53 protein-coding genes (2 of these 53 running past the window's edge) are annotated in these 57,671 nt (G+C 58.7%); 28 read left to right on the top strand and 25 right to left on the bottom strand.

Features of this window, described 5'->3' with window-relative positions:
• Positions 1-148 carry the 3' portion of an HTH-type transcriptional activator RhaS gene (gene rhaS / locus AQ981_RS04530; protein ID WP_058910763.1) on the top strand. The gene continues 689 nt to the left of window position 1, outside the view, so 148 of the gene's 837 nt are visible here — the last part of the coding sequence; its start codon lies beyond the left edge, outside the window; the stop codon is at positions 146-148.
• Positions 149-217: 69 nt separating this feature from the next.
• Positions 218-1,105: an HTH-type transcriptional activator RhaR gene (rhaR, locus tag AQ981_RS04525; RefSeq protein ID WP_058910572.1), complete on the top strand. Its 888-nt coding sequence runs from the start codon at positions 218-220 to the stop codon at positions 1,103-1,105.
• A 10-nt stretch (positions 1,106-1,115) separates the two neighbouring features.
• Here rhaR and rhaT read toward each other — a convergent pair whose 3' ends face one another.
• Positions 1,116-2,150, bottom strand: a complete 1,035-nt coding sequence (gene rhaT / locus AQ981_RS04520) for an L-rhamnose/proton symporter RhaT (RefSeq protein ID WP_058910571.1) — start codon at positions 2,148-2,150, stop codon at positions 1,116-1,118.
• A gap of 445 nt (positions 2,151-2,595) precedes the next feature.
• Between rhaT and sodA the strand changes: the two genes are divergently transcribed.
• Both sodA and yiiM read left to right on the top strand, forming a co-directional pair.
• A complete protein-coding gene (gene sodA, locus AQ981_RS04515) occupies positions 2,596-3,216 on the top strand; it encodes a superoxide dismutase [Mn] (RefSeq protein WP_058910570.1) in 621 nt (206 codons plus the stop codon).
• A gap of 193 nt (positions 3,217-3,409) precedes the next feature.
• Positions 3,410-4,087, top strand: coding sequence for a 6-hydroxyaminopurine reductase (gene yiiM, locus AQ981_RS04510; RefSeq protein ID WP_058910569.1), 678 nt, complete (start codon positions 3,410-3,412; stop codon positions 4,085-4,087).
• Positions 4,088-4,170: 83 nt separating this feature from the next.
• Here yiiM and AQ981_RS04505 read toward each other — a convergent pair whose 3' ends face one another.
• Positions 4,171-4,926, bottom strand: coding sequence for a DeoR/GlpR family DNA-binding transcription regulator (locus AQ981_RS04505; protein WP_058910568.1), 756 nt, complete (start codon positions 4,924-4,926; stop codon positions 4,171-4,173).
• A gap of 187 nt (positions 4,927-5,113) precedes the next feature.
• Here AQ981_RS04505 and AQ981_RS04500 point away from each other — a divergent pair, with 187 nt between their 5' ends.
• Positions 5,114-5,476, top strand: coding sequence for a TIR domain-containing protein (locus AQ981_RS04500; protein ID WP_058910567.1), 363 nt, complete (start codon positions 5,114-5,116; stop codon positions 5,474-5,476).
• Positions 5,477-5,555: 79 nt separating this feature from the next.
• Here AQ981_RS04500 and AQ981_RS04495 read toward each other — a convergent pair whose 3' ends face one another.
• The 7 genes from AQ981_RS04495 to AQ981_RS04465 all read right to left on the bottom strand — a co-directional run bounded on the left by AQ981_RS04495 (position 5,556) and on the right by AQ981_RS04465 (position 15,116).
• A complete protein-coding gene (locus tag AQ981_RS04495) occupies positions 5,556-5,918 on the bottom strand; it encodes a YibL family ribosome-associated protein (RefSeq protein ID WP_058910566.1) in 363 nt (120 codons plus the stop codon).
• Between the two features lie 69 nt (positions 5,919-5,987).
• Positions 5,988-6,527, bottom strand: coding sequence for a mannitol operon repressor MtlR (gene mtlR / locus AQ981_RS04490; protein ID WP_058910565.1), 540 nt, complete (start codon positions 6,525-6,527; stop codon positions 5,988-5,990).
• A 45-nt stretch (positions 6,528-6,572) separates the two neighbouring features.
• Positions 6,573-7,721: a mannitol-1-phosphate 5-dehydrogenase gene (gene mtlD, locus AQ981_RS04485; protein WP_058910564.1), complete on the bottom strand. Its 1,149-nt coding sequence runs from the start codon at positions 7,719-7,721 to the stop codon at positions 6,573-6,575.
• Between the two features lie 125 nt (positions 7,722-7,846).
• Positions 7,847-9,763, bottom strand: coding sequence for a PTS mannitol transporter subunit IICBA (locus AQ981_RS04480; protein WP_058910563.1), 1,917 nt, complete (start codon positions 9,761-9,763; stop codon positions 7,847-7,849).
• Between the two features lie 407 nt (positions 9,764-10,170).
• Positions 10,171-11,295, bottom strand: a complete 1,125-nt coding sequence (locus AQ981_RS04475; RefSeq protein ID WP_058910562.1) for an ABC transporter permease — start codon at positions 11,293-11,295, stop codon at positions 10,171-10,173.
• Entirely contained in the window at positions 11,296-14,052 is a 2,757-nt protein-coding gene (gene rbbA, locus AQ981_RS04470; protein WP_058910561.1) for a ribosome-associated ATPase/putative transporter RbbA, read from the bottom strand.
• A complete protein-coding gene (locus AQ981_RS04465) occupies positions 14,049-15,116 on the bottom strand; it encodes an HlyD family secretion protein (protein WP_058910560.1) in 1,068 nt (355 codons plus the stop codon). The genes rbbA and AQ981_RS04465 overlap by 4 nt, the downstream gene beginning before the upstream one ends.
• Positions 15,117-15,476: 360 nt before the next feature.
• Between AQ981_RS04465 and AQ981_RS04460 the strand changes: the two genes are divergently transcribed.
• From AQ981_RS04460 to exaC, 4 genes are all read left to right on the top strand, one after another.
• Positions 15,477-16,085, top strand: coding sequence for a glutathione S-transferase (locus tag AQ981_RS04460; protein ID WP_058910559.1), 609 nt, complete (start codon positions 15,477-15,479; stop codon positions 16,083-16,085).
• A gap of 71 nt (positions 16,086-16,156) precedes the next feature.
• Positions 16,157-17,548, top strand: a complete 1,392-nt coding sequence (gene selA / locus AQ981_RS04455; protein WP_058910558.1) for an L-seryl-tRNA(Sec) selenium transferase — start codon at positions 16,157-16,159, stop codon at positions 17,546-17,548.
• On the top strand, positions 17,545-19,398 hold the full coding sequence (gene selB, locus AQ981_RS04450) for a selenocysteine-specific translation elongation factor (RefSeq protein WP_058910557.1): 1,854 nt from the start codon (positions 17,545-17,547) through the stop codon (positions 19,396-19,398). The genes selA and selB overlap by 4 nt, the downstream gene beginning before the upstream one ends.
• A 157-nt stretch (positions 19,399-19,555) precedes the next feature.
• A complete protein-coding gene (gene exaC, locus AQ981_RS04445) occupies positions 19,556-21,094 on the top strand; it encodes an acetaldehyde dehydrogenase ExaC (RefSeq protein ID WP_058910556.1) in 1,539 nt (512 codons plus the stop codon).
• A 78-nt stretch (positions 21,095-21,172) separates the two neighbouring features.
• Here the strand turns inward: exaC and AQ981_RS04440 are convergent, their stop codons facing one another.
• Entirely contained in the window at positions 21,173-21,358 is a 186-nt protein-coding gene (locus tag AQ981_RS04440) for a hypothetical protein (RefSeq protein WP_058910555.1), read from the bottom strand.
• Positions 21,359-21,735: 377 nt separating this feature from the next.
• Entirely contained in the window at positions 21,736-22,506 is a 771-nt protein-coding gene (locus tag AQ981_RS04435) for an IclR family transcriptional regulator (protein ID WP_058910554.1), read from the bottom strand.
• 145 nt (positions 22,507-22,651) lie between these two features.
• Here AQ981_RS04435 and AQ981_RS04430 point away from each other — a divergent pair, with 145 nt between their 5' ends.
• The 9 genes from AQ981_RS04430 (at position 22,652) to AQ981_RS04390 (ending at position 30,536) form a co-directional block, all read left to right on the top strand.
• Positions 22,652-23,152: a cupin domain-containing protein gene (locus AQ981_RS04430; RefSeq protein ID WP_058910553.1), complete on the top strand. Its 501-nt coding sequence runs from the start codon at positions 22,652-22,654 to the stop codon at positions 23,150-23,152.
• Between the two features lie 40 nt (positions 23,153-23,192).
• Positions 23,193-24,170, top strand: coding sequence for a hypothetical protein (locus AQ981_RS04425; protein ID WP_058910552.1), 978 nt, complete (start codon positions 23,193-23,195; stop codon positions 24,168-24,170).
• Between the two features lie 16 nt (positions 24,171-24,186).
• Positions 24,187-25,656 carry an aldehyde dehydrogenase family protein gene (locus AQ981_RS04420; protein ID WP_249226263.1) on the top strand — a complete coding sequence of 490 codons (1,470 nt, stop codon included), beginning with the start codon at positions 24,187-24,189 and terminating at the stop codon, positions 25,654-25,656.
• Between the two features lie 20 nt (positions 25,657-25,676).
• Complete coding sequence (locus AQ981_RS04415) at positions 25,677-26,540, top strand: CoA transferase subunit A (RefSeq protein WP_058910551.1); 864 nt, start codon at positions 25,677-25,679, stop codon at positions 26,538-26,540.
• Positions 26,537-27,316 (top strand): CoA-transferase subunit beta, encoded by a 780-nt coding sequence (locus AQ981_RS04410; protein ID WP_058910550.1) that lies wholly within the window; start codon positions 26,537-26,539, stop codon positions 27,314-27,316. Before AQ981_RS04415 ends, AQ981_RS04410 begins: the two co-directional genes overlap by 4 nt.
• Positions 27,313-28,380 carry a maleylacetate reductase gene (locus tag AQ981_RS04405; RefSeq protein ID WP_058910549.1) on the top strand — a complete coding sequence of 356 codons (1,068 nt, stop codon included), beginning with the start codon at positions 27,313-27,315 and terminating at the stop codon, positions 28,378-28,380. The genes AQ981_RS04410 and AQ981_RS04405 overlap by 4 nt, the downstream gene beginning before the upstream one ends.
• Positions 28,381-28,601: 221 nt before the next feature.
• Positions 28,602-29,810 carry a 3-oxoadipyl-CoA thiolase gene (gene pcaF, locus AQ981_RS04400; protein ID WP_058910761.1) on the top strand — a complete coding sequence of 403 codons (1,209 nt, stop codon included), beginning with the start codon at positions 28,602-28,604 and terminating at the stop codon, positions 29,808-29,810.
• Positions 29,811-29,824: 14 nt separating this feature from the next.
• Entirely contained in the window at positions 29,825-30,124 is a 300-nt protein-coding gene (locus AQ981_RS04395) for a YciI family protein (RefSeq protein WP_058910548.1), read from the top strand.
• A gap of 1 nt (position 30,125) precedes the next feature.
• Positions 30,126-30,536: a Rieske (2Fe-2S) protein gene (locus AQ981_RS04390; protein WP_058910547.1), complete on the top strand. Its 411-nt coding sequence runs from the start codon at positions 30,126-30,128 to the stop codon at positions 30,534-30,536.
• A 61-nt stretch (positions 30,537-30,597) separates the two neighbouring features.
• Here the strand turns inward: AQ981_RS04390 and hypE are convergent, their stop codons facing one another.
• The 3 genes from hypE to hypB form a co-directional block, all read right to left on the bottom strand.
• Positions 30,598-31,608, bottom strand: coding sequence for a hydrogenase expression/formation protein HypE (gene hypE / locus AQ981_RS04385; RefSeq protein WP_058910546.1), 1,011 nt, complete (start codon positions 31,606-31,608; stop codon positions 30,598-30,600).
• Positions 31,605-32,726, bottom strand: a complete 1,122-nt coding sequence (hypD, locus tag AQ981_RS04380) for a hydrogenase formation protein HypD (protein WP_058910545.1) — start codon at positions 32,724-32,726, stop codon at positions 31,605-31,607. The genes hypE and hypD overlap by 4 nt, the downstream gene beginning before the upstream one ends.
• Positions 32,727-32,792: 66 nt before the next feature.
• Entirely contained in the window at positions 32,793-33,689 is an 897-nt protein-coding gene (hypB, locus tag AQ981_RS04375; RefSeq protein WP_058910544.1) for a hydrogenase nickel incorporation protein HypB, read from the bottom strand.
• 454 nt (positions 33,690-34,143) lie between these two features.
• Here hypB and hydN point away from each other — a divergent pair, with 454 nt between their 5' ends.
• Complete coding sequence (gene hydN, locus AQ981_RS04370; protein WP_058910543.1) at positions 34,144-34,686, top strand: electron transport protein HydN; 543 nt, start codon at positions 34,144-34,146, stop codon at positions 34,684-34,686.
• Between the two features lie 38 nt (positions 34,687-34,724).
• Positions 34,725-37,001, top strand: coding sequence for a carbamoyltransferase HypF (gene hypF / locus AQ981_RS04365; RefSeq protein ID WP_058910542.1), 2,277 nt, complete (start codon positions 34,725-34,727; stop codon positions 36,999-37,001).
• 25 nt (positions 37,002-37,026) lie between these two features.
• On the opposite strand, the gene avtA is transcribed toward hypF, so the two are convergent.
• Together avtA and AQ981_RS04355 are read right to left on the bottom strand one after the other, a co-directional pair.
• The gene (gene avtA, locus AQ981_RS04360; RefSeq protein ID WP_058910541.1) at positions 37,027-38,280 is read right to left on the bottom strand and encodes a valine--pyruvate transaminase; all 1,254 of its coding nucleotides are present in this window, start codon (positions 38,278-38,280) and stop codon (positions 37,027-37,029) included.
• A gap of 272 nt (positions 38,281-38,552) precedes the next feature.
• Complete coding sequence (locus tag AQ981_RS04355) at positions 38,553-40,595, bottom strand: alpha-amylase (protein ID WP_058910540.1); 2,043 nt, start codon at positions 40,593-40,595, stop codon at positions 38,553-38,555.
• 300 nt (positions 40,596-40,895) lie between these two features.
• Here AQ981_RS04355 and AQ981_RS04345 point away from each other — a divergent pair, with 300 nt between their 5' ends.
• On the top strand, positions 40,896-41,795 hold the full coding sequence (locus AQ981_RS04345) for a protein bax (protein ID WP_058910538.1): 900 nt from the start codon (positions 40,896-40,898) through the stop codon (positions 41,793-41,795).
• Between the two features lie 250 nt (positions 41,796-42,045).
• On the opposite strand, the gene AQ981_RS04340 is transcribed toward AQ981_RS04345, so the two are convergent.
• Positions 42,046-42,330, bottom strand: coding sequence for a helix-turn-helix domain-containing protein (locus tag AQ981_RS04340; protein ID WP_058910537.1), 285 nt, complete (start codon positions 42,328-42,330; stop codon positions 42,046-42,048).
• Positions 42,331-42,707: 377 nt separating this feature from the next.
• Between AQ981_RS04340 and AQ981_RS04335 the strand changes: the two genes are divergently transcribed.
• The 6 genes from AQ981_RS04335 (at position 42,708) to AQ981_RS04310 (ending at position 49,150) form a co-directional block, all read left to right on the top strand.
• On the top strand, positions 42,708-43,418 hold the full coding sequence (locus AQ981_RS04335) for a DUF3053 domain-containing protein (protein WP_058910536.1): 711 nt from the start codon (positions 42,708-42,710) through the stop codon (positions 43,416-43,418).
• 178 nt (positions 43,419-43,596) lie between these two features.
• Positions 43,597-45,348 (top strand): alkaline phosphatase, encoded by a 1,752-nt coding sequence (locus AQ981_RS04330; protein ID WP_058910535.1) that lies wholly within the window; start codon positions 43,597-43,599, stop codon positions 45,346-45,348.
• 6 nt (positions 45,349-45,354) lie between these two features.
• Entirely contained in the window at positions 45,355-45,861 is a 507-nt protein-coding gene (locus tag AQ981_RS04325; protein ID WP_249226262.1) for a hypothetical protein, read from the top strand.
• Positions 45,862-45,863: 2 nt separating this feature from the next.
• Entirely contained in the window at positions 45,864-46,556 is a 693-nt protein-coding gene (locus tag AQ981_RS04320; protein WP_058910534.1) for an ABC transporter ATP-binding protein, read from the top strand.
• Positions 46,553-47,827, top strand: a complete 1,275-nt coding sequence (locus tag AQ981_RS04315; RefSeq protein WP_058910533.1) for an FtsX-like permease family protein — start codon at positions 46,553-46,555, stop codon at positions 47,825-47,827. The genes AQ981_RS04320 and AQ981_RS04315 overlap by 4 nt, the downstream gene beginning before the upstream one ends.
• 438 nt (positions 47,828-48,265) lie before the next feature.
• Entirely contained in the window at positions 48,266-49,150 is an 885-nt protein-coding gene (locus tag AQ981_RS04310; protein WP_058910532.1) for an SDR family oxidoreductase, read from the top strand.
• A 55-nt stretch (positions 49,151-49,205) separates the two neighbouring features.
• On the opposite strand, the gene ghrB is transcribed toward AQ981_RS04310, so the two are convergent.
• The 7 genes from ghrB to tag form a co-directional block, all read right to left on the bottom strand.
• A complete protein-coding gene (gene ghrB, locus AQ981_RS04305) occupies positions 49,206-50,180 on the bottom strand; it encodes a glyoxylate/hydroxypyruvate reductase GhrB (protein ID WP_058910531.1) in 975 nt (324 codons plus the stop codon).
• A gap of 71 nt (positions 50,181-50,251) precedes the next feature.
• A complete protein-coding gene (locus AQ981_RS04300; protein WP_058910530.1) occupies positions 50,252-51,535 on the bottom strand; it encodes an MFS transporter in 1,284 nt (427 codons plus the stop codon).
• Between the two features lie 334 nt (positions 51,536-51,869).
• On the bottom strand, positions 51,870-52,619 hold the full coding sequence (locus AQ981_RS04295; protein ID WP_058910529.1) for a sugar phosphate isomerase/epimerase family protein: 750 nt from the start codon (positions 52,617-52,619) through the stop codon (positions 51,870-51,872).
• Positions 52,620-52,731: 112 nt separating this feature from the next.
• A complete protein-coding gene (locus tag AQ981_RS04290; RefSeq protein WP_058910528.1) occupies positions 52,732-53,751 on the bottom strand; it encodes a LacI family DNA-binding transcriptional regulator in 1,020 nt (339 codons plus the stop codon).
• A gap of 83 nt (positions 53,752-53,834) precedes the next feature.
• Entirely contained in the window at positions 53,835-54,497 is a 663-nt protein-coding gene (locus tag AQ981_RS04285) for an OmpA family lipoprotein (RefSeq protein ID WP_058910527.1), read from the bottom strand.
• A gap of 280 nt (positions 54,498-54,777) precedes the next feature.
• Positions 54,778-55,209: an N-acetyltransferase gene (locus AQ981_RS04280; protein WP_058910526.1), complete on the bottom strand. Its 432-nt coding sequence runs from the start codon at positions 55,207-55,209 to the stop codon at positions 54,778-54,780.
• Positions 55,206-55,769 carry a DNA-3-methyladenine glycosylase I gene (gene tag / locus AQ981_RS04275; RefSeq protein WP_058910525.1) on the bottom strand — a complete coding sequence of 188 codons (564 nt, stop codon included), beginning with the start codon at positions 55,767-55,769 and terminating at the stop codon, positions 55,206-55,208. The genes AQ981_RS04280 and tag overlap by 4 nt, the downstream gene beginning before the upstream one ends.
• A gap of 241 nt (positions 55,770-56,010) precedes the next feature.
• On the opposite strand from tag, the gene AQ981_RS04270 reads away from it, so the two are divergent.
• Positions 56,011-56,676, top strand: coding sequence for a hypothetical protein (locus tag AQ981_RS04270; RefSeq protein ID WP_058910524.1), 666 nt, complete (start codon positions 56,011-56,013; stop codon positions 56,674-56,676).
• Between the two features lie 16 nt (positions 56,677-56,692).
• Here AQ981_RS04270 and AQ981_RS04265 read toward each other — a convergent pair whose 3' ends face one another.
• On the bottom strand, positions 56,693-57,671 hold the 3' portion of the coding sequence (locus AQ981_RS04265) for a LacI family DNA-binding transcriptional regulator (RefSeq protein ID WP_058910523.1). It continues 41 nt past the right edge of the window; only the last 979 of its 1,020 coding nucleotides appear in the window; its start codon lies off the right edge, out of view; its stop codon occupies positions 56,693-56,695.

The following is a 57,671-nucleotide window of genomic DNA, read 5'->3' as shown; positions in this document are numbered from 1 at the left end:
TCTGCTGCGCCACAGCGACGCCAGCGTGACGGAGATTGCCTTTCAGTGCGGTTTTGGCGACAGCAACCACTTTTCCACGCTGTTCAGGCGCGAATACGCCTGGTCGCCGCGCGATGTGCGCCTGCGCCGCGATGCCCGGCTACAGTAACGCGAGGGGCATCAACGTTTTACCTGTGCCAATAACCAATAATGGACGGTTACTGGCACAGGAGGGCATATGACAGAGCGGCTTATTCTGCGTAAAGCGGATTTTTTTGCCTCGGCCAGCCAGCCGGTCGCGGTGGAGGTGCGCTATCCACAGAGCGTTTTCGCGCAGCATACCCATGACTTCTGCGAACTGGTGCTGGTATGGCGCGGCAACGGTCTGCACGTGCTTAACGATCGTCCGTGGCGTATCACCCGCGGCGATTTATTTTATATTCGCGCCAGGGATCGCCACGGTTACGCCGCGGTCAACGATCTGGTGCTACAAAACATTCTCTACTGCCCGGAGCGGCTGACCTTTAACGTGGACTGGGCGGCGCTGCTTCCTGGCCTGCGGGACGGGCCGTTTCAGCCCAACTGGCGGCTGAGCAGCCAGGGCATGACCATGGCGCGCCAGTTGATTACTCAACTGGAGCAGGAAAGCAATAAGCGCGAACCGCTGGCGGATTGCCTGTGCGAAGCGCTGTTTTTGCAACTGGCCATCGTCCTGCAGCGCCATCGCTACGCGGCGGACAGCGCTGTCGCCCTCCCGGAATCCGGGGTGCTGGACGCGCTGATCGCCGCCCTCGCCAACAGCCGCGACAAACCCTTCGCCCTCGAACCGTTTTGCCTGCAGCATCAGTGCAGCGAAAGGGCGTTGCGCCAGCAATTCCGCAATCAGACCGGCATGACCATCGGCCACTATCTGCGCCAGTTGCGTATCTGTCACGCCCAGTATTTGTTGCAGCACAGCGATCTGCTGATTGGTGAGGTAGCCACTCGCTGCGGCTTTGAGGACAGTAACTATTTTTCGGTGGTATTTACCCGCGAGGCGGGGATGACGCCGAGTCAGTGGCGTCAGCATAGCGGGGAGCCGCCGCAGGAAACCGCGATGCCGGCGGCGGACATCGCGGTCCGGTGAAGACCCGGGGTTAGTTTGCCATCCCCAGCCCGACGATATTGGCGGCGATGATAATCACCACGCAGCCGATGCTCAGCACGCCGACCGGGCGCCGTCCTGCGTTGGTCCATTCGCGCAGCACCAGCCCTACCAGGCCGCCGCACAGGACATAGAAACTCATGTGCAGCATCCAGCTCATATAGCCGTATTCGGCGGGAATGCGCGCGTGGCCCCAGGCATAGAAGAAGAACTGCAGATACCACATCAGGCCGCCCAGCGCCGAGAGCAGCAGGTTAGTGATAATCAGCGATTTCGCCAGCGAGAAGTCGGCTTTGACGGACAGGGTGGGGACTTTCGCCAGGCGAATGAAACAGAAGCCGAGGTTAATCAGCGCGCCGCCGCCCATTATCACCACATAGCTGGGCAGCGCCACGTACAGCGGATCAACCCCCAGACGGGCCGCGGCTTCGTGCATCGGGCGGGCGGCATCCATAGCGAAGGACATACCGGCAGAGAAGATGCCGCACATCACCGCCAGAATCAGCCCTTTTTTCAGGTTGAACTCTTCCGCCTGAATGCCCATTTTGCGCTCTTTAAGCTGCCCGGCACGGGTGACAATCGCTACCCCAACCAGCGCCACGGCGACCCCGAGCAGCGTCATCCGGCCCCCGGGTGTCCCGATCAGCACATCGAATTTGCCGTTGAGAATCGGCGTCATCAGAGTACCGACAATCAGGGTGATACCGATGGCGATACCAATGCCCATCGACATACCCAGATAGCGCATGGTCAGGCCGTAGTTGATATTGCCTATCCCCCACATGGCGCCGAACAGAAATACCGGCAACAGGGTGGAGGCGCTGAAAGAACCATAGTAAGCCCAGAAATCCGGCAACAGGATGGCGCTGATGGTCCATGGCAGAATCAGCCAGGAAACAATGCCGCCGACGGACCACATGGTTTCCCATGACCAGCGTTGCACTTTCTTGAACGGGGCATAGAAACAGGCTGCACTGGCTGCACCTATCAAATGCCAAAAGATACCCATCGTAATCGCGTTACTCATTCTCATATCCTCTTTTTTATGGCATGGGCTGCAGCACAACCCATTGAGAACGAGTTTAAAAAGACTGGCAAAGGATAACCTTTGAACGACTGCCGCCAGAAGAGCGCGGCTGGCAAAAACGCCAGGAACACCCCGGGCGATATCACATTTTCCACATCCGGCTGATGGCGGGCTTAGCGCATTACGCGCTGAGGTCATAAAAAAAAGTTATATAACCGTCGGGCGTCGATGGCCGGCGGTGAATTGCCGACGCCATCCGGCGGACAGCCGCGGGTGTCGCGGGTTTACCCGCCAGACCCAGGGCGACGCGGCGCTTTTGATGGATACCCACACTAAAAACATGGCATTGATAAGCATTTTCAATATCATTTAATTAACTATAATGAACCAACTGCTTACGCGGCGTTAACACCTCTGCCGCCCGACAATCATGGAGATAAAGATTATGAGTTATACACTGCCATCGCTGCCTTATGCCTATGACGCCCTGGAACCGCATTTCGACAAGCTGACCATGGAAATCCATCACAGCAAACACCACCAGGCTTACGTCAATAATGCTAACGCGGCGCTGGAAAGCCTGCCGGAACTCGCCAGCCTGCCGGTTGAAGAGCTGATCGCTAAACTGGACCAGGTACCGGCGGACAAGAAAACCGCGCTGCGCAATAACGCCGGCGGCCACGCTAACCACAGCCTGTTCTGGAAAGGCCTGAAAAAAGGCACCACCCTGCAGGGCGACCTGAAAGCGGCCATTGAGCGCGATTTCGGTAGCGTGGAAAAATTCCAGGAAGAATTTGAAAAAGCGGCGGCTACCCGTTTCGGCTCCGGCTGGGCGTGGCTGGTGCTGAAAGGCGATAAATTGGCTGTGGTTTCCACCGCTAACCAGGACTCCCCGCTGATGGGCGAGGCTATCTCCGGCGCTTCTGGTTTCCCGATCCTCGGCCTTGATGTCTGGGAGCACGCTTACTACCTGAAGTTCCAGAACCGCCGTCCGGACTACATTAAAGAGTTCTGGAACGTGGTGAACTGGGACGAAGCGGCAGCGCGTTTCGCGGCGAAAAAATAACGTTCAACTCATCACAAAGCAGGAAAAACCACGCTTTTTCCTGCTTTGTCAGCCGACTGAGGCGGGCTTTGGCCCGCCTTTTTTATTGCTGCAGGCAGACGCGGGACTTCGTTGAGCGGGTGCCCGGCGCCGCTTATCGCGTGTATAGTGAGGCTATTGCGAACCACACGACACGCACTACAGGGAGCGGGAGATGCACTATCCTCTACAGGTTTATATCGGCAGTATTCGTGATTACCCGGGAAGCCGCCCCAGCGCTATCGCTAAACGCCAGGTGGAAGGGGAACTGACGCTGAGCGAACAGGGTCTGGAAGGCGATTGGCAGGCCGAGAAAAGTTTCCACGGCGGTCCGGACCGGGCGCTGTGTCACTATCCGCGCGAGCACTATGAATTCTGGGCCAGGGAGTACCCGCAGCAGGCCGATTTGTTCAGCCCGCCGGCGTTCGGCGAGAACCTCTCCACCTATGGCCTGATGGAGCAGGATGTATGCATCGGCGATATCTTCCGCTGGGGAGCGGCGCTGATTCAGGTAACCCAGCCGCGTTCGCCCTGCTTCAAGCTGAACTTCCATTTCGGGATCGCCGATTTTTCTGAACAGTTGCAAAACCACAGCCGCTGCGGCTGGCTGTATCGGGTGATCGCCGGCGGCAATGTCGCCACTGATACGCCGCTGGAACTGGTGTCCCGGACCAGCGATGTGACCGTGGCGCAGGCGATCGCCATTGCCTGGCATATGCCGTTTGATGATGAGCAATACCATCGTCTGCTGTCGGCGGCGGGGCTGTCGGTGAGTTGGACGCGCACTATGCAAAAGCGTCGGCTCAGCGGCCAGATTGAAGATAATACCCGGCGCCTGTATGGCCGGCGGTAGCGCTTAAGCCCGGTGGCGGAATAGCCGGAACGCAGAGTTGTCGCGTCTGATGCCGGGAGGCCGCGATTCCGGTTCCGGGTGCGCTATGCCGTTACCACCGAAATGCCCTGTTGCTGCAGGGTCTTCACCCAGACTTCATCCGTACCGCTCTCAACCACCACGGTATTCACCAGCGCCAGGTCGCCGATCATAAATGGCGATGCGCTGCCGATTTTTTCCGGGGAGGCCAGAACAATGGTTTCCGCGGCCCTGGCGGAAAATGCGCGTTTAATGCATGCCTCTTCGTAATCGCCGGTGGTCAGTCCCGCTTCGGTATGGATACCGGTGACGCCCATGAAAAACAGATCGGCGTGAATGCTGTTGATCCCCTCGATAGCCGCGGCGCCGACGGTAACGATAGAGTGCTTGTACAGCCGCCCGCCGATAAGAATGACATCAATGGCGGGGTGATCGACCAGGCCCAGCGCAATACCCGGACTGTGAGTCACCACAGTGATGTTGAGATCGGCCGGTAAGCAGGTAATCAATTCCGTGGTAGTTGTACCGCCATCAATAATCACCACCTGGCCGGGGGAGATCAGCTCCGCGCCTTTTTTGGCCAGAATCCGTTTCGCATCCGTTTTCACCTGCCGGCGCTCGGCAAATGTCGCCGTTGCCGACGAGGATGGCAGCGCCCCGCCATGGACGCGCTGTAAACGCCCCTCTGCCGCCAAATCCCGTAAATCACGGCGTATGGTGTCTTCAGAGACCTGAAAGCGGATACTGAGCGGTTTTGACAGGACCTGTCCTTCTGCGGCAAGGAGGTCAAGGATCATTTTTTTGCGCTGACTGGTGAGCATAGCGGTTTCCCTTTCTGCACGATAATGCTTGATGATGCATGAATGTGCGATCTATGATGATAACTCTAGCGGTTTTAGCGCTGTTTTACCAGCAAAACGTGCATGATCGCGCATTGGCGATGGCGGCGTTTTGCTCAGTGGCAGTTTCCTTATCGTATTGTTATTCAAGATATTGGGTGAAGACGTTATGTCCAGACAATTGATTTTAATCGCCGGGCCTTACCGCAGCGGCACCGATGGAAAACAAGAGTTGATTGACGCCAATCTGTCGCGACTGGAAGAGGCCGCGCTGGCGGTATACCAGCGTGGGCATGTTCCGGTGATTGGTGAATGGCTGGCATTGCCGCTGGCAAAAGCGGCGGGGTCTACCGCTATTGGCGATGAAATCAGTGAGTCGCTGCTCTATCCGGTCGCCCATCGCCTGATCGGCAAATGCGATGCCATCTACCGTATCGCCGGGGCGTCAAAAGGGGCGGATATGGATATTGAGGTGGCGCGGCAGCAAGGATTAGCGATCTACACCACCCTTGAGAGCATTCCTCAGGCTTAAGGCGGCAAGCAAATCGCCAGCGACCGCAGTCGGCTGGCGAAATCCGGCACATTGTCCGGGAAGAGGGGCGATTGGCGGATCAGAACTCGCTGCTGGCAAAGCCGGTCATGGCCTTAAGGCCCATTTCGCGGCCCAGCGCGGTCATTGGGTGTACGACCACCAGTCCGCGCACGCTTTTCTTCAGCTTGCCCATATCGGCCTGCTCTTTTTTGGTGATCTCGCGCCGGAAAGGCATTTGCAGCAGCTTTTGCGCCTCTTTGCTGAGTTTCCCGGCGCGTACGCCGCGCAGGCGCTCAATTTCGCTCTCCAGAGTGGCTTTCTCCTGCTCCAGCTCGGCGTATTTCTCTGCGTGTTCGACCAGCGACAGTGCGGCCTGCTGGTGTTTAATGGCGTCCAGGCGATCGCTGAGACGTTTGATTTCGTTTTTTTCGACTTCTTTCATGGTGATTTCTGGTTATTGCGGGAGATTAGGGGCAAGGATACACCATTCGCCCGGCGGGTGCGAAAACCGCTACTTCTGGAAGGCTTTTTTTAAGCCGATCGTTGAGATCAGCTCAGTCAGGGAGAGGACCATGGTAGAGCGTACCATTTGCTGGTAGCGCTGCTTCTGCATCGCCAGCAATTCCGCATCGCCGTCGTCGACCGGCTGGGGACCCGGCGGCAGCGCGCTGACGCAGTGCAGTTCGCCGAACGGGCCGAGGATTTCATCATCGGTAAAGCCATATTCGTTACCGTCGTGATTCAGCTCTTCGCGCAGCGCCATCAGCAATTCGCAATCTTCATATTCGCCGCGGCTCAGTACGCCCAGGCCATAAATCAGTTTCAGGCGCACGGAAAGATCGCCCAGCGGCCCGTCGCCGTGCAGCAGAGGCTCCACCGCATATTTCACCGCGTAGTCATCTTTGCGGAATACCTGGATAACCAGCCGGTTCACCGCTTCGGTAATTAACTCCACCGCGGCGATAAGCAGACCCCGGACAGTGTGGCCGGCATTCAGGCGCTCAAGCACACGGTTTTCAAAGGCCTGTGTTTCTTCCATTTTTGCCTGCATATCTGACAATCGGGTTAGGGGCGCGGTTTCCCGCGCCGTGTCTGGTTACTCGCCGGCGTGATAAGCGCGAACCGCTTCGGCCACCACCTCGCTGTTGGCGTCGAGGCCGGAAATCTGCGCCAGCGCATCCCGGGGGCCTTTATCAGCAATCAGTTGCGCCAGTTCCCGGGCCTGCGGGTCTTCCTCGCTGCGGTAGTGCATGGCGGCAGCGATACCCAGCACCAGGTTATGGTGCGGCAGACCGTATTCCAGAGTGCCGAGCAGCGGTTTGATCAGACGGTCGCCGGCGCTCAGTTTGCGCAGCGGCTGGCGTCCGACGCGCTCCACGTCATCTTCCAGGTACGGGTTTTCGAAGCGTCCGAGGATTTTCCGGATGTAAGCGGCGTGTTTTTCCGGGTCGAATCCGTAGCGTTTGATCAGTACCGCGCCGCTCTCTTCCATCGCCCCTTGCACCACCGCGCGAATACTGCCGTCAATGATCGTGTCGCGAATCGTCCGGTGGCCGACCTGTTTGCCGAGGTAGGCGGTTATAGCATGCCCGGTGTTCAGGGTGAAGAGCTTACGTTCAACAAACGCCATCAGATTGTCGGTCAGCTCCATTCCGGGGATGGCCGGCGGCGCGCCGTTAAACTGGGTTTTATCGACAATCCACTCGCTGAACGTTTCCACGGTCACTTCCAGCGGGTCTCCGCTGGCGGACGCTGAGGGGGGAACGATGCGGTCGACGGCGGAATCGACGAAGCCGACGTGCCCCTCGACCCAGGCCTTATCTTCCGCCGCCAGGGCATTAAATACGTGGCCCTTCAACTGGGTGGTGCCGCGCACCATGTTTTCACAGGCGATAATGTTCAGCGGCTGCTCATTACCCCGGGCGCGGCGCAGCGCCAGCCCTTTGACGATGGTGGGCGCAATGCGTTCCAGCACCACCGGACCGACGGCGGTGGTGATCATATCCACCCCGGCAATCAGTTCCACCACCTCTTCGCCCACGCTACTCACCGCGTCGACGCCGGAAACGGTATCTACCTGCTCCTGTTCGCCCACCACGTGCACCTGGTAGCTGTGGCGGGCGTTTAACGCATCCAGCACCACCTGATTGACGTCGGCGAATGTTAAGGTGACGCCGGCGTCCGCCAGCAGTTTGCCGATAAATCCACGACCGATGTTACCTGCGCCGAAATGTAATGCTTTCATGTTGTGAACCTTCTCTGAATTAATGCACCCCTGGCGGGCTGGGGTGAGGGGAAAACGCGGATTCCCCTCACCCTAACCCTCTCCTGTCGGAGAGGGAGGGAAAGGCGGCCGTAACCGCCGGTGAATTACGCCGTCTTATTCGCGGACAGCAGGTCGAGCACTTCCTGAACGCTGGTGGTACTGGCCAGACGTTCGATGACCGACTCATCATCCAGCGCATTCGTCAGACTGGTGATGACCTGGATATGCTCGTTATTACGCGCCGCAATACCGATAACCAGCCGGGCGACTTCGTCCTCTTCTTCGCCGAAGCGCACGCCCTGCGGATACTGGCAGAATACCACGCCGGTTTTCAGCACCCGATCTTTGGCTTCCACGGTGCCGTGCGGTACGGCAATGGATTCGCCCAGATAGGTCGGGGTGAGTTTTTCCCGCTCCAGCATCGCATCGACATATTCCGGCTCAACGTAGCCGCCGTTCACCAGTTGTTCGCCGGCGAAGCGGATAGCCTCTTCTTTACTGGCGGCCTGACGGCCGAGGAAGATATTCTCCGCCCCCAGTTTGAACAGCGAGCCCTCGTCGAAGCTGTCTTTCAGGCTGTCGCGTACTTTGACTTCGTTCTCGTTGTGGCGCTGGGCGGCCACCAGACGCTCGGTCAGGCTGGTGTACAGGCCGCTGTCGAGGAAGTTGGTCAGCGAAATATGCTGGGCCTGCGGCACCTGGCGCATAGCGCGCTCGGTCAGATCGCGGTGAGTGATCACCAGGTCGACATCCGGCGGCAGATTGTTGATTGCGCTGTTGGTGACGGAAATCGTCGTCAAACCGGCGTCCTGTACTTTCTTGCGCAGTACCCCGGCGCCCATGGCGCTGGAGCCCATACCGGCATCGCAGGCGACAATGATTTTACGCACGTGGCTCAGGTCATTGCTGACATCGCCGGCGGACAGCGGCGTAGCCGCGCCTTTGGCGCCGGATTTCATGTCCTGCATCCGGCGGGTCGCCGCTTCCAGGTCCTCTTCTTCTTTGACTTTGCTGGTTTTCAGCAGCACCGCCGAAATAACAAAGGAGACCGCCATGGCGGCGACAATTGCCGCGATATTGGCGAAGTAGGCGCCTTTCGGCGTCATCGCCAGCACCGCGAGGATCGAACCCGGAGACGCCGGAGACACCAGGCCGCCGTTCAGCACGCTCAGGGTAAAGACGCCAGTCATACCGCCGAGGATAACGGCGATGATCAAACGCGGGTTCATCAGCACATACGGGAAGTAGATTTCGTGGATACCGCCCAGGAAGTGGATGATCGCCGCGCCGCCCGCAGATTGTTTCGCGTTGCCGCGGCCAAAGAACATATAGGCCAGCAGAACGCCCATCCCCGGGCCCGGGTTGGCTTCAATCAGGAAGAAGATTGACTTGCCGAGGTCGTGGGACTGCTGAATGCCCAGCGGCGAGAAGATACCGTGGTTAATGGCGTTGTTGAGGAACAGGATTTTCGCCGGTTCCACAAAGATGGAGGCCAGCGGCAACATGTCATGGGAAACCATGAAGTTAACGCCTGCCGCCAGCAGTTTAGACAACACTTCCACCGCCGGACCGATACCGAGAAACGCCAGTATCGCCAGAATCATCCCGATGATGCCGGCGGAGAAGTTATTCACCAGCATTTCAAAGCCGGACTTGATCTTGCCGTCGACCGCCGCGTCGAACTTCTTGATGCAGTAGCCGCCCAGCGGGCCGACAATCATTGAGCCGAGGAACATCGGCATATCGGAACCGACAATCACGCCCATGGTGGTAATCGCCCCCACCACGCCGCCGCGCTCGCCGCCGACCAGCCGTCCGCCGGTATAGCCAATCAGCAGCGGCAGCAGGTAAGAGATCATCGGGCCAACCAGCTTCGCCAGCGTTTCGTTCGGCCACCACCCTGTGGGAATAAATAACGCGGTGATGATCCCCCAGGCGATAAACGCGCCGATGTTGGGCATCACCATATTGCTGAGAAAACGACCAAAGCTTTGCACCTTGATCTTAATATCGGATGACATAAAACACCCCTTGTTGTTAACAGGCGCTGGAAGAGCCCGGACTGACTGTTATCGGCTCGTTAGCAACGCCGCCGATATCTTTCGTGTGATGCGAAATCTGGCACCGAAAAGGGCAACTGTCCAGTCAGGGGAATTTTATGTGATTTCAGTCACTAAATGATGGGGGTGGGGTGGCCTTATATGGTGATTGTTGTCACATAATTGTTGTGTAAAAAAACAACCACTGGCCGATTCTGGCGTTAAATACCGTTAAAATGTGAATTTAATCACGTTTTGATTTTTGGTTTATGTTTTTGTTGTGCGACTTTAATCACAAAATATTTTCAGCGCGCCAGCGAAATGTGCACGGGATCGCATGGGTTGTGCGAACGCAAGCGTAGCGGCGTAACTTTGTTACAGCGCCACGATTACGCCATTTCGCCAATCGTCTTGCGAAAACGCGTCAGCGCTACCAGGAAAAACGCGCCGCCAATGACCAGCAGGGTCAGGAACTGTGGCCAGACGATAGAAAAATCGGCGCCGCGATAGAGGATCGCCTGCGCCAGGCTGACAAAATGGGTGGTGGGCATGGTCAACATAATGTCCTGGACCAGTTGCGGCATACTTTCCCGCGGCGTCGATCCGCCGGAGAGCATTTGTAGCGGCAGCAGCACCAGAATCATCAGCAGCCCGAGCTGCGGCATAGAGCGCGCCACGGTGCCCATAAAGATGCCAATGGAGGTGGTGGCGAACAGGCTGAGGGCGACCCCCAGCATAAACAGCGGCACTGAGCCTTCAATCGGCACCTGCAACACCCCCTGGACCATCAACAGCAGAGACAGTCCGGAAACCACCAGTACCACCAGTCCCATCGACCAGACCTTGGCCATCATAATTTCAAACGGCGTGACCGGCATGACCAGCAGATGTTCGACGGTGCCATGTTCACGTTCGCGGATCAGCGCCGAGCCCGTCAGGACAATCGCCAGCATGGTGATGTTGTTGATAATTGCCATCACGGCGCCGAAACGCGCCTGCTCAAGGTTGGGGTTGAAGCGCATCCGTACCGCCAGCTCGACCGGCAGCACGCTGTTGTCCCGGTAGCGGGAGACGAAGCTGTTTACCTCGCCGGTCAGGATGTTCTGGATATAGCCGTTGCCGGTAAAGGCCTGGCTCATGCGGGTGGCGTCGACGTTGACCTGCAGGGCCGGCTGGCGGCCAGCCAGCACGTCGCGCTGAAAGTGGGGCGGAATATTCAGGGCGAAGGTGTAGCGCCCGGCGTCCAGCCCGGCATCCATTTCGTCGGCGTCGATCATTTCCGGCGGCAGAAACCACGGCTTATAGAAACTGTTAATGATGCGCGATGATAGCTGGGATTTATCCAGGTCGGCGATGGCGATAGGCGCCAGGTGTAGTGAGCCGGGCATTACCGTGGCGGATGAATAGACCGAGAGGGTAAAGGAGAAGATGATCAGCGCCAGCATCGCCTTATCCCCCAGCAGGCTGCGCAGCTCTTTGACCCCGAGGTTGTAGATATTGCGTAATCCGCGCATTCAGCCCTCCTGCTTTTTCAGTAACAGCACGCTGATGCCAATCACCACCGGCACCGCCGCCAGTAGCGGAAGAAACGATCCATACAGGTCGACGATATTCAGCGCTTTCGAGAAGGTACCCCGGGCGATGGTCAGAAAATGGCTGGTGGGGTAGATTTCGCCGATCCAGCGCCCCGGCCCTTCCAGCGATGCCACCGGGTCAATCATGCCGGAGAACTGGGTCGCGGGGATCAGCGTGATAATCGCGGTGCCGAAGATCGCCGCGATCTGGCTTTTCATAAAGGTGGAGATCAGCAGGCCCAGCCCGGTGGCGATGGCGACATACAGCAGCGCCGCCAGCGTCAGGGTCAGGAAACTGCCCTTATGGGGTACCCCGAACACAAACACCGACAGGGCGCACAGCAGGAAGAAGTTGAACATACCCAGCACGATATAGGGCAACTGCTTGCCGAGCAGAAACTCGCTGCGGGTGGTGGGGGTGACATACAGGTTGATGATTGAGCCCAGCTCTTTTTCGCGCACCACGCTCAGGGCGCTGAGCATGGCCGGAATCATCATCAGTAGCAGGGGGATCACCGCCGGGACAATCGCCGGCAGGCTCTTCACGTCCGGATTATAGCGGTAGCGGGTTTCGATGCTCATCGGCGCGGCGCTCCGTCCGGGAGCGCTCTGGCGGCCCGCCATCTCCTGCAGCCAGCTCTGGTGCATAGCCTGCACATAGCCGCGCACCGTTTCCGCCCGATTGGGCATCGCGCCATCCACCCAGGCGCCGATCTCCACCGGCGTGCCGCGGGCGATATCGCGCCCAAAATTGGGGGGAATTTCGATGGCCACCGCCAGTTCGCCATCGCGCATGCGCCGGTCCAGCTCGTCATAGCTATGCAGCGGCGGTTGCTCGATAAAATAGCGTGAGCCGGCCAGATTCAGCGTCCATGCCTGGCTGCTGACGGTCTGGTCGCGATCCAGCACCGCAAAACGCAGGTCTTCGACGTCCATGCTGATGCCGTAGCCCATGATAAACATCAGAATCACGGTGCCCAGCAATGCCAGGGTGGAGCGTACCGGGTCGCGGCGCAGTTCCAGCGCTTCGCGGCGGCTGTAGCTGAACAGGCGCCGCAGGCTGAAGGACTGGCGCGGCGCGCTGGTTGTCTGGTGCGTCTGCGCCAGCGCCGGCGGCGCGTCTTCAGCCGTTTCAGCGGCGTTCTGCTGGTCCGCCGCCTCCTGTAGCCAGGCGATAAACGCGCTTTCCAGATCCGGCGCCGCGCGCTGTTTCACCAGGTTTTGCGGCGTATCGCTGGCCAGTACCTTACCAGCGTGCATCAGGGAGATGCGATCGCAGCGTTCCGCTTCGTTCATAAAGTGGGTGGAGATAAAAATCGTCACCTGGTCCTGGCGCGACAGATCCACCATCAGTTGCCAGAACATATCGCGGGCTACCGGATCGACGCCGGAGGTGGGTTCGTCAAGGATCAGCATTTCCGGACGGTGAATTACCGCCACCGCCAGCGAAAGGCGCTGGCGAATACCCAACGGCAGAGATTCCGGCAGGATATCCTCTACCCCGGTCAGCATAAAACGCGCGCTCATTTCCGCCACTCTGGCGGGGATCTCCGCGTCCGGAATGTGGAACAGCCGGGCGTGCAGCTCAAGGTTCTGGCGTACCGTCAGCTCGCTGTACAGGGAAAACGCCTGCGACATGTAACCGACCCGACGGCGGGTCTCAATGTCTTTCGGATCCACCGGTTGGCCAAACAGCCACGCTTCCCCTTCGCTGGCCGGCAACAGCCCGGTGAGCATTTTCATGGTGGTGGATTTGCCGCAGCCGTTAGAGCCGAGAAACCCAAAGATTTCACCGCGCGGAATGCGAAAATTGACGTGATCCACCGCCACAAACTGACCGAAGCGCATGGTTAATCCGCGCGCTTCAATGGCTATCTCGTCCTGGCTGGCGTCGCGCGGCGGAATGACTACCGGCTTATGGGCCTCTCGCTGATCTTGCGGCAGCAGCGCGATAAAAGCCTCTTCCAGCGTCTGGCTCCCGGTCTGACCGCGCAGTTGCGCGGCGCTGCCGGTGGCCAGCACTTCGCCGGCGTTCATCGCCACCAGCCAGTCGAAGCGCTCAGCCTCTTCCATGTAGGCCGTGGCTACCAGCACGCTCATGTTGCTTTGCCGAACGCGGATGCGGTCGATCAGATCCCAGAACTGAGCCCGGGAAAGCGGGTCCACCCCGGTGGTGGGCTCATCCAGAATCAGCAGTTCCGGGTCGTGTATCAGGGCGCAGCACAGGCCGAGTTTCTGTTTCATGCCGCCGGAAAGTTTCCCTGCCGGCCGGTCGCGGAACGGCGCCAGGCCGGTGCTGTGCAGTAGCTCATTGATGCGCGATTCCCGCTCGGCTTTATCGTGGCCGAACAGGCGGCCGAAGAAATCGACATTTTCATACACCGACAGGGTGTGGTAGAGGTTCTTCCCCAGTCCCTGGGGCATCCAGGCGATACGCGGACAGACATCGCGCCGGTGACGCGGATCGCGCATATCCCCCCCCAGCACCAGCACATTCCCCTGTTCGATCGCCCGGGCGCCGGAAATCAGCGACAGCAGGCTGGATTTACCGACGCCGTCGGGACCTATCAGCCCGACCATACAGCGGGCAGGGATCTGCAGATGGATGTTATTCAGCGCCACCGTCGCGCCGTAATGCTGGCTGACCCCCTCAAGACGGGCCACCGGTGGCGATGTCTCCTGTCGGGGTTGCGTCATTGCGGTAACCTCACATCCAGTTCTTCAGGCCACGGGCGCTGGTTATCCAGTCGGACATAGGCCATGCCCGGCAGGCCGGTTTTGACATATTCCAGGTGTTGTTGCAGCAGTTCCGGGGGAATTCGCGCTTTTACCCGAAACATCAGTTTCAGGCGCTCATCGCTGGTTTCGACGGTTTTCGGGGTGAACTGGGCGACGCTGGCCACAAAGCTGATATTGGCCGGAATACGCAGCGACGGCGCGGCGTCGAGGACGATGCGCGCTTCACTGCCGATGGCCAGCAGCCCTGCCTGTTCGGTGGGCAGAAAGAATGTCATATAGACATCGCTGAGATCGACCATATTGAGCACCCGGCCGCCGGCGGAGAGCACTTCCCCCGGTTCGGCGACCCGGTACTGTACCCGGCCATCGCGGGGCGCTTTCAGCGAGCTGTCCTCGATATCCGCGGTAATACGCCGTTCGGTGGCCTGGGCCGCTTCGACCCGGGTTTGCGCCTGGATGATACTGGTGCGGGCGGCTTCAATCGCCGCTCTGGCGGCGGAGACCTGGGCTTTGGCGGATTCCATTGCCGCTCTGGCGCTTTCGGCGGCGGCCCGGTCATCGTCCAGTTGCTGTACGGATACCGCGCCGCGCTGAGAGAGGGACTGGGAACGCACATGGCGCCGCGACGCAGAGGTGAGCTCCGCCTCGCGCTGTTTTACCGTCGCTTCCGCGGCCCGGGTCTCGCTTTGCCGCTGATCCAGCAGGGCGTGAGCCGCGGCGACGGCGCTTTCCGCCTCTTTGATTTGCGCCAGGGCTTCCAGGCGTTGCTCATTCAACACCCGGGTGTCCATCTTCGCCAGTATCTGGCCCTGGCGGACAAACTCCCCTTCGGTCACCAGGATGGCGTCGATACGACCGGCGATTTTGGTGGCGATATCCACCTCGGTGGCCTCGATACGTCCGTTACTGCCGGCAAACCCTTCCGGGAGCCCTGGCGGGCGCAGCATCCACCAGGCCGCCGCGGCCGCCAGCGCCACAACGATAGTGATAAACCACCCCAGATGACGTTTGATTTTATCCATAGCTGACCCGCCGTAATCCCGGTTGCAAAAAACGCTGCGTGTCGTCACCCGCCGTTGAGTCTGTACTCAACGGTGTGTTATTCCTTCCGGGAAGGAGAAAGAATGTCGGGCGAAGGGCTTCGGGAAACGGGCGTCAGTCGGTGCCCGCCGCAGGGGAAAGAAGATAAGGGTGAGGTGTGAAGTTTGCTACTCATGTTGTCCTCATCAGCAATCCAGGCCCTTAATGGAACACGCACATTTATAGCTACTACCTATAGTTATAGTAACACCGGAATCTTCGATGTCCATGTAACGACTAAGGTTTTAGTGCTTCCGCACGGGGATTTCGGGCGATTGTCACCAGACAATGAGGACGACGTCATGAAACTGATCGGTAATTACACCTGCCCTTATGTCCGCAAAATCTCTGTGGTGCTGCTGGAAAAAGGGATCGTCTTCGAGTTCGTTAACCATATCGACAGTAATGGCGATACGGTGGCCGGGCGCTATAACCCGCTGGGCGATGTCCCCGTGCTGGTGATGGAAGACGGAGAAAGCTGGTTTGATTCCCGGGTGATCGCCGCCAGCCTTGAACAGTTAAATATCGCGCCATCGCTGGTTCCCCGCGAACCGCTGGCGGCGCTGAACGCGCAGCGCGTCGAAGCGCTGGCGGATGGCATTATTCGCGCCGCCGCCCGCCTGATGCAGGAACAGCAGCGCCCTGCCGGACAAGTGTCGGAACAGACTCTGGCCGCCGAGCGCGAGCGGATTCGCAATGGGCTGGACTGGCTGGAGGCGCAGGTCGTCGCCAGGACGGTCCGGGCGCAGCCGCTGGATGTTGGCGCGATTGCCGTTGGCTGCGCGATAGGCTACCTGAACCAGCACCGGCTGGCGCCCGGCTGGTGCGTGAACCGCCCGCAACTGGTCCGGCTGGCGGAGGCGCTGTTTCGCCGCGAGAGCTTCGCGCGCACCGAACCGCCTGCGACATGATCTCCCAGCGGGACAGGGGGGATATCCCCCTGTTACACTTGAGCTATTGTGTGCTAACCCTGTGAATGTCCATGACAACCGATGCCCGTTCCCTGTATAGCCAGTTGCCTTCCACCGATCGCCTGCTGCATGACGCCAGTTTCAGCCATTTACTCCGGCAGTTCGGCCATACCCGGCTGGTGAATTTGCTGCGCCAGATGCTGGATGACGCCCGGGAAGCGGTGCGCGTCAGCCAGCAACTGCCGCAGTGGCACAGCGACTGGGCCGCCGAAGCCGGCAGGCGGCTGAATGTTTCTGACGCCAGCGCGCTGCGTCCGGTGTTTAACCTGACGGGAACGGTGCTGCATACTAATCTGGGGCGCGCGCAGCAGGCGGAGGAGGCGGTGGCGGCGGTGGCCCGGGCGATGCGCTCGCCGGTCACTCTTGAGTACGATCCCGACAGCGCCGGGCGCGGCCATCGCGACCGGGCGCTGGCCAGTCTGTTGTGCGAGCTGACCGGCGCCGAAGACGCCTGTATCGTCAATAATAACGCCGCGGCGGTATTGCTGATGCTGGCGGCCTGCGCCAGCGGCGCAGAGGTGATCGTGTCGCGCGGCGAACTGGTGGAGATCGGCGGCGCATTCCGTATTCCGGATGTGATGCGCCAGGCGGGCTGCCGGCTGGTGGAGGTCGGCACCACTAATCGCACCCATCTGCGCGACTACCGCGAGGCGGTGACGGACAATACCGGCCTGCTGATGAAGGTGCATACCAGTAACTACCATATTGAAGGGTTTACCAAAGCGGTCAGCGAGCAGGAGCTGGTGGCGCTGGGCGATGAACTGGGACTGCCGGTGGTGGCCGATCTGGGCAGCGGTTCGCTGGTGGACCTCACCGACTATGGCCTGCCGGCAGAGCCAATGCCGCGCCAGTTGATTGCCGACGGGGTGAGTCTGGTGAGCTTCTCCGGCGATAAACTGCTCGGCGGTCCGCAGGCGGGAATTATCGTCGGGCGCCGGGCGCTGATCGAACGGCTGCAGCGCCATCCGCTGAAGCGGGCGCTGCGCGCCGATAAGATGACCCTCGCGGCGCTGGAGGCGACCCTGATGCTGTACCGGCATCCGGAAACCCTCGCCAGCCGCCTGCCGACCCTGCGCTTGCTGACCCGCGGCGCCATGGAGATTGAACAACAGGCCCGGCGCCTGAAACCCGCGCTGGAGCAGCGCTACGGCGCGGCGTTTATCATTGATGTAGAACCCTGCCTGTCGCAGATCGGCAGCGGCTCGCTGCCGGTGGACAGGCTTCCCGGCGCCGCCCTGACGTTTACCCCCCGGGACGGTAAAGGAAGTTCCCTGGCGGCGCTGGCGCAGGGATGGCGGCGGCTGGCGCAGCCAGTCATTGGGCGCATCGGCGATGGGCGCCTGTGGCTGGATTTACGCTGTCTGGAAGATGAGGCCGGTTTACTGGAGATGTTGCTGTCATGATTATTGCTACCGCCGGGCACGTGGACCACGGCAAAACGACACTACTGGAAGCCCTGACCGGCGTGAATGCCGATCGTCTGCCGGAAGAAAAGCAGCGCGGTATGAGTATCGACCTTGGCTACGCTTACTGGCCGCAGCCCGACGGGCGCGTTATCGGCTTTATCGACGTGCCGGGCCATGAAAAATTTCTCGGCAATATGCTGGCCGGCGTTGGGGGAATCGACCATGCGCTGCTGGTGGTCGCCTGTGATGACGGCGTGATGGCTCAGACCCGGGAGCATCTGGCTATCCTGCAACTCACCGGCCAGCCGGCGCTGACCGTGGCGCTCACCAAGGCGGACCGGGTGGACGAGGCGCGGGTTCAGGTGCTGCGGGAAGAGGTACAGCGCACGGTGCGCGAAATGGGCTGGCCGGAAGCAGCGCTGTTCGTCACCGCCGCCACCCGCCACGAAGGTATTGACGCGCTGCGCGATCATCTCAGTCAACTCGCGGAGCGAGCGCATTCGCAGCAGCACCGTTTCCGGCTGGCCATTGACCGGGCATTTACCGTTAAAGGTGCCGGTCTGGTGGTCACCGGCACGGCGCTCAGCGGGGAAGTGAAGGTCGGTGATTCCCTGTGGCTGACTGGCGCCGATACGCCGATGCGCGTTCGCGGCCTGCACGCCCAGAATCAGCCCGCCCGGACGGCTATCGCCGGGCAGCGCATTGCCCTGAATATCAGCGGCGAGGCGCAAAAAAGCGATATCCGCCGCGGCGACTGGCTGCTGGCGCAACGGCCTGGGGAGCCGATGACGCGGATTGTGGTCCAGTTGCATAGTCTGGCGCCGCTGTCGCAGTGGCAGCCGGTGCATGTCCACCATGCCGCCAGCCATACCACCGGCCGGGTATCGCTACTGGAAAATGACCTGGCGGAACTGGTGCTGGATACGCCGCTGTGGCTGGCGGATAACGATCGCCTGGTGTTGCGCGATATCAGCGCCCGCGCCACCCTCGCTGGGGCGCGGGCGGTCTTGCTGGCGCCGCCGCGGCGCGGCAAACGTCAGCCGGTGTTTCTTGACTGGCTGGCGCGGCTCGCTGGCTGCGCGGCGGATGACGCGCAGGCGCTGGCACTGCACCTGGAAAGAGGGGCGGTGCATCTCCCGACGTTTGGCTGGATGCGTCAACTGACGGAGGACGGCCTGCAGACCCTCCTGCAACAGCCCGGGCGCCTGCGCGCCGGCGATTATCTGCTCAGCGATGAGGTAGCCGCCCGCTGGCAGGAGAAGCTGCTGGCGACGCTGGCGCGTTACCACGAGCAGCATGACGATCAGCCCGGTCCGGGACGCGAGCGCCTGCGCCGAATGGCGCTGCCGGCGGAAGAAGAAAGCCTGGTGCTGGCGCTGCTTGAGCGTATGCGCCAACAGGGGGTGATTGAAAGCCGCCAGGGGTGGTTACACCTGCCGGGGCATGAGCCGGGTTTCTCCGCCGCTCAGCAGGCGCTGTGGCAGCAGGTGGAAGCGCGGTTGGCCGACGATCCCTGGTGGGTGCGCGATCTGGCGCGGGAAACCGGCCAGGAGGAGCAGGCGATGCGCCAGTTGATGCGGCTGGCGGCCCGGCAGGGGTACGTGACGGCGATTGTTAAAGATCGCTACTACCGCCAGCAGCGGATTCTGGACTTTGCAAATCTGATCCGTGAACTGGATGACGAAGGGGGCAGCGCCACCAGCGCCGCGGATTTCCGCGATCGGCTGGGGGTCGGGCGTAAACTGGCGATCCAGATACTGGAATACTTTGACCGCATCGGCTTTACCCGCCGCCGTGGCAATGAGCATTTGCTGCGTGACAGCGCGCTGTTTTTACCGCGCGATTAGTGTCTCTCCAGGCAACCTGGCGTGACTTTTCAGGGGCCGGGCGTTGGTTACGCTGTGCAGAGCGATTCGTGACCCCGGTCGTAAACCTGGCTGCTGTTGGCGAATAAATCGCCAGCGGCGACTACCCTTGTAGGGCAACCACTACAAGGAGAAGGCCATGACCAATAATCCTCCCGATACCCGAATCATTCCTGGTGAATACGGTTACCCTCTCAGCCTGAAAGCGCGTTACGACAACTTTATTGGCGGTGAGTGGGTAGCCCCGGTCTCCGGCGACTATTACCAGAACCTGACGCCGGTGACGGGGCAACCGCTATGCGAGGTTGCCAGTTCCGGTAAAGGCGATATCGATCTGGCGCTCGACGCCGCTCACGCCGTGAAGGCGCAGTGGGGGCAGACTTCAGTACAGGATCGGGCGGCGATCCTGCTGAAAATCGCCGATCGCATGGAGCAAAACCTCGATCTACTGGCGGCGGCGGAAACCTGGGATAACGGGAAACCGCTGCGCGAAACCAGCGCCGCCGATGTGCCGCTGGCCATCGACCATTTCCGCTATTTCGCCGCCTGCATCCGCGCCCAGGAAGGGGGGATCAGCGAAGTGGACAGCGAAACGGTGGCTTATCACTTCCATGAGCCGCTGGGGGTGGTCGGGCAAATCATTCCGTGGAACTTCCCGCTGCTGATGGCCTGCTGGAAAATGGCTCCGGCGCTGGCGGCGGGCAACTGCATCGTGCTTAAGCCGGCGCGTCTGACGCCTCTGTCGGTGCTGTTGCTGATGGAGGTGACTGGCGACCTGTTGCCGCCCGGGGTGGTGAACGTGGTCAATGGCGCCGGCGGTGAGATTGGCGAATATCTGGCGACCTCGAAGCGTATCGCTAAAATCGCCTTTACCGGTTCCACCGAAGTGGGGCAGCAGATTATGCAGTACGCTACCCAAAACATTATCCCGGTCACTCTTGAGCTGGGCGGCAAGTCGCCGAATATCTTCTTCGCCGATGTGATGGATGAAGAGGACACCTTCTTTGACAAAGCGCTGGAAGGGTTTGCGCTGTTTGCCTTTAACCAGGGGGAGGTGTGTACCTGTCCGAGCCGGGCGCTGGTTCAGGAGTCGATTTACGAACGCTTTATGGAGCGCGCCATCCGCCGGGTGGAGGCGATACGCAGCGGGAATCCGCTCGATCTGCGTACCCAGATGGGTGCGCAGGTGTCGCAGGGCCAACTGGAGACGATCCTTAATTACATTGATATCGGTAAGAAAGAGGGGGCCAGTGTGTTGACCGGCGGGCGGCGTAAGATGCTGGAAGGCGATCTGCATAATGGCTATTACCTGGAGCCGACGATCCTACAGGGCAGTAACAGTATGCGCGTCTTCCAGGAGGAGATATTCGGCCCGGTCCTGGCGGTTACCACCTTTAAAACCGCGCAAGAGGCGCTGGAGATCGCCAATGACACCCGGTACGGTCTGGGCGCCGGGGTATGGAGCCGTAACGGATCGCTGGCCTATAAGATGGGGCGCGGCATTCAGGCGGGCCGCGTGTGGACCAACTGCTATCACGCCTATCCGGCCCACGCGGCGTTTGGCGGCTATAAGCAGTCCGGTATTGGCCGGGAGACCCACAAGATGATGCTCGAACACTATCAGCAAACGAAATGTTTGCTGGTCAGTTATTCGGATAAACCGCTGGGATTGTTTTAACCTGATAAAGACCAGGGCTGATAAAAAAGTCAGGCATTGCGCCTGACTTTTGTAACCTGATAGCCGGGAAAATGGTAATCAGGCGTTCAGTGAACCCTGAACGGTGGTTTCTTTTTTCTCGCCACCGCTAAAAATATTACTGACCATTTTGATAACGGTATTCGCCAGGCCTTTAATGGCATCGAAAGCAAAACCAAATACGCTGTTTAAAAGACCACAACCGCCAGCAACAAATTGGATTTCATTTTCAGTCAGTACTCGCATGTTAATATCCTTATTGTTCAACGTGAAAGATAATCAGCAAACGAAAAGTCGTTCACTTCTGGCAGGTTAGCATAGAAGAAAATATCAGCGGAAAGGAAATACATTACGAATTCTATTTTTAGAATAAACGTTTAGTTATATTCATTGTATATATACTACTAAATGCCAGTCACCGGTAAAATAAATATATCGACGATTAATTTAAATAGTGATGACTTATAGATTTGGTTTTTGTTATTGATATGGATATATCCGTGGAGAGTAGAATTTCTTTATCTGCCTTTATCGCGTCATGGACTGGCATTGTATTGAATATCATCCCGTCCGTCAGGTGAGCGGCACAAATATCCGTGCCGCATTCTCAGGGAAGCGCCAGTTCATACCGGCAGTCGATCATAGATACGTTTTGCTGCCTGGTTCAGGCTGGGGAGTATTCTTTCCAGCAGGACCGATTCGGGGGTGCGCGTCGGTTGTGTGGAGACATTAATGGCCGCCACGACCTGCTCGCGTTGGTTCATAATGGGCACCGAAATCGATCTTAACCCCAGTTCAAGCTCCTGATTTACAATCGCATATCCCTGAACCCGCACTTGCGCCAGGGTTTCCATCAGTGCATGACGTTCTACCAGCGTATAGGGCGTGTAGCGTTCCGGCGTGTAGTTTTCCAGGAAGGCCTGCTGCTCTTCCGGGGATTTGTAAGCCAATAAAACGCGTCCCATTGAGGTTGCCGCAACCGGCAACCGTGCGCCAATACCCAGATTCACAGACATAATATGATGCGTCATATACCTGGCAATATAGACCACCTCGCTCCCGTCCAGCACCGAAACCGAGCATGACTCCCCGGTTTCTTTGCTCACCTGCTCAATAAACGGCTGCACAATATTCACGATTGGCTGTGAGGCTAAGTAGGAATACCCCAGTTGCAGCACTTTGGGCGACAGCCAAAACAGCTTTCCATCACTTTCCACGTAGCCCAGGGCGCTGAGGGTGAACAAAAAGCGGCGGGCGGTCGCCCGGTTCAGCTCAGAAAGTCGCGCTACTTCGCTCAAAGACAACTTTGTTGCTGCCTGATTAAAGACCTTGATCACAGAAAGGCCACGTGCCAGTGACGTAACGAACTCTTTTGACTCTTCAGGTATTGACATTTTATTAACACATTCCCAATATCAAATTAATGTTCGCATAGCGATTTGTTTGTTCGCCAGGCGAACATCGAGTGACTTGATGACACAATAATAAAATTCGCTTCAAGACCTCAACCCCTACTTTCCGTTAAGGAGAAAAAACATCATGTCTACACAATATAAAACCACTTTCGCATCCATTGATGACTACCACAAAGGGGGTATCCAGGTTCTGGTGGAAGATCCCCGGCGCTACGTTTTTTCTAACATGTATGAAATCGCGGCCACCAATGCGCCTTATGACCGTATCGTCGCGGCGATTAATTTAGACTATACCATTGAGATTGCACGTGCCGAAGGGACATCACCCTGGTTTGTCTGCGCTCACGACGAGTTCGTTGTGGCCATGGATTATGATGTCGAGGTGCATTTTGTCAAACTGACGGATGACTCGATTGTCGACGACGATAAAGATGGCGCCGTTAAATTGGATGGCATGCCCGATGGGCAAAAAATGGGATGTATTTATCTCAAACGCGGCCATCAGGCCCTCCTGCCTGAAAGAGTGGCTTATCGGTTTCACGCTAATAAGCCAGCAACCCTGATGCTTCAATCTATTCTCGGTGATGTTTCAGTCCAGAAATGGGCAGACATCTGCCTGAGCTAATTGAATGCAATCTCTTTCCAGCATAATTGAGGGCTGAAAAATGAATACCAATCTGAAATGTACTATCGATAATTCTGTTACCGGTTATCAAACCTTTAGCGCGGGCCAGTTTACGTTTGATCGCTGCGAATATTTCGCCTACATCAGCTGTCCGACTGGCGAGCATATGATGCCGATCGACGCGTATCTCAAAGCGCTGATGCGCGATATCGCCTGGGGATTTTTCTACGGCACCGTGGCTTTTGATGATGTGCTGGGCACGACTAACCACTACGGGAATGTCGATCTATACATGGGGTCATTCCACAAAGAGTGGACCAGCGCCAACCGTGATTATAAAGAGAATTTCAAATCTGATGAGCTGATGGCGATTTTCAAGGCCATGATCTCTGACTGGACCAACAGCGGCTTTGACCCCTTTGCCGCGCCGCAGGAAACGGGCGTGGCATGGGGACGTAAAAACGGCGATGAAGATCGTTTAATTGAGCGTAAGCGCGAAGTGGCAAAACGTATGGTTGGTATCCCGGGCGATGCGCCGCTGCGCACCGACGAAAGCGGCTATCCGGTGAACCGTGCGTTTATGGATGTTGACCAGCAGCAGCCGGTGGTAATGGCTGAGCCAGGTTTTGAAAACGAACTGCACGCCTTCAACCTGTTTGGCTACCTCTCCCGTTCCGATGTGACCTGGAATCCGTCAGTGGTTTCAGTGGTGCGCCAGAGCCTGTTCTGCCCGACCACCGAAGAGTTTATTTTGCCTATCGACCACGGCAATGACCGCGTTGAATGGTTCATTCAACTGTCGGACGAAATTTCCTGGGATATCAAGGATGGTAAGAGCAGCAGTCCGCTGGCGAAAGTGACCATGCGCGCCGGGGATATTTCTGCCATGCCCGGGGATATTCGCCATCAGGGAATGTCGCCCAAGCGTTCCATGCTACTGGTCTGGGAAAACGGTTCGCCGGAGATCATGGACATGATTAAGGACGGCACTGTACCGATGGTTCCGGTTACGTTCTAGTCAGGGAGATGAAGCCATGCATATACAGAACAAAATGCTGATAAATGGCGAGTGGGTGGACGGGCTGGATGGCAGTACGATTGATGTTATGAACCCGCATGACGGTTCATTGATTACGCGTATTGCCGAAGCCAAAGAAGCCGACGTGGATCGTGCAGTGGCAGCAGCAAAAGCAGCTTACCCCGCCTGGGGTAAGCTGCAGGCCTCCGCAAGGGGCGCTTTGTTGCTAAAACTGGCCGATAAAATTGAAGAACATGCGGCGGAACTCGCGCAGCTCGAAGCCCTGGATACCGGTCATCCAGTCCGCGATACGCTGAATATCGATGTGCCCCGCACGGCGTACTGCTTCCGCTATTTTGGCGGAATGGCGGACAAACTCGAAGGCAGCGTCATCCCGGTAGAAGAGGGATTTCTCAACTATACCACCCGCGAGCCGATTGGCGTGGTAGGGCAAATCGTCCCCTGGAATTTTCCTCTGATGTTTACCAGCTGGAAGATGGCGCCAGCCCTCGCCGCCGGTAACGCCATTGTGATTAAGCCCTCGGAAATTACGCCGTTGAGTACCCTGCGCATTGCCGAACTGATGATGGAAGTGGGTTTCCCTGCCGGGGTGGTTAATGTGGTGGTGGGATATGGCAATACCGCCGGATCGCGACTGTCGGAGCATGAGGATGTCGGCAAAATTGCCTTTACCGGCTCAACCGCGACCGGACAGCGGATTGTCGCCGCCTCCGCGGGCAATCTGAAGAAAGTCCAACTGGAGCTCGGCGGTAAAGGCGCCAATATCATTTTTGAAGACGCAGACCTGGCGAAAGCGGTGGGCGGTAGCGCCTTTGCCATTTTCCATAATCAGGGACAGGCGTGTATCGCCGGATCGCGCATTATCCTGCATGAAAAGATTGCCGATGCTTTCCTCGACAAGTTCCTGGCGTTAGCCGGCTCGATTCGCCTCGGCGACCCGCAACGACCGGAAACGGAAATGGGTCCGCTGACCTCCGTACAGCACCGCGACCGCGTGCTGGCCTACTGTGAGATAGCCCGTTCGCAGGGCTGTGAAATTCTGCTCGGCGGTAAAGCGCCTGACGATCCGGCGCTGGCGAAGGGTTGTTACATTGAGCCCACCGTCGTCAGGGCGAAGTATACCGACAGGATCGCCCAGGAAGAGGTATTTGGCCCCTTTGTGACGGTGATTACCTTTAAAGATGACGCAGAAGCGCTGGCCATCGCCAACAGTACCGAATATGGGCTGGGGTCCGGGTTATGGACCAGGGATATCAGTCGCGCTCATCGGTTTGCCCGGGATATGCATGCCGGCATGGTGTGGATCAATTGCTATAAACGCGTCAACCCTGCCAGCCCGTTTGGCGGCGTGGGTCGCTCGGGGTATGGCCGGGAGATGGGATTTGAAGTGATGCGCGAATATACCCAGGTCAAATCCGTGTGGGTCAATGTCGACGCCAAAATACCGCCTTTCTACCAAAGGTAAATTCGCGCGAGGGGATCGTTATGACAAAAATAATGACGCTGCAAAAGGCTGTCAGTGAACTGGTTCAGGACGGTGACGCCATTGCGCTGGAAGGATTTACTCATCTGATCCCCTTCGCGGCGGGACATGAGATTATCCGCCAGCGAAAAAAGGATCTGACGCTGATCCGCATGACGCCGGATGTGATTTACGACCAGTTGATCGGTATGGGCTGCGCCAGAAAGATGGTGTTCTCCTGGGGCGGTAACCCCGGAGTGGGATCGCTGCACCGCTTTCGCGACGCCGTGGAAAAAGGCTGGCCTCATGCGCTGGAAATTGAAGAGCATGCCCATGCCGATATGGCGAATGCCTACGACGCGGGAGCGGCAAATCTGCCGTTTGCCGTATTGCGCGGCTATCTGGGGTCCGACATTCCCAAATACACCCGGACCATCAGGCAGATTCACTGCCCGTTTACCGGCGAGGCGCTGGCGGCGGTTCCCGCGATTCGTCCTGACGTCACTATCATTCATGCCCAGCAGGCCGACCGGCAGGGCAATGTGCTGCTGTGGGGGATTGTCGGCGTGCAGAAGGAAGCGGTACTGGCGGCCAAAAAAGTCATTATCACCGTCGAGGAAGTCGTGGATGTCCTCAGGCCGGCGATAAATCAGGTAGTGCTCCCGGGATGGGTGATTGACGCTATCTGTGAAATTCCCGGCGGCGCGTTTCCATCCTATGCGCAGGGGTATTACACGCGCGATAACGCCTTTTATCAGCAGTGGGATGCGATTGCCCGCGATCGCGACCGGTTTAGAGACTGGATGCAAAAACACATCATGGAAACGGCAGACTTCAGCGCTTTCAAACTGAGCCTCGAGAAAGAACAAAAAGGGAGGGCAGCATGAACAGCACATATACCTCTTCTGAAATGATGACGATTTGCGCCTCCCGGATGCTCAAAGAGGGCCAGGTCTGTTTTGTGGGGATCGGCATGCCGAGCGCGGCGGCTAACCTGGCGCGGCTCACCCGCACGCCAGATATCGTCCTGATTTACGAATCCGGCACTATCGGCACTAAGCCCGATGTGCTGCCGCTGTCGATTGGCGACGGGGAGCTGGCAGAAACCGCGGATATGGTGGTTTCGGTGCCGGAGATGTTCCGCTACTGGTTACAGGGCGGGCATATTGATGTCGGTTTTCTTGGCGCCGCCCAGATTGATAAATACGCCAATATCAACACCACGATAATCGGCGATTATCAGACGCCGAAAGTACGTCTGCCGGGCGCGGGCGGAGCGCCGGAAATCAGTACCAACTGCAAAGAGGTGCTGATCATTCTTAAGCAAAACAGCCGCTCTTTTGTGGAGCAGATGGATTTTATTACTTCGCCGGGTTATCTGGAGGGCGGCGAGTCGCGTGAAAAGCTGGGCCTGACGAATCAGGGGCCGCGGGCGGTCATCACCGATTTGGGCATTCTGGAGCCCGATCCACAGACCAAAGAACTGGTGATGACCAGCCTTCATCCGGGCGTCACGGTCGAGCAGGCCCGGGAAAATACCGGCTGGCCGCTGCGCATTGCGCCGCAGTTACAGGTTACGCAGCCGCCTACGGGGCAGGAACTGAGCGTGTTACGCGATCTCAATGAACGTACTGAGCGTGCGCATGCAGGAGCGGCATCATGAGCGATTTCATCTATCAGTCGTTACCTGGCCGGGTCATCTTTGGCGCAGGTAAACTCGCGGAAACCCGCGCCGAGGTACAACGGCTGGGGATTGCCCAGGCGCTGGTGATCTCCACCCCACAGCAGCGCGATTTGGCAATCCAGGTACAGGCGCTGCTCGGCGATATCGCGGTGGGGATTTACGATCGGGCCGTCATGCACGTGCCAGTGGAAACGGTCGCCGATGTGATGCGGGTTGTGGATGAACTGCAGGTTGACGGCTGTGTGGCCATTGGCGGCGGCTCGACGGTGGGGCTGGCGAAGGCCATTGCCCTGAAAACCGCGCTACCGATTGTCACTATCCCAACGACCTATGCAGGTTCGGAAATGACGCCGGTCTGGGGGATGACCCGGGACGGGATTAAAACCACCGGGCGTGATATCAGCGTGTTGCCAAAGACGGTGATTTACGATCCGCAACTGACCGTCAGCCTGCCGGCTTTTATCTCTGGCCCCAGCGGTATGAATGCCATTGCGCACTGTGTGGAAGGGCTGTATTCGCAAAACCAGAATCCGATCACTTCATTGATGGCCGAAGAGGGGATCCGGGCATTGCGCCTAAGCCTGCCGGAGGTGGTTCGCCATCCCGAAGATCTCAACGCCCGGTCGCAGGCGCTGTATGGCGCATGGCTGGCCGGTAGCGTGCTGGGTTCCGTTGGCATGGCGATTCACCACAAGCTGTGCCACACCCTCGGGGGCAGCTTCAATTTGCCGCATGCGGAAGTGCATACCGTGATGATTCCCCAGGCCACCTGGTTTAACCGCGCGCATGCGCCGCAGGCGATGCAGGCCATAGGACGCGCGCTGGGCGTCGCCGCGCAGGACGCCGCCGCAGGATTATACGATCTGGCGCTGGCGATTAATGCGCCTGTGGCGCTGAAGGACATCGGTATGCGGGAACAGGATCTGGATAAAGCCGCGGAGATTGCCACGACCAATCCCTATTATAATCCGCGCCCGGTTGACCGCGCGGCGGTCAGGGAATTGCTGGAAAGGGCCTTCCAGGGGATTCGTCCGGGGGAATGAATCTGCGTGACGCATTAATAAAAGAAAATACGGGTAAATAAAAAACGGCGGTCAATGACGCGTTAATAGCAATCGCCGGGGATGGTTGTTTTCATCGCCATGGATGGCCATCGCCTCACCGGTAAGGGAGATAAATCCGTCTATTTCCGTTATTACAGCAATATGCCCGCCAATTGAAATAGCACTGCGATTATTAAAAATAACCGGCAGGAGTTCTGATGATGAGAGACGTTTTTATTTGTGATGCGATCCGTACGCCAATCGGACGTTATGGCGGCGCGCTGTCTACGGTGCGCGCCGATGATTTAGGCGCCGTACCACTGACCTATTTTCTGCAAAAATATCCGCTTCTGGACTGGTCGGCGGTGGATGAAGTGATTTACGGCTGCGCTAACCAGGCCGGCGAAGATAATCGTAATGTCGCGCGCATGTCGGCGCTACTGGCCGGGTTGCCGGTTACTGTGCCGGCGACCACGGTTAACCGGCTGTGCGGCTCCGGTATGGATGCCATCGGTATCGGCGCCCGGGCGATTAAAGCCGGTGAAGCGGATTTGATCATTGCTGGCGGCGTGGAATCCATGTCCAGGGCGCCTTTTGTGATGGGAAAAGCAGAAGCCGCCTTCAGCCGGGAAGCCAATGGTCTGTATGACACAACCATTGGCTGGCGCTTCGTTAACCCACAAATGGCGGCGCGCTATGGCGTTGATTCGATGCCGGAAACCGCGGAAAACGTCGCCGAAACCTTCGGCATCTCCCGCAGGGATCAGGATTTATTCGCGTTTCGCAGCCAGCAAAAAGCCCGGGTCGCTCAGGCCTCCGGTCGCTTTAGTGAGGAGATTGTCCCCGTCAGGGTGGCGCAGAAGCGCGGTGAGCCGCTGGTGGTGGAGCAGGATGAACATCTGCGCCCGGAAACGACGCTGGAGGGGTTAGCTAAACTACGGGCGCCTTTTCGTGACGGCGGTTCGGTGACCGCCGGGAATGCTTCGGGGGTGAATGACGGCGCCTGTGCGCTCATACTGGCTTCGCCGGAGGCCGTACAGCGCCATGGGCTGACGCCGCGCGGTAAAGTCATTGCGACGGCAACGGCGGGGGTCGAACCGCGTATTATGGGCTTTGGCCCGGCTCCCGCTACCGAAAAACTGCTGCACAAAACTGGTATCCGCCTTGATGAAGTGGACCTGTTAGAGCTCAATGAAGCTTTTGCCTCACAGGCGCTGGCGACTCTGCGGGCGCTGGGACTGAAAGATGACGACGAGCGGGTTAACCCTAACGGCGGCGCCATTGCGCTGGGCCATCCGCTGGGGATGAGCGGCGCCCGGCTGGTCACCACCGCGCTGGCGGAGCTGTCATTGCGGCGCAAACGCTATGCCATCTGCACGATGTGTATTGGCGTGGGACAGGGGATTGCCATGCTGATCGAGCGCGTTTGAGAGGAAAGGGAGCGATGTATTTTGTGGTTTTTGCTACCGATAAACCGGCGCAGGAGGCGCTGCGCGCGCGGATTCGCCCGGCGCATCGGGTCTATCTGCGTCAACATCCTCATCCGGTCAGGGTGGTGCTGGGCGGGCCGACGCTGCGGGCTCAAAGCCGGGAAATGAATGGGACTCTGCTGGTGATTGAGGCGGCGTCTCAGGAGCAGGTCGATACCTTTTTACAGGACGATCCTTACGTGCAGGCGGGGATATTTGCCGAGATTATTGTTCGCCCCTGGCTGTGGGGGATTGGCGCGCCGCAGGAGGTGTGAAATGAAACTCTGGTATCAGGAAAAAAATGCGCCTCAGCCAGGGACCTTTCTGTGCTCGGTGACCGATATCGCCCCCGGCGGCGTGATGGAGTTTTGCTTTGGCGAGCACAAAAAAACGCGCTTTCGCATGTTCGTATACAACGATGTGGGCCAGTTACGGGCATATATGAATGTTTGCCCGCATTTCGATGTGCCTTTAAATGTGCGCCCGGGGGAGATGTTTACCACCGATCGTAGTCAGTTTATGTGTGCGATTCATTATGCAAAATTTAATTTGCATGACGGCCACTGTACGGAAGGCCCCTGTGAAGGCGTTGGTCTGGAAGCCATCCCGCTGGATATTATTGAAGGCGACGTGTTTATCGCCGCAGGCGAACCGCGGGCGCCCTTGTCCGTTCAAACCGGCGGGTAATCGGCCTGCGTGACAAACCGGCCCGTCAGCGAATGACTGACGGGCCGCTAAAATATCGCCATTAACAGATACGCGGCATCGGTTCGGCGTGGGGTAAATCCAGAGTACGTTTCACGCCATACAGCCCGGCCAGACGCACTCCCCGGCGCTCCACCGCTTCGCCAATCACCGCGGCGTCGCGTCCGGCGGGATGGCGGCGCAGGGCGTCAAGCACCGCATCCGCCGCCTCGCGGGCGACGGCGATGGTCAGTTTCCCCTCATTGGCGAAATTCAGCGCCTCCAGCCCCAGGAGCTCGCAGACGCCGCGCACCGCCGGCTTCACCGGCAGCGCCGCTTCACTGATTTCGATACCGCAGCCGCTGGCGGCGGCGAACTCATGCAGCACCGCATTCACGCCGCCGCGGGTGGCGTCGCGCAGGGCTTTGACGCCGGGGATCGCCAGCAGCGGCTGAATCAGCGGGGTCAGGACCGTACAGTCGCTGGCCAGCTCTCCTTCCAGACCGAGCTGCTCGCGCAGGTTAAGGATGGTCGCGCCGTGATCGCCGAGGGTGCCGCTGACGATCAGTACGTCGCCTGCAGCTATCTTGCTGGCTCCCCAGTTGACGCCGGTCGGTATCGCGCCAATACCGGCGGTATTGATAAACAGCTTATCCGCCGCGCCGCGCGGCACCACTTTGGTGTCGCCGGTAACGATGGTGATGCCGGCCTCGCGAGCGGTATCAGCCATACTGCGCACCACCGCTTCCAGTGTGTCGAACGCCAGCCCTTCCTCAAGAATAAAGCCGCACGATAACCAGAGTGGAACGGCGCCGCTGACCGCCACGTCGTTGGCGGTGCCGCACACCGCCAGCTTGCCGATATTGCCGCCTGGGAAAAACAGCGGATCGATAACATAGCTGTCGGTGGAAAAAGCCAGCCGGTCGCCGCGCGCGGTAAGCTCCGCCAGCGCCAGCCGGGCCTGATCTTCCTGCTCTGCCAGCCAGGGATTGTCAAAAGCCTCCATAAACAGACTGGCGATCAACTGTTGCATCGCCTGGCCGCCGCTGCCGTGGGCAAGGGTGATGGTTTTCATGCTTCACACTCCTGGCCGCGATACTGATACCACGCGGCGCATGCCCCTTCGGAAGAGACCATCAGGGCGCCAAAGGCATTGTGTGGATTACAGGTTTTGCCGAATAGCTGGCACTGCCAGGGTTTGCAGCGCCCGGTGAGCACGTCGCCGCAGCGGGCGCGCGGATCGTCCTGGCTGCGCTGCGGCTCAGGGTGGAAATGGGCTTCAGCATCAAACTGCCGGTAGGCCGGGGTCAGTTTGACGCCGGATTCATTGATGATGCCGAGGCCGCGCCATTCGGAATCTCCTTCCAGCATAAACACCTCGTCGATAGCCTGCTGAGCGACCTTGTTGCCCTTATCCGGCACCACGCGGCGGTACTGATTCTCGATTGCCGGCTGGCGGCGGATTTCCTGCTCCACCAGCATCAGCACGCCCTGTAACAGGTCGAGAGGCTCAAATCCGGCGACCACCAGCGGCCGCTGATACTGATCGGCGATAAAGTGGTAGGACTCAATGCCGATCACCATGCTGACGTGGCCCGGCGCCAGGAAGGCGTCAATGCCGTTGTCCGGCTGCTCCAGCAGGCTGCGCAGGGTGGGGATCAGGGTAATATGCTGACAGAAAAAGAAAAAATTGCTGATGTTCTGCGCCTTCGCCTGCTGGAGGGTAATGGCGGTGGCCGGCATGGTGGTTTCAAATCCCAGCCCGAAGAACACCACTTTGCTGTCGGGATGCTGGCTGGCGAGGGCCAGCGCGTCCATCGGTGAATAGACCACCCGCACGTCGGCGCCGCGGGCTTTCGCGTCCATCAGAGAACCCTGCCGGCCGGGGACGCGCATCGCGTCGCCGAAGGTGCAGAAAATCACTTCCGGATGGCTGGCTATCTCCAGGCAGGCGTCGATACGCCCCATCGGCAGTACGCAGACCGGACATCCTGGTCCGTGGATAAACTCAATGTTGTCCGGCAACAGCTGGTCGAGCCCAAATTTAAAGATGGCGTGGGTGTGTCCGCCGCAGATTTCCATGATGCGCAGCGGGCGCTGTGCCGTATAAGGCAGGTGAACGGCCCGATGGCGCAGCGTTTCAATCAGCGCCATCACGCGCGCCGGGTCGCGGTACTCATCAACAAAACGCATTACCTTTGCTCCTTGCGGTACAACAGTGCGCCGGCTGGCGGCTCAACAACAAACGGCGCTGGCATATCAGCCCCCATTGGTCCGGGACGCGCTGGCGCAGCGCTGCGTTTCCAGCCAGGCGAGCCACTGATCCATACCATCGCCTTTGGTGGCGGAAACCAGCAGGATTTCTATTTGCGGGTTCACTTCCCGGGCGTAAGCGATACATTTGTCGACGTCGAAATCGAGATACGGCAGCAGATCGACTTTATTGAGGATCATTAGCGTTGAAGCGGCAAACATATGCGGGTATTTCAGCGGCTTGTCTTCCCCTTCGGTGACCGACAGCACCGCCACTTTACAGCGTTCTCCGAGGTCGAAACTGGCCGGGCAGACGAGGTTGCCGACGTTTTCGATAAACAGGATCCCTTCATCCGCCAGCGGCAGGCGCTGTACCGCGTCGTGAATCATTTGCGCGTCCAGATGGCAGCCTTTGCCGGTATTGACCTGAATCGCCGGGGTACCAGTTTCGCGAATGCGTGCGGCGTCGTTCACCGTCTGCTGGTCGCCTTCCACTACCGCGCAGGGCACCTGACCGTGCAGGCGCTTCAGGGTTTCGGTCAGCAGGGTGGTTTTACCGGATCCCGGGCTGGAGACCAGGTTAAGCACCAGCTGGCGTTGGGCGGCGAAGCTGGCGCGGTTTTGCTGCGCCAGCGTGTTGTTTTTATCCAGAACGTCGAGTTCGATCTCCAGCATGCGTCGCTGGCTCATACCCGGAGCATGGGTACCGGCGGCGCCGTGTCCGTAATGGAGATCGCCCTGCGCAGTTTCCCGGGGGCTAAAGTCGGGAGTTTTCAGACCGGTGATCTTCATGGTCGGGCGGGCGGCGGGCGCAAACGGCGCGCTGCGAAACGCGGAATGGGGGTTATGTTCGTCCCCTTCAATGTAACGGTTGCCTTCGCCGCAACCACAGGTAGTACACATATTCATTCTCCTGATCAATTTCCCGGCGCTTTGTCTTCACGCCGTTATCCGCGTCAATGCGTCATTTTTCATTCTGGCCGCGGGCGCGACGGCTTGCCGGGTAACCATTTCCGGCGCCTGGCGATGATGCGCGGGTGCTCTATGGGACATCAAACGCCATTGGAACGCCAGCTTACAGGCGACAATTCGCTGGCGGGATCACGTCCGCTGGTTACACCATGCCACCGCGGGCGGCGGTCCTCCGTGATTGAGGTCATTCATTTGTGTAATTAATGTTCCGCGCCGGGTAAATATTCTGTCAAATGCCTGAATCTGGTTGTCAGGCATGCCGGGATTACCGTCAGGCTGGCGTTGGATCAAAGCCGCCGGCGTCCGGATCGGTTAGCGTGAGTGATGTCTGTAGCGCGTCGGCGCTCTTAACTGAATCAACCCGTTGGCAAGATCGGAGAAAAGGATGAACCGTTTCATCATGGCGGATTCCGGCAAATGTATCGGCTGTCGAACCTGTGAGGTGGCCTGCGTGGTGTCGCATCAGGAACAACAGGATTGCGCGGCGGTAACGCCGGGAACCTTTCTGCCGCGTATTCATGTGATTAAGGGGGCGAGCGTCTCCACGGCGGTGATGTGCCGCCAGTGCGAGGATGCGCCCTGCGCCAATGTTTGCCCGAATGGCGCTATCGTCCGGCAAAACGACTATATCCATGTGGTACAGGAGCGCTGTATCGGCTGTAAAACCTGCGTGGTGGCCTGCCCCTTTGGCGCGATGGAAGTGGTGGCGCGGCCGGTGGCCCTTTACAGCCCATCCGGCGAGGTGCGGATGGGGGAGCGGGTGGAGGCCAGTAAATGCGATCTGTGCCACCACCGCGCCGCCGGTCCGGCCTGCGTGGAGGCGTGTCCGACCCACGCCCTGACCTGCGTTGAAAGCGCTAAACTGGAACAGATAAGCGCCGAACGCCGCCGGCGCGCAGCGCTGGAGACTCCAGCGCTGCTCATGTAGCCGGCATAGCGCTATGGATTTTCTGAAGGGCGGAGCGGATGGAGCAGATGAACAATGACGGCGTGATATTGCGCATTCGCGGCAAAGTTCAGGGCGTTGGCTTTCGGCCCTTCGTCTGGCAACTGGCGCAGCAGATGGCGCTGCAGGGCGATGTCTGCAACGACGGCGCCGGCGTGGTGGTGCGTTTGCGCCAGCCGGCGCCGGCGTTTATTGAGCGGCTGCGGGCCGGCTGTCCGCCGCTGGCGCGCATTGATGCGGTAGAAGAAGCGCCGTACCGCTGGGAGACGCTGCCGCAGGCGTTCACTATTCGCCACAGCGACAGTAGCGTCATGGATACCCAGATTGTACCGGATGCCGCTACCTGTCCCGCCTGCCTGGCGGAAATGAACGATCCACACGATCGGCGCTACCAGTATCCGTTTATCAACTGTACCCACTGCGGGCCGCGTTTCACAATTATCCGCGCCATGCCCTATGACCGCCCCTTCACTGTGATGTCCTGTTTTCCGCTGTGCCCGGCCTGCGAGGCGGAGTATCGCAATCCGCTGGACCGGCGTTTTCATGCCCAGCCGGTGGCCTGTCCCGACTGCGGGCCGCAGATAAGCTGGCGCAGCGCACAGGGGGAGAGTGAAAAGCATGCTGCGCTGCAGGCGGCGATCCGCGCTCTGGAAACCGGGCAGATTGTGGCGATAAAAGGGCTTGGCGGGTTTCATCTTGCCTGCGACGCCGGCAACGACGCGGCGGTGAGCGTGCTGCGCGATCGCAAACGGCGCCCGGCGAAACCGCTGGCGGTGATGCTGGCGGATGACGCCGGACTGCCGCCGGACGCCCGGGCGCTGTTGCGCACTCCGGCGGCGCCGATCGTGCTGGTGGATAAATCACGGGTCGGCGGCCTCAGCGAACATATTGCGCCGGGCCTCAATGAGGTCGGCGTTATGCTGCCGGCAAATCCACTGCAACATCTGATTATGCGGCAGTTGCGGCGGCCGCTGGTGATGACTTCCGGCAATCTCAGCGGCCGCCCGCCGGCTATCACCAATCAACAGGCGCTGCGCGATCTGGCGGAGATAGCCGACGGCTGGCTGCTGCATAACCGCGATATCGTGCAGCGTATGGATGATTCCCTGCTGCGCCGCGACGGCGAAATGTTGCGTCGGGCGCGCGGATTTGTGCCGGATGCGCTGCCATTGCCGCCGGGTTTTTCCCGGGTGCCGCCGATACTCTGTCTGGGGGCTGACCTGAAAAACACCTTCTGCCTGGCGCGCGGCGACAGCGCGGTACTGAGTCAGCACCTCGGCGATTTAAGCGATGACGGCGTGGAGCGCCAGTGGCGTAGCGCGCTGGCGATGATGGAACAACTGTATGATTTCACCGCGCAGCAGGTGGTGGTGGATGCCCATGGGGGCTATCGTTCCTCCGCGCTGGGACGCGAGCTGGGCCTGCCGGTGACATCGGTGCTGCATCATCACGCGCACGCGGCGGCCTGCCTCGCTGAGCACGGCTGGCCGCTGGATGGCGGCGCGGTACTGGCGTTAGCGCTGGATGGAATCGGTATGGGGGAAGACGGCGCGCTGTGGGGAGGCGAATGCCTGCGGGTCGACTATCGCCACTGCCAGCGCCTCGGGGGATTGCCGGCCGTGGCGCTGCCGGGCGGCGATCTGGCGGCGCGTCAACCGTGGCGCAATCTGCTGGCCCACTGCCTGCGCTTTGTGGCGCAGTGGCAGGATTATCCGGAAACCGCCGTGATTCGCCAGCAGCCGTGGCAGCCGTTAGCCAGAGCCATTGAGCGCGGCGTGAATGCGCCGCTGGCGTCGTCTGCCGGCCGTCTGTTCGACGCGGCGGCGGCGGCGCTGGGTATCGCCGCGCAGCAGCAAAGTTATGAGGGTGAAGCCGCCTGCTGTCTGGAGGCGCTGGCGGTACGCCACGGCCCCGTTGTCCATCCGGTGACGCTCCCGCTGCGCGACGGCGAACTGGATTTTTGCGTCTTCTGGCCGCAGTGGCTGAGCTGGCGCGCCGCCCCCGGCGCCCGGGCCTGGGCATTCCATGACGCGCTGGCGAGCGGCCTGGCGGCGCTGGCGGACTGGCATGCCCGTCAGCACAGTATCGACACGCTGGTTTGCGGCGGCGGGGTGATTCACAATCGCCTGCTGCGCCAACGGCTGAGCGCCAGGCTGACCGGCTACCGGCTGCTGTTTCCCGGCCAGTTGCCCGCCGGGGATGGCGCGATAGCGTATGGCCAGGCGGTAATTGCCGCCGCCCGGGCGATGGATGGCAGGCTGGCCTCTTCTGTAGATACGTTGCGCCAGCCTGGCTAAGGTGCGTACCAGGGTATCCGCGCGATTAGCGGGCCTCGCCCCAGGCGCGTTCGATCTCTTCCGCCAGTACCCGCACGCCCGCTTCGATCTTCTCCGGGTCCGGCACGTAGTTCATACGCATACACTGCTGGGTATGTGGCCATGGTTTATCGAGACCAGGGAAGAAAAAGTGGCCCGGCACCATCAGCACTCCACGCTGTTTCAGGCGCTGATACAACAGTTCAGTGCTGACCGGTAAATCCTTAAACCAGAGCCACAGGAAAATCGCCCCTTCCGGTTTATGGATCAGGCAGCGCTCTTCGGGCAGGTAACGACGGAGAATGGCGATTGTCTCCTGCACCCGCTGGCGGTAAAACGGCTTTACGACCTCTTCGGACAGGCGCAGCAGGTCGCGGCGCTTGATCATTTCGCACACGATTGCCGGGCCGACGCCGCCGGGCGCCAGGCTGATAATGCCGTTCATATTGCTGATGGCGGAGACAATTTTTTCATTGGCGATAATGATCCCGCAGCGGCTGCCCGGCAGGCCGAGTTTGGACAGGCTCATACACAACACGATATTCGGGTTCCACAGCGGGCGCGCCTCGCTGAAGATGATGCCCGGGAACGGCACGCCGTAGGCGTTATCGATAACCAGCGGGATACCGTGCTGGTTGGCCAGCTCGTCCAGACGCATCAGCTCGTCATCCGTGATGACATTACCGGTGGGATTAGTCGGGCGCGAAACGCAGATCATGCCGGTATCGGCGCCAATCTGCAGGCGTTCGAAGTCCACATGGTATTTAAACTGGCCTGCGGGCAATAATTCGATATTGGGGCGGGTGGAGACGAACAGCTCCTCTTCCAGCCCGGCGTCGGCGTAGCCAAGGTATTCCGGCGCCAGCGGAAACAGTACTTTGCGGGTCGTGCCGTCGCTGCGCCGTCCGGCGAACAGGTTAAACAAGTAGAAAAACGCGCTCTGGCTGCCGTTGGTCAGCGCAATATTCTGCGGCTCGATATCCCAGCCGAAGGTGTCGCGCAGCATCTTCGCCAGTACGGTTAATAGTTCACTTTTCCCCTGCGGACCATCGTAGTTGCATAGCGCGTCAGTCAGTTTACCGCTGGACAGCATGTCGGCCAGTAGCTGATGGAAGTACTCGTCCATTGCCGGAATATGCGCCGGATTACCGCCGCCCAGCATAATGGCGCCGGGGGTGCGTAAACCGTCGTTGAGGTCCTCCATCAGGCGGGTAATGCCGGAATGGCGGGTAAATTTATCGCCGAAAAGTGAAAAGGTCATAACCGTGGATCTGCTTCATGCGTTTTTAAAGAGGCTAACCATAACGCCTGATATATCGATGTGCAAACCGGGAACAGGGACAGTGGTTGAAATATTATATGGCAGGATGTTTCTCGGTTGAGATTATATTCTGTGGTGATTGCCATACGCAGCCGTACCGCCAGCGCATCAAAAATACCCTGAATTTGTGGCGGGATGGCTTTTGACTTCCGTGGGCGATTGCGCCATAAGCGGGTTGCCGCGGCCGCCAGCTATCCGGCGGCCGCTGGCGTTTATTGCGGGTTACCGGCCCATACCACTACGACATTATCCCCTTGCCAGCTGCGGCTGAAACCATAGCCCTGGCTGAGGGTCAGCGTCTGCTGCTTACCGGCGCCGATGGCCGGATGGCGGGCGCGGAACTCTCCCAGTTTCTGCCAGTGCGCCAGCGTGGCGGCGCTTTTACCGCCGATATCCTGCCAGTTCATGTCGGAACGGGTACCCTGCAGCGGATCGGAGCCGCCAGGGCCGAGGGGACGCTCGGTTTCATCGCCGTAGTAGATTTGCACCGCCCCCGGCGCCAGCAGCAGAAGCTCCGCGGCGCGCGGCCCGCCCTCGCGAAACAGGCGGGTATCGTGGGAGGAAAGATAGCTCAGTACGTTGAAATCCTGCAGTTTATCGGCCATCTGCTGCCAGGTGGCGCCCATCGCCGCCAGGCAATCTTTGGCGCCGGACGCCTGGTCCTGGTAGTCGAAGTTGATCATCGCATCGAAGCCGTGCTGGTAATAGCTGCTTTGCATCACTCCGTGGCCCCAGGCCTCGCCAGTCATCCAGAACGGCGCGTCATCCAGTTTTTTGTCGGGATGTTGCGATTTCCACTCCGCCAGCGCTGCGCTGGCCTGGGTTTTTAACTGCTGCCAGGCGTCCAGTTCGACGTGTTTGGCGGTATCAACCCGGAAGCCGTCAATACCGAAATCGCGCACCCAGCGGCTCAGCCAGTGGGTAAGGTAGTCGCGTGGCGTGTAGCCGGGGATTTCCCTGGCCTGGCTGTCTGGCTTATGGGCATAGAAATGCGGCAGCCCGGAAGGGGTGGTGGATTCGGTTTTGATATCCGGCAGGAACGACAGCGACATGGTGAGGTCGTCATAGCCGGGGCTGTCGTAGTCGCCAATATCAGTACGCACCCAGTTTTTACCCCACCACTTTTCCCAGGCGGCTTTGTCGCTGAAGTTAATGTAATCGTTGAAGCTGTGCCAGCTTTGACCCGGCCCCGGGCGCCAGTCGCTCCAGGTTTTGCCGAGGGTTTTACGCAGTTCGTCCCCTTTCAGGTACAGGGCGCCGAACTGAAATTGCTGCATATCCGCCAGCGTGGCGTAGCCGGTATGGTTCATCACCACATCGAAGAGTACCCGGATGCCGCGCCGGTGAGCTTCATCCACCAGTTTACGCAGGTCTTCTTCACTGCCCATGTTGGCGTCCAGGGTGGTCCAGTCCTGGGTGTAGTAGCCGTGATAAGCGTAGTGCGGGAAGTCCCCTTTGGTGCCGCCCCCCACCCAGCCGTGGATCTGCTCGAGGGGCGAGCTGATCCACAGGGCGTTAACGCCCAACTGTTGCAGATAATCGAGCTTTTCGGTCAGACCGGCCAGATCGCCGCCGTGAAAGGTTCCAATCTCTTCCATACCGTCTTTCTGGCGTCCGTAACTGTGATCATTGTCCGGGTTGCCGTTGGCGAAACGGTCAGTTAGCACGAAGTAGACCGTGGCGTTGTGCCAGTTGAACGGCGCCCGGGTCGCGCTGCTGGCCGCTTCCAGCAGTAGCAGGCCATTGCTTCCCGGGGCCGGGGTCAGGGTGACATTGCCGTCTTTCACCGTCGCCAGCGCGCCGCTGTAGAAATCCCGTACCTGGCTGCCTTCCGGGAAGCTGGCGCCCACCGCCACCGTCAACGCTTTGCCGTCCCATACCGGGCACTGAAATGCCCGGGATACCGTCTGCGAGTCCTGTTGTTGTTGCAGCGCGATGGTCAGCGTTGGCGTGCCGGAGCGGGTGTCGATGCGCAACTGGTAGTTGCCGTCCCGGAACAGGCGCCACGAGGGCGGCGTACCGTCGCAGGGTTTCAGGGAGAGCATCTGATTGAGTTTAATGGCGTTTTCCGGCTGCCAGCACTGTTGGTCAAAATTTAACGTTAAAGGAAGCGTACCTTTCGCCAGGTTCGCGTGACTGATAAAGACGCCGGGGTTGTCGGCGCTGAACGCCGGGAAACCGGGCGCGGACCAGTCCGCCAGCGCGGCGGCAGGTAGTACAGGCAGTAACAGCAGAGGAAGGGTCAGCGTTTTCATGGTGATGTCCTGTGTTTTTTTTATTCAGTCTGACAGGTTTGTACGGCGTCAGGCTCATCCATATCCGGGCGGAACAGGGGAGGAGCTGCCAGGCTGAGCTAATCCTCTGTATTTATACGCTAAGTCGCGAAATTCACGCTATTTTCCCCGGAGATAAGAAAAACATGCGTGACAATATTTCAGATTTGGATTATTTCTTTACTGCTCTTGAGTGCTATTTTTGGTAAGATTTGAGATTCCGCTCTCAAATTTTGGATGAAAATAAGGTGTTGGAACGTAGAGATCCGACCAGGAGACATAATGATATCGATTCCGAAACGACGATTCGGGGCTACGATACTCATGTTACTCGCGCTGGGATTTTCCGGTGAGGTGCTGGCCAATAAGCACGAAACCCAGAAGACGAGTCACAAAGCCCACGTAACGCAAAAAAAATCGACAGCGACGAAAACAGCAAAGACGAAAAAGGCCACACCAAAGACAAAGACGGCTTCCGTCAGTCAAAAGGGTCAGTCTCTGGCAAGCAGTAAACAAGAGTATTCTCGCAATAGTGCAAGCGGTTCACTTCCTGATTTGCGAAAATACCCTTCCGGAACACCAAGAAAAAAAGCGTTTCTCCGGACAGTCATGCCATATATCTCGCGCCAGAATGCTGCCATTACAGCCGATCGTAACTGGTTGATTGCCAAACAGTATGAGAACCGCTGGTCGCCGTCCGAGCGCACGCGCCTGAAAGATATCGCCAGCCGCTACAAAGTGTCATGGAACGGTAATACCGCGCGTATTCCGTGGAATTCGCTGCTGGAGCGGGTGGATATCATTCCCACCAACATGGTGGCGACCATGGCGGCAGCGGAAAGCGGCTGGGGAACATCGAAACTGGCGCGCAGCAACAATAACCTGTTCGGCATGAAGTGTGCGAAAAGCCACTGCAACAGCGAGCCGGGGAAGGTGAAAGGCTATTCGCACTTTGAATCGGTCAGTGAGTCGGTCAGCGCTTATGTGCGCAACCTGAATACGCATCCGGCCTATTCATCGTTCCGTAAGTCACGCGCTCAATTGCGCAAAGCGGACGAAGAGCTGACGGCGGCGAACATGATTCATAAGCTGAAGGGCTATTCGACGCAGGGCAGTCGCTATAACAACTTCCTGTTTGCGATGTATCAAAGCAATCAGGGTCTGATGGCCGCCAGCCTGTAACCAATCGCCGGCGCCATCAAAACACTAAGGCCCCGTTCGCAACGACGGGGCCTTTCAGACGGTTGACAAAGGAGCAAAAAACGTGGTTTTTCCTCCTTTGTGGTTATCAGCCGAAAATCAATGCATTGATTTTCCTTGTTGTTGTGCTGGTGATATCTGTACGTCCGGCAATGAAATAAAGTTGGTCACCCATCTCTAAGGCCCTGTTCGCAACGACGGGGCCTTTTCTGTGCGGCAGAGAGTATGCCGTCTAGCCATACAGCTGTTTACTGAGCAGCGTGTTGGCGTGAATCAGGCGCATCAGGCGTATTTCAGTGGCGGAGGGTTTTACGCGCCGACAGCGCCACTCTTCCAGGGTAGCAACCGTGACGCCCATCGCGCTGGCCAGCTCATCGCCGTGCAGACCCGACGCTTCGCTCAGGGCTTCGAATTCCGTAAACACATTCATGTCCTGCGCCAGCGTGGCGGCGGGCGTCTGCTGTAAAACGATCTGTTCCAGGCTGCAAAATAGCTCATTTATCGGGTCTTCTTGCATCGAGAACTCCTTATTTTTTATTCGCTCTTTAAACGTCAATAAAGAATAGTCTTAATCCTGGTATGGGGATGGCGTAAAGTGGCTGTATTGCCGTTGCCCGGGGCTAACCGTTTGATTCCATAGTGTGCAAGTTTTTGTAAATCCCCCGCTTCGCTGTGGGTATACCTGTGGTTCACGGCATGTTGGCCGCCAGACTACTTGTGTATGAGCAGGGCGATCATCGGGCTGGCGCAGGGGCAGCGTGGGGTAGAACGCGACAAAAAGGCGCAGAGATTGGCCGGAAAGGGTATCCTGCGACAACAGGTTAGACTATTCTTAGCAGCAATGACGGCACCTGAGTGCCGCGGTGCGCTTATATTGGTAACAGGAGTAGAAAAATGGCGACAGGTAAGTCCTGCTCTCGCTGGTTTGCGCCGCTTGCGGCGATTCTGATGGTGGTGAGTTTAAGCGGGTGTTTTGATAAAGAAGGCGATCAGCGCAAGGCGTTTATTGATTTTCTGCAAAATACGGTGATGCGCAGCGGTGAACGTCTGCCGACCCTGACCACCGATCAGAAAAAGCAGTTTGGTCCATTTGTCTCTGATTATGCGATTCTTTATGGTTATTCTCAGCAGATTAATCAGGCGGTGGATTCCGGCTTAAAACCGGTGGTGGACAGCGTCAACAGCATCCGCGTTCCGCAGGATTATGTGACTCAGCGCGAACCGCTGTCCCAGGCGAACGGCGCCCTTGGCGTACTGAGCCAGCAGATTCAGAATGCGAAAATGCAGGCCGACAGCGCCCGCGCCACCCTGAAGCAGAATGATGAACTGAAAGCGGTGTACGACCAGGTGTATCAGAAGGTGGTGGTACAGCCGGCGGCGGCGATGGAACCGCTGATCCCGGCCGCCCAGACCCTGACCGGCCAACTGGTGCAGGTAGGGGATTTCATTCAGCAGCAGGGCGCCCAGGTGGGATTTGTGGCCAATGGTATTCAGTTCCCAACCTCCCAGCAGGCCAGCCAGTACAATAGCCTGATAGGGCCGCTGCCTTCCCAGCAGCAGGCGTTTAACCAGGCCTGGAGCGCCGCGACAAAAGCCATGCAGTAAGTTTTTCTCCCTCCCCTTCCCCTGTGGGGAGGGGCCTTCCCCCGCCCGTTATCCGCTGCTCGCGCTTTATACAGCAAGGGCCGTCTCCCTGATGATCCCCCGGCGTGTTGTTCACGTCATAAAACTGAAAAAAAGCGTCGTTACATTGACGTTATTTTCTACCTCAAGGGACATCACAATGAAATTAAAACACGGCTGGTTACTGCCGGTATTATTTGCCGCTGCGCTTCCCGCGACACTATACGCCCAGACTATTTATCCTATCGATCGCGCGACCATGCTGGCGGGCGGAAAATTCGATTTTAAAGTGGAATTTGACGAAGTCGTTAAGCCGGAAGACATTACTATTCGCATTAACGATCAGGATTATCAGCAGGTATTAGGCAAGCAGGCGACCTTTATCGAGCGCGAAGACGGTGAGAATGCCTCCGCCGTCTGGCTGCGTGATGTCAGCCTGGCGGATGCCGGAAAATATGTTGTCACCGCCGCGGCGAAAGGTAAAACCGCCAGCGTGACCTGGGATGTGTACCAGACGCCGCAATCCCGCAAAGCGAAAAACGTAATTTTGTTTATTGGCGACGGGCTTTCTGTGGCCCATCGCACCGGGGCGCGTATTCTGTCGAAAGGTATCACCGAAGGGAAAGCGGATGGTCGACTGGCGATAGACAACCTGCAGTATATGGCGTTTGCCGGCACTTCCAGTACCGACTCGATCGCTGCGGACAGCGCCAACACCATGAGCGCCTATATGACCGGCCATAAATCCGGTGTCAATGCGCTGGGGGTGTACGTCAGCCGTAGTAAGAACTCTCTGGAGCACCCGAAGCAGGAGACGCTGGGGGAGTTGCTCAGCCGCGCCACATCAATGTCTGTTGGCGTGGTCAGCGATGCGGAGATTGAGGACGCCACGCCGGCGGCGGTCGTCTCCCATACCCGGCGCCGGGCGGATAAAGCGGAAATCGTTGAGATGTTTTACAACGTCCAGCCGCAGGTGATCCTCGGCGGTGGTTCGGCGTATTTCCTGCCGAAAAGCACTCCGGGCTCGAAGCGTAAAGATGACGTCAATTACGTCGAAAAATTCCAGCAGGCGGGCTATAGCCTGGCAACCGACGCCGATACCCTGAAACAAAATGCCGCCCAGGCCACGAAACTGCTGGGGCTGTTCCATACCGGCAATATGGATGGCGTACTGGACAGGCGTTTCCTGAAAAATGAAGTCACTAAAAAATTCCCCAATCAGCCGGATCTCACGGATATGACCCAGGCGGCGCTGGATGTACTGTCGAAAAATAACGACGGTTTCTTCCTGATGGTGGAATCGGCGCTGATTGATAAAGCCTCGCATCCGCTGGACTGGGAGCGGGCGTTTTATAACACCATCATGCTCGATCAGTCGGTGGCGATAGCGCAGAAGTTCGCCGAACAGAATCCCGATACGCTGATCATCGTCACCGGCGACCATACTCACGGCATTTCGATTATCGGTACCGTGGATGACAATAAACCGGGTAGCGATATGCGTGAAAAAGTCGGCGTTTATGAAGAGGCCGGCTACCCGAATTATCAGGATGCCAATAAAGACGGCTATCCGGATGACGTCAATGTCTCGAAACGGCTGGCGGTGTTCTTCAATAACTTCCCGGACTACTACGAAACCTTCCGCCCGAAACTGGACGGGACATTTGTGCCGGCGATTAAAAACGAGAAAGACCAGTACATCGCCAATAAGGAATATGAAAAAGTTCCCGGCGCGGTATTCCGCGAAGGCAACCTGCCGCGCTCTGCGGATACCGGGGTGCACGCGGTGGACGATATGGTGATTCAGGCCAGCGGTCCGGGAGCGGAAAATATTCACGGCTATATGGATAACACCCAGCTATTCCGGGTGATTGTCGATGCTCTGGCGGTCAAGCCGCAGAGCAAGCAGTAAGCCGCTATGGCGCGTTCATGTCATCAGCGTCTGGCGGGGGAGACCCCGTCGGGCCCTTATCATCAACCCTGCGCGCTGCCGTTCTGGCGCTGGGCGCTGCTGGCGCTGCTGATTTTCGCTGCCGGCGTTCGGGCGGCGCCTCCCGCGCTGGCTTTTGACAAATTGTATGCCTCCTACGGCGTACTGGGACTGACTTTCTCGCCGGAAGTGAAAACCCTTTCCGGTCAACAGGTGACGATGCGCGGCTTTATGGCGCCGCCGCTGAAGGCGGAGTCTCAGTTCTTCGTATTAACCCGTATGCCGATGGCCCTGTGTCCGTTCTGCTCTTCCGACGCCGACTGGCCGGAGGATATCGTGGTGGTCTACCTGAAGAAGCGCCAGACCTTTGTGCAAAACAACACCATGATCGACGTACAGGGAGTACTGGAATACGGTTCGTGGACCGACCCTGATACCGGGTTTGTCAGCCTGCTGCGCCTGCGTGAGGCGTCGTTCGAGACTTTCAGGGAGTGATTGTGGCGGAACTGGTGATTGAAAATTTGCAGATTCGCTTTCCGGATACCCCGCAGGCGGTGCTGGACATCCCGGCGCTGCGGGTGGCGGCCGGCTCGCTGGTGGCGGTGATGGGGCCTTCCGGCTCCGGTAAAACCACCCTGGTGAACGCCCTGAGCGGTATGGACCATAGCGGCGTCGGTAGTGTGCGCTGGGGCAGCCAGGATATCCGCCAGTTGAGCGAAGCCGGGCGCGATCGCTGGCGCGGCAAACATGTCGGCCTGGTGATGCAGGACTTCCACCTGTTTTCCGGCCTCAGCGCGCTGGAAAACGTGCTGTTGCCGCCGCGTTTTAGCCACTGGCGGTTACCGGCGGCATTAAAAAATCGGGCCCACGACTTATTACAGCAGGTTGGACTGGCAACTGGTCATCGGCCCGTCGATGTGCTGTCCCGGGGGGAGAAGCAGCGGGTGGCGATTGCCCGGGCGTTGCTGAACGCGCCGCAGATTGTGATTGCCGATGAGCCTACCGCCAGCCTTGACGCCGACAGCGGCGAGCAGGTCGGCGAACTGCTGGTGACGCTGGCGCGCCAGCACGGCGCAACGCTGGTCGCCATTACCCACGACCGCGGGCTGGCAAGGCGCATGGCCCGCTGTCTGCAACTTGAGAAAGGACGGATAGTGGCGGATAACCCGCTTCAGGAGGAAGCGCAATGATTCCATGGCGTTTGATTTGGGTGAACTGGCGGCAGCAGTGGCCGGGGATGTTGGTGATCCTGCTGTTGATAGCCCTGGCGACCGCCCTGAGCATTTCCATTAGCCTGCAGGAGCGCGCGTTGCGTATGGGCAGCGCCCAGGCGGCGGATCGCTTTGATCTGGTGATTGGCGCGCCGGGCAGTGAAACTCAACTGGTGCTGTCGTCGGTCTATTTGCAGCCGTCGGCGCTGACGCTGGTACCGGCGACAATCCTTGACGATTTAGCGTATAACCCACTGGTGGCCTGGGCGGCGCCGGTCGCCTTCGGCGATTTTTATCGCGATATGCCCGTGGTGGGGACCAGTGCGGCACTGGTGACGGACGGCGGCAGACGCCAGTTAACCCAGGGACGGGTATTTGAGCGCGGCTTTGAGGCGGTGGTCGGCGCGGGCACTGGACTGCGCCCCGGGGATACCTTCAGCCCGGTACACGGTCAGGCCGGCAGCGAAGGCGCACACGCCCATGACGAGGTGCATTATACCGTGGTCGGCGTGCTGCCCGGCGATGGCAGCGCGTGGGATAAGGCGATTCTGGTACCGGTGGCCAGCGTCTGGCAGGTACATGGTATCTCTGCGCCGCATGGTGAAGAGGAAGGCCACGCGCATCAGCACGATGCAGATGAGCGCCATGCTGGTGTACACAGTGATGAAAACGATGACCCACAGGCGGATGCCGATGGCCACTCACATCAGGAAGCGGGGGTTCCGGCGATTGTGGTGAAACCGAAAACCGTCGCCGGCGCTTATCAGTTGCGGTCGCAGTACCGGACCAACGACACGCTGGCGGTATTTCCCGGTGAGGTGCTGGTGAAGTTGTACGCCATTCTCGGCGATATCCGCGAGCTGCTGATGTATGTCTCGCTGGGGACGCAGGCGCTGGTGGGGGTTGCCGTGGCGATGGTGGCGGTGATCCATCTGAAACAGCGCCAGAAACAGATTGGCGCCCTGCGCGCCTTTGGCGCGCCGCGCTACGGTATTTTTGCCCTGATTTGGTGTGGGCTAATGGTGCTGGTCAGCAGCGGGGTATTGCTGGGCGTTGGGCTGGGTTATATCGCCGCCCGGGGAATTGCGCTGCTGATGAGTAGCCGCAGCGGCTTTATACTGCCGGTGACCCTTGAGCAGGAAGACGCGGCGTTTATCGTCGCTCTGCTGCTGGTGGCTGCCGTGGTGTTGACGTTGCCGGCATTGCTGGCTTACCGCCAGTCTCCCGCCGTGGCGCTGCGCGGGGAATAAAGTTTACCGGGCGCTGTCCTGATGCGGACAGCGTCACCTCTCCCCGAATGGTTTCTTCGACGATCGCGGGAGGGTGAGAGTGCTGGATCACTTTTCGGTATCAGAAGATAACGAACGGCAAAATGATATTGTTATTGCAACGATATTTAGCATGCGGCGGCTATAAAAATGGCTGTGAATTGACTCGCCGGTCATTATTTTATGATAGTGAAAATAGTTTCCCTTGATTACGTGGGGAGCTTATTTTTCAGAATAACGCGGCGTTAAATATCTTTTTGATGTTTTTGGTTTTCTTTGTTTTTAAGCGTATCGGTAAACAACCATTCATTATAATTCCGGAATGATTTCTGTACTGGAAAAATATTAAAAATTATTTAATTCATCAACGGATGCCATATTTATGTCTATCCTTAAAGTTTACATTTTAAGGAGGCTGGTATGTCTACCGGTGCAAAAAATATATTTCATTACCCTCGTCCGCCGTTTGTTGAACAGCCTCAGCAGGCGCCCGGTCTGGCTTCGGAAATGAAGCCGCAGCCCGATCATGGTGAAACCAGTTATCGGGGAGCGGGAAAACTGCTGAATAAAAAAGCGCTGATTACCGGCGGCGATTCCGGCATCGGCAGAGCGGTCGCTATTGCTTACGCCCGCGAAGGGGCCGATGTGGCTATCAACTATTTGCCGGAAGAGGAGACTGACGCGGCGGCAGTGATAGCGCTGATCAAGGCGGAAGGCGGCCGTGCCGTGGCCATACCCGGCGATATCCGCAGCGAGTCATTTTGTGAAGCCCTGGTGGAACAGGCCGTTGAGGCCCTCGGCGGGCTGGATATTGTCGTGAATAATGCCGGCCGCCAGCAGTTTTGCGAGTCCATTGAAGAGCTGACGACGGAAGCTTTTGACGCCACCTTTAAGACCAATGTCTATGCGCCGTTCTGGATAACGAAGGCCGCCGTTCGTCATCTGGGCGAGGGGGCGGTGATTATCAATACATCGTCAGTACAGGCTTATAAACCCAGTGCTATTCTGCTTGATTATGCGCAAACCAAAGCCTGCAATGTGGCGTTCACGAAAGCGCTGGCGAAACAGTTGGGCCCGAAAGGCATTCGCGTCAACGCCGTGGCGCCCGGCCCATACTGGACGCCGCTGCAGTCCAGCGGCGGTCAGCCGCAGCAAAAAGTTCAGGAATTTGGCGCCGATACGCCGCTGGGCCGGCCCGGGCAGCCGGTAGAGATCGCGCCGCTGTATGTAACGCTGGCGTCCGATGCCTGCTCATTTGCTTCCGGGCAGGTATGGTGTTCCGACGGCGGCACCGGGGTGCTGTAACGCAGCAGGCGGGCGGGGCTTTCCCCACCCGCTGTTTGATCGCGGGCGGCTGAGGCTATTTCACCGCCTGCGGATTCACGCAGTTGTTATCGACCTTACCGTTCAGTGCGTCGATCAGGTTATCCACCGCGCAGGCCGCCATTGCGTAGCGCGTTTCGTGGGTGGCGGAGCCAATATGCGGCAGCGCCACCACGTTGGGCAGGCTTAACAGCGGAGAACTGACCGGCAGCGGTTCCTGTTCAAAGACATCCAGGCCCGCGGCGTGGATTTTGCCCTGCTTCAGGGCGTCAATCAGGGCGTTTTCGTCCACCACCGGGCCGCGTCCGGCATTGATCAGTACCGCGCTGGGCTTCATTTTCGCCAGTTTTGCGGCATCGAACAGGTGGAAAGTTTCACTGGTTAACGGCAGTACGATACAGACGAAATCAGATTCCGCCAGCAGCGTGTCGAGGTCGCAGTAACGGGCGTTAAAGCGCGCTTCGGCCTCCTGATGGTGACGGCGCGCGTTGTAGAGAATCGGCATACCAAAGCCAAAGTGGGCACGCTGAGCCAGCGCCAGGCCAATGCGCCCCATGCCGACAATCCCCATGGTCTTATGGTGAACGTCGATACCGAACCAGTCGGGGCCAATTCCTTGTGTCCATTCGCCTTTTTTTACCCGTTCTGCCACTTCCACCACCCGGCGAGCGCTGCTCAACACCAGCGCCATCAGCGTATCGGCGACAGTTTCGGTTAACACGGTCGGGGTGTGCATCAGGGCGATATGGCGCGCGGAAAGCGCCTCGACGTCAAAATTATCGTAGCCTACCGAGATGGTCGATGTGGCGCGCAGCCGCGGCATTTTGTCCAGTAACGCCTGGTCGACGTTTTCACTCGATCCCAACAGACCTTCGGCGCTGGCGAAAGCATCGGCGTGCGCGGCGACGGTGGCGGGACTCAGATCGTTAACCCGGGTGACGGTAAAATGGCTTTCCAGACGGGCCAGCAGATCGTCTGGCAGCGAGCGGTACAATATCACGGACGGCTTCATTCAGGGACTCCGTATCAGCAATGTCAGGGAACACGGCGCCGCTCCGCAGGCCGGAGCGACGCGAAAAGTTTTCAGGCGTGGCCGTGGACGCCGGGCGCCACACGCCGGTTCACGGCGGGTTTGACAATCAGGGTTAACCATACCGCAACAAACAGCGCCGCGCCCATAAAAATCCACGACGCGCCCGGGTTACCGGTGGCGCCGTTAAGGTAGCCGACAATCCAGGCGCCGAGGAAGGAGCCGAGCGCGCCCATACTGTTGATCAGCGCCATCGCGCCGCCGGCGACATTCTTCGGCAGCATTTCCGGAATGATGGCGAAGAAGGGCCCGTAGGGGGCGTACATTGCGGCGCCGGCGATAGTCAACAGCGTATAAGAGATCCAGAAATGCTGGGTGCCCACCAGCCAGGAGCCGAGGAACGCCAGCGCGCCGATTAACAACAATGGCCAGACGAACCACTTCCGGTTCTGCAGTTTATCGGAGGCCCAGGAGACGACAATCATCGCCAGGGTGGCGGCAAGGTAGGGTACCGCGCTCAGCCAGCCGACTTCCACCATCCCCATACCGCTGCTGCCGCTGCGAATAATTGACGGCAGCCACAGCACGAAGCCGTATACCCCAATACTCCAGGCAAAATATTGCAGGCACAGCAGGATGACATTGCGCGAGCGAAACGCTTCCCGATAGTTACGCACCGCTTTAATGCCTTCCTGCTCCTTATCGAGCTGCGCCTCGAGCGCCGCTTTTTCTGATTCGCTCAGCCAGCTGGCCTGTGCAGGTTTGTCCTTTGCCACCAGCCACCAGCAGAAAGCCCACAGCAGCGCCGGAATCCCCTCAAGGATAAACATCTCGCGCCAGCCGAAAGCCTGGATCAGATAGCCGGAAACCACCGACATCCACATCACGGTGACCGGGTTGCCGAGGATCAGAAAAGTGTTGGCCCGGGATCGTTCATCGCGGGTGAACCAGTTGCTGATATAGATCAGCATGGCGGGCATAACGGCGGCTTCCACCACGCCGAGTATAAAGCGGATCGCCGCCAGCGCCGGAATATTGCTGACCATCCCGGTCAGCGATGCGCACGCTCCCCAGAGGATCAGGCAGATAAAGATCAACTTGCGCACACTGCGCCGCTCAGCGTAGATAGCGCCGGGGATCTGGAAGAAGAAATAGCCGAGGAAAAACAGGGCGCCCAGTAGCGAGGAGATCCCTTTGGTGATACCGAGATCTGCATTGATGCCCGCCGCCGAGGCGAAGCTAAAATTCGCCCGATCGAGATAGGCGAGACTGTAGGTGATAAACACCACGGGCATGATGTACCACCAGCGTTTCATTGCATTGCCAGGGTTGGTCATAGATGCTCCTCTGCGTTGAGGTCAGGCATCCTGCCGGGTATCGGAAGGCGGATGCCTGAGGTTATTACCTGGTGGCCGCCCGTCAGATAAGCATAGCGTTGTGTGACGGGAAGTCGGTCAGGCAATCCTTTGCATTCGCCAGAACTGCTGGCATCCGGGGATATAGTGCTGATATTTAGTTTAAAAACACCGTTCCGGCACTCGCCGGAGGTCGGGGATTGTGTCTGTTTTTCTGGAATCGGTTCCAGTTATTCTGACGGCCATTCCCGGCTCCGCCGCCGTGCCCTGACTGAGATCAGGACGCGGAACGGGCGGAGAAGCCCGGCATATCGCTTCAGGTTTCGCGCAGCAACTGCACATAGCGGCGGGTGACCGCCACCAGATCATCGCCCTGGAGCGGGAACTCGATACCGCGCGGCACATCGTCGGGAAGCTGCTGCAGTAATGCCAGCCAGCGGGGATCGTCGCTGTCCGGTGGTACGGCGCGCCAGCTGTCCTGGTGAGGAACCGCGGCCTTAACGTGAATGTAACTGACGGCCGGGGCCAGATAGCGGGCGGCGTCTTCCGGGGATTCCCCGAGCCACAGCCAGTTCGCCATATCAAATGTCAGGCTCACCGGCAATTTCTGTACCTGGCAGGCGGCCTGAAAACGTTGCATTGGCGCCTGTCGGCCGCCGGAGGTTTGATCGTTTTCCACCACCAGCGCCACACCTGCCGAATCCAGCCAGTCGGTCAGGCGGCTGAAAGACAGGTCGGAGTGAAAATGCCCCAGCGAAAGCTTCAGCCAGTGGGCTTTCAACTGTCGGGCCTCCTGCAGTAGCGCGGGGATACGGTTATTCAGCGCGCCAATATCGTCAAACAGGGTTTCCGGCGCCGAATAGCAGGCCATCAATCCGTGTGCCGCGATGGCGTCTCCCAGAGCCGGTAACCGCTGTAATTCGTCCCCGGTGAATAGCTCGCGACGAATCTCCACGCCATCAGCCCCGCCTGCGGCAATGGTCGGCAGTACTGCCTGCTGGCCCCCCATTGCGGCAATGTATTCATGACCATAGGCGGCGGTAACGACGATGATTTTTCTTTCCATGAAGCCTCCGGGGACCATAACAATTCACTAACATGCTGAATACGCTATTTGGAACCGGTTCCATTGAAAAGCCTGGAAAGGCGAATTTATGATCGCAGTCACGAACAATTTATCAGCGTGCGGTGGAACCGCGGATAATCAGCTCGCCGGAGAAAACCTGCTCGCGCACGCTATCAGCGTGACCTTCAATCCGGCGCACCACCTGTTCCAGCGCCGCGTAACCCATCTGCCAGGTCGGCTGTTTTAAGGTCGTGATCCCGACCCCGGCCAGCTCCGCCCACTCCAGCTCGTCAAAGCCCAGCAGGCCGATATCGCTGCCCCAGTTAAGGCCGAGACGCCGCAGCGAGCGGGCCACCTGAAGCGTCAGGGCGCCGTTGGCGGACAGCAGCGCCTTGCGCATTCCCCGGTGGCGGGTATGAAACTGGCGCAGGGCGGTATCGAGAATATCGCTGTCGTAAAGGGGCACTTCGGCGCTTTCGGCGATGATCCCCGGGTAACGGGTCAGGGTGTCCTGAAACGCCTGCCGGCGCTCCTGGCGGGTGTTGACGGTGCCCAGCGGCTCACTGAGAAACAGAATCGCCTCAAATCCCTGTTCCACCAGATGTTCGGTGGCGGTCGCGGCGGCCTGGATATTATCCAGCCCTACCACATCACAGTCGAAATCGGGGATTTTACGGTCGATGAGTACCATTGGCAGCGCCGACTGCTGCAGACGGTTAAGCCCTTCTTCGCGCATGCCGACGGCGTTAACCACAATGCCTTCGACCTGATAGCTGCGCAGCAGATCCAGATAGTGCAGTTCCTGATCAACTTCGTTATTGGTGTTACACACCAGCGGGGTGAAGCCTTTTTCCCGACAGGCGGCTTCGATGCCGCTGAGGATCCCGACGGAATAGGGGTTGGTGATATCGGCGATGATCAGGCCAATCAGCCGGGTTCTGCCGCGTTTAAGGCCGCGGGCAAACTGGCTGGGACGATAGTTCAGCTCGGCGATAGCCCGTTCGATGCGCGCGCGCAGACTGTCGGATAACAGATGCTGTTCGCCGTTCAGGTAGCGAGAAATACTGGTTTTACCGGTGTTTGCCGCTTTGGCGACATCGCTGATGGTGGCCCGTGCTGCCTTGCTTTTCATGCCTTTCTCCTCCAATCGGAACAAGGAGATTAACACATTTTTACCCTCCGCCATCCTGGCAGAGGGCAGGTAGTATGGAAGTATTACTGTAGCGGGCTAAGGGTGATCTCTACCCGGCGATTTTGGGCGCGTCCTTCCTGGGTGCTGTTACTGGCGATGGGGTTTGCCGGCCCGACGCCGGCGGCGCGGATGCGGTTGCCCGCTACGCCCTGAGTAATCAGCGAACTGGCTACGCTATCCGCCCGCTGTTGTGACAGGCGCTGGTTCAGATCGCTGCCGCCGGTACTGTCAGTGTGGCCCACCACGTTGACCGCGGTTTTATCATACTCTTTGAGTACCAGCGCCACGCCGGTGAGTGTATTGGCGCCAGCTGGTTTCAGGTTGCTGGCATTACTGTCGAAAGTGACGTTATTGGGCATATTGAGGATGATGTTGTCGCCGCTGCGGGTCACGCTGACGCCGGTGCCCTGCATTTTCTGGCGTAACTGAGCTTCCTGGCGGTCCATGTAATAGCCGACGCCGCCGCCCAGCGCAGCCCCGGCGGCGGCGCCAATCAGCGCCCCTTTACCGCGATCGCTCTTCGAGGAAGAAAGCGCGCCCACTCCGGCTCCCACCAGAGAACCAATCCCGGCGCCGATGCCTGATTTGGCGGCTTCGCTTTCACCGGTATAGGGGTTAGTGGTGCAACCCGAAATGACCAGCGCGCCGCTGACGGCAGCGGCAATCATCAATGTGCTTTTTTTCATTTTTTGAGTCCTTACGGTCACGGGGCGCGCCGCACACCCGGGAGCGTGCGGCGCGCAGCCGGCGGAGAAAGTTCGCCGGCTGTTCTGGATTTGTAAATTTTACCGGCTGTTTATGTAACAGAACGACAATGGAAGTGACCGAAAACTATTGCACCGTCGTCTGGGGGCCCTGACGGCGATAAAATAGTCACAAACGTTGTTCAACGGTACGCGCAAAGCCCAAAAGCGTGGTTGCCGGGCTTTGTCTGGGGGGGATTTCCGGCGCGGCGATATAGACGGCTTAAGCCGCCTGCCAGCTCATGATCCAGGTGGGATGTCGGGTTTCCTGATGCCAGGCGCTGTCTTCAATGCGAAAACCGTGGGCGTGATAGAAGTTCACCGCCCGAATATTCTTCTGGTACACCTCCAGACTCAGTCTGCTGTAGCGCTGCATGGCGTGTTCCAGTAATGCGTGGCCGATACCGCTACCGATGTGCTGCGGCGCAACAAACAGTGCGCCGATAAACTGGCCGTCCAGGATACTGATAAAACCGACGAGAGCGCCCTGTTGTTCCATCACCCAGGTGCTGGCATTGGGCAAATAGGTATCGCGCACCACCGGCAGACTCTCCCGCCACCATGCTTCTGGAATGAACGGGTGCGCTTCAATGGTGCTGGCAAGCCATAGAGCCAGCAGCTCCGGGGTCTCCGGGCGCTGGAAAGGGCGAATCATCGGTTATGCTCCTGGCGGCAACAGCAGCCAATAACGTGGTCGTTGACCAGCCCGCAGGCCTGCATAAACGAGTAACAGATCGTCGAGCCGACGAACTTAAAGCCGCGTTTTTTCAACGCTTTTGACATGGCGTCGGAAACCGCCGTGGTGGCGGGGATTTCCGCCAGCGTCGCCGCCTGGGTTACCTGTGGCGTGTGGTTGACAAACGACCAGACAAAATCGGCAAATGGCTCTCCGTTGGCCTCCATGGCCAGGTAAGCCCGCGCATTGCCAATGATCGCTTCGATCTTACCGCGATGGCGAATGATCCCGGCATCCTGCACCAGTCGTTCAACGTCTTCCGGCTGCATGGCCGCCACGGCCCGGGGATCGAACTGGTGAAAGCAGCGGCGGTAGTTTTCACGCTTTTTCAGTACCGTGATCCATGAAAGGCCGGCCTGCTGGCCCTCCAGACAGATCATCTCGAACAGTTTTGGCCCGGACTTTTCCGGCACGCCCCACTCGTTGTCGTGGTAGGCCAGATAGAGAGGATCCTGGGTAACCCAGTCGCAACGTTGCATATGTTTTCCTTGTGCTTTGCAGAAAATGGATATTGTTCACAGCCTGACTTGACGAGCGTTATAAAGTAGTAATAGTTAAATCAGGGCTATTCATTCTCATCCTGTTCAGATTACCGCAGCGTGGGCGCCGTTGTCGTCCCTGGCGCCGTCGGGTTTCGCCGCCCGGATGGCTGAGAGCGCGCATGCCCTGAGAATATTACAATCCCTGTTGCCGGATTCGGCTCTCTGTGGAGTCGTTGGAATGGTTATAACAATAAGCAGTGGCAAGCGCAGGTGTACTGGCGCTGCGATACTATGCTGGTGCCTGGCGTTTTCCCCCGTTGCGTTTGCCTGGCAACAGGAATATATCGCCGATGATACCCGCGGGAATACTCCCGATCGCTATACCTGGGACAGCGATCACCAACCGGACTATAACGCTGTCCTGGCGGAGCGTATTTCCTCTGCCGGCGATGCGCTGTATGTCGGCGGCGGAATGACAGCTGCCGGTCAGGACGCGCATACGGGCTGGCGTTTCGCGCTGCCGGACGGTTTTTCTACCGGGCCGGACATCAACTGGCAGTCGCAGAAATCTGTCGGTTATGTTGACGACAGTATTGATGCCGGCAGCGATGGGGTAGACAGCCTCAGTAGCGTGGGGTGGCGAGTGGATTATTCGCTGGGCGCGGTAAAGCCGTGGGCGCGGGTGAGCTTTAATCATCTGGATGGCGACGGGTTGTGGTGGGCGCCGGCGGGGATGTTTATTACCGCGCCTGGCCGCCAGCAAAACCGCTGGCGGGACCTTTCTTTCGGCGCCGATATGCCGCTGACTTCCCATATGGCGGCCTGGGCGGCGCTATCCCAGGCGGAAGGAATGAACAGCGGGGAAGCATTTATGTACAGTCTCGGGGTGAGCGCGAAGTTTTAGGGAGATGAAACGGAACTCAGCAACTATCCCGCATGCACAAACTGGAGGCGATCGGCTGCTGATCGCGCCAGTTCCCGTCATTAAGGCGTTCGAGCAGCGCACGACCGGCTTCAATGCCGATTTTACGGTGCGGTACCGCCATGGTGGTTAACGGTGGCTGGCACACCCGGCTGACATCGCTGTCGCCGAATCCCACGACCGCCAAATCATCCGGAACCTTGATGCGGCGGCGCTGGCATTCATACAGCACCCCGCAGGCCAGCTCGTCGGAAACGCATACCAGCGCGTCCAGCTCCGGCCAGGCCAGCAAAAACTCTGGTAGTTGAGACGCCCCGGTGGAGAAATTGGCGGGCAGCGCGGCGTTGATCACCCGGTTGGGCGACATATGGTGGCGCAGCATCGCTTTATACCAGCCCTGCAGATGCTGCTGAAAAATCCATTGTTCCTGATTGGCGCACAGCAGACCGATGCTCTGATAGCCGCGCTGAATCAGCATTTCCGTCAGTTCAAACATGGCGGCGACATTATCAATACCGATATTCATATCGAGAGGATCGGTGCGCATCGCGCCCATCTCCATGACCGGAATGGAGGCGTTTTGCAGCCAGTGGCGCACGGTGTCGCTGTGTTCGACGCTCAGCAGAATGGCTGCCGCGATATTGGAGGCCAGCAGCGTTTCCAGCAGTTTCTCTTCCTGTTCCAGGCGGTGCTGCGATTCCGCCAGCATGATCTGATAGCCGGCGGGCTGCAATATCTGCTGGAGCCCGGCGAACATTTCGGAACAGCCCGCTTCCGCCAGATTGGGCACCACCATGGCAATGGTCCACGATGACGCGGACGCCAGCGCGCTGGCGGCAAGGTTGGGCATATATCCCAGTTCCTGCACCGCGGCTTCGATTTTTTCACGCAGTTTATCGGAAACCTGTTCTGGGGTGCGCAGGGCGCGCGAGACGGTCATGGTGCCGACGCCGGCAAGCTGGGCAACATCAGCAAGG

Source organism: Entomohabitans teleogrylli (genome assembly GCF_001484765.1).
Classification (GTDB): domain Bacteria; phylum Pseudomonadota; class Gammaproteobacteria; order Enterobacterales; family Enterobacteriaceae; genus Entomohabitans; species Entomohabitans teleogrylli.
This window is presented reverse-complemented; position numbering and strand designations above follow the sequence as displayed.

Bases quoted from the DNA above. Each gene is read 5' to 3' on its own strand.
- AQ981_RS04295 (WP_058910529.1), bottom strand. From the start codon at position 52,619: ATGGAAAGAAAAATCATCGTCGTTACCGCCGCCTATGGTCATGAATAC.
- AQ981_RS04425 (WP_058910552.1), top strand. From the start codon at position 23,193: ATGAATACCAATCTGAAATGTACTATCGATAATTCTGTTACCGGTTAT.
- sodA (WP_058910570.1), top strand. From the start codon at position 2,596: ATGAGTTATACACTGCCATCGCTGCCTTATGCCTATGACGCCCTGGAA.
- AQ981_RS04340 (WP_058910537.1), bottom strand. From the start codon at position 42,330: ATGCAAGAAGACCCGATAAATGAGCTATTTTGCAGCCTGGAACAGATC.
- yiiM (WP_058910569.1), top strand. From the start codon at position 3,410: ATGCACTATCCTCTACAGGTTTATATCGGCAGTATTCGTGATTACCCG.
- AQ981_RS04405 (WP_058910549.1), top strand. From the start codon at position 27,313: ATGAGCGATTTCATCTATCAGTCGTTACCTGGCCGGGTCATCTTTGGC.
- rhaR (WP_058910572.1), top strand. From the start codon at position 218: ATGACAGAGCGGCTTATTCTGCGTAAAGCGGATTTTTTTGCCTCGGCC.
- rbbA (WP_058910561.1), bottom strand. From the start codon at position 14,052: ATGACGCAACCCCGACAGGAGACATCGCCACCGGTGGCCCGTCTTGAG.
- AQ981_RS04345 (WP_058910538.1), top strand. From the start codon at position 40,896: ATGATATCGATTCCGAAACGACGATTCGGGGCTACGATACTCATGTTA.
- hypE (WP_058910546.1), bottom strand. From the start codon at position 31,608: ATGAAAACCATCACCCTTGCCCACGGCAGCGGCGGCCAGGCGATGCAA.
- hydN (WP_058910543.1), top strand. From the start codon at position 34,144: ATGAACCGTTTCATCATGGCGGATTCCGGCAAATGTATCGGCTGTCGA.
- AQ981_RS04270 (WP_058910524.1), top strand. From the start codon at position 56,011: ATGGTTATAACAATAAGCAGTGGCAAGCGCAGGTGTACTGGCGCTGCG.
- AQ981_RS04355 (WP_058910540.1), bottom strand. From the start codon at position 40,595: ATGAAAACGCTGACCCTTCCTCTGCTGTTACTGCCTGTACTACCTGCC.
- AQ981_RS04310 (WP_058910532.1), top strand. From the start codon at position 48,266: ATGTCTACCGGTGCAAAAAATATATTTCATTACCCTCGTCCGCCGTTT.
- AQ981_RS04280 (WP_058910526.1), bottom strand. From the start codon at position 55,209: ATGATTCGCCCTTTCCAGCGCCCGGAGACCCCGGAGCTGCTGGCTCTA.
- AQ981_RS04500 (WP_058910567.1), top strand. From the start codon at position 5,114: ATGTCCAGACAATTGATTTTAATCGCCGGGCCTTACCGCAGCGGCACC.
- AQ981_RS04315 (WP_058910533.1), top strand. From the start codon at position 46,553: ATGATTCCATGGCGTTTGATTTGGGTGAACTGGCGGCAGCAGTGGCCG.
- AQ981_RS04290 (WP_058910528.1), bottom strand. From the start codon at position 53,751: ATGAAAAGCAAGGCAGCACGGGCCACCATCAGCGATGTCGCCAAAGCG.
- selB (WP_058910557.1), top strand. From the start codon at position 17,545: ATGATTATTGCTACCGCCGGGCACGTGGACCACGGCAAAACGACACTA.
- avtA (WP_058910541.1), bottom strand. From the start codon at position 38,280: ATGACCTTTTCACTTTTCGGCGATAAATTTACCCGCCATTCCGGCATT.
- tag (WP_058910525.1), bottom strand. From the start codon at position 55,769: ATGCAACGTTGCGACTGGGTTACCCAGGATCCTCTCTATCTGGCCTAC.
- AQ981_RS04415 (WP_058910551.1), top strand. From the start codon at position 25,677: ATGACAAAAATAATGACGCTGCAAAAGGCTGTCAGTGAACTGGTTCAG.
- mtlR (WP_058910565.1), bottom strand. From the start codon at position 6,527: ATGCAGGCAAAAATGGAAGAAACACAGGCCTTTGAAAACCGTGTGCTT.
- AQ981_RS04430 (WP_058910553.1), top strand. From the start codon at position 22,652: ATGTCTACACAATATAAAACCACTTTCGCATCCATTGATGACTACCAC.
- hypF (WP_058910542.1), top strand. From the start codon at position 34,725: ATGGAGCAGATGAACAATGACGGCGTGATATTGCGCATTCGCGGCAAA.
- hypB (WP_058910544.1), bottom strand. From the start codon at position 33,689: ATGTGTACTACCTGTGGTTGCGGCGAAGGCAACCGTTACATTGAAGGG.
- hypD (WP_058910545.1), bottom strand. From the start codon at position 32,726: ATGCGTTTTGTTGATGAGTACCGCGACCCGGCGCGCGTGATGGCGCTG.
- AQ981_RS04335 (WP_058910536.1), top strand. From the start codon at position 42,708: ATGGCGACAGGTAAGTCCTGCTCTCGCTGGTTTGCGCCGCTTGCGGCG.
- AQ981_RS04465 (WP_058910560.1), bottom strand. From the start codon at position 15,116: ATGGATAAAATCAAACGTCATCTGGGGTGGTTTATCACTATCGTTGTG.
- AQ981_RS04285 (WP_058910527.1), bottom strand. From the start codon at position 54,497: ATGAAAAAAAGCACATTGATGATTGCCGCTGCCGTCAGCGGCGCGCTG.
- AQ981_RS04300 (WP_058910530.1), bottom strand. From the start codon at position 51,535: ATGACCAACCCTGGCAATGCAATGAAACGCTGGTGGTACATCATGCCC.
- ghrB (WP_058910531.1), bottom strand. From the start codon at position 50,180: ATGAAGCCGTCCGTGATATTGTACCGCTCGCTGCCAGACGATCTGCTG.
- AQ981_RS04410 (WP_058910550.1), top strand. From the start codon at position 26,537: ATGAACAGCACATATACCTCTTCTGAAATGATGACGATTTGCGCCTCC.
- AQ981_RS04440 (WP_058910555.1), bottom strand. From the start codon at position 21,358: ATGCGAGTACTGACTGAAAATGAAATCCAATTTGTTGCTGGCGGTTGT.
- AQ981_RS04495 (WP_058910566.1), bottom strand. From the start codon at position 5,918: ATGAAAGAAGTCGAAAAAAACGAAATCAAACGTCTCAGCGATCGCCTG.
- selA (WP_058910558.1), top strand. From the start codon at position 16,157: ATGACAACCGATGCCCGTTCCCTGTATAGCCAGTTGCCTTCCACCGAT.
- AQ981_RS04460 (WP_058910559.1), top strand. From the start codon at position 15,477: ATGAAACTGATCGGTAATTACACCTGCCCTTATGTCCGCAAAATCTCT.
- AQ981_RS04435 (WP_058910554.1), bottom strand. From the start codon at position 22,506: ATGTCAATACCTGAAGAGTCAAAAGAGTTCGTTACGTCACTGGCACGT.
- AQ981_RS04480 (WP_058910563.1), bottom strand. From the start codon at position 9,763: ATGTCATCCGATATTAAGATCAAGGTGCAAAGCTTTGGTCGTTTTCTC.
- AQ981_RS04420 (WP_249226263.1), top strand. From the start codon at position 24,187: ATGCATATACAGAACAAAATGCTGATAAATGGCGAGTGGGTGGACGGG.
- AQ981_RS04395 (WP_058910548.1), top strand. From the start codon at position 29,825: ATGTATTTTGTGGTTTTTGCTACCGATAAACCGGCGCAGGAGGCGCTG.
- pcaF (WP_058910761.1), top strand. From the start codon at position 28,602: ATGAGAGACGTTTTTATTTGTGATGCGATCCGTACGCCAATCGGACGT.
- AQ981_RS04505 (WP_058910568.1), bottom strand. From the start codon at position 4,926: ATGCTCACCAGTCAGCGCAAAAAAATGATCCTTGACCTCCTTGCCGCA.
- exaC (WP_058910556.1), top strand. From the start codon at position 19,556: ATGACCAATAATCCTCCCGATACCCGAATCATTCCTGGTGAATACGGT.
- rhaT (WP_058910571.1), bottom strand. From the start codon at position 2,150: ATGAGTAACGCGATTACGATGGGTATCTTTTGGCATTTGATAGGTGCA.
- AQ981_RS04325 (WP_249226262.1), top strand. From the start codon at position 45,355: ATGGCGCGTTCATGTCATCAGCGTCTGGCGGGGGAGACCCCGTCGGGC.
- mtlD (WP_058910564.1), bottom strand. From the start codon at position 7,721: ATGAAAGCATTACATTTCGGCGCAGGTAACATCGGTCGTGGATTTATC.
- AQ981_RS04390 (WP_058910547.1), top strand. From the start codon at position 30,126: ATGAAACTCTGGTATCAGGAAAAAAATGCGCCTCAGCCAGGGACCTTT.
- AQ981_RS04475 (WP_058910562.1), bottom strand. From the start codon at position 11,295: ATGCGCGGATTACGCAATATCTACAACCTCGGGGTCAAAGAGCTGCGC.
- AQ981_RS04330 (WP_058910535.1), top strand. From the start codon at position 43,597: ATGAAATTAAAACACGGCTGGTTACTGCCGGTATTATTTGCCGCTGCG.